46 protein-coding genes, 1 pseudogene and 1 other annotated feature (2 of these 48 running past the window's edge) are annotated in these 57,671 nt (G+C 49.9%); of the genes and pseudogenes, 4 read left to right on the top strand and 43 right to left on the bottom strand.

What is annotated here, in order from left to right; genetic code table 11:
* From B7E11_RS17920 to B7E11_RS29640, 19 genes are all read right to left on the bottom strand, one after another.
* Nucleotides 1-2,713, bottom strand: partial view of a leucine-rich repeat protein gene (locus B7E11_RS17920; RefSeq protein WP_176220801.1) — the 5' portion only. It extends 1,715 nt beyond the left edge of the window; 2,713 of the gene's 4,428 nt are visible here — the first part of the coding sequence; the start codon lies at nt 2,711-2,713; the stop codon falls past the left edge of the window.
* Between the two features lie 181 nt (nt 2,714-2,894).
* On the bottom strand, nt 2,895-3,086 hold the full coding sequence (locus B7E11_RS17915; RefSeq protein ID WP_080833662.1) for a hypothetical protein: 192 nt from the start codon (nt 3,084-3,086) through the stop codon (nt 2,895-2,897).
* Between the two features lie 63 nt (nt 3,087-3,149).
* Nucleotides 3,150-3,452: a hypothetical protein gene (locus B7E11_RS17910; RefSeq protein WP_139787239.1), complete on the bottom strand. Its 303-nt coding sequence runs from the start codon at nt 3,450-3,452 to the stop codon at nt 3,150-3,152.
* A gap of 92 nt (nt 3,453-3,544) precedes the next feature.
* Nucleotides 3,545-4,024 carry a gamma-glutamylcyclotransferase family protein gene (locus tag B7E11_RS17905; RefSeq protein WP_080837041.1) on the bottom strand — a complete coding sequence of 160 codons (480 nt, stop codon included), beginning with the start codon at nt 4,022-4,024 and terminating at the stop codon, nt 3,545-3,547.
* Nucleotides 4,025-4,052: 28 nt separating this feature from the next.
* Nucleotides 4,053-5,012, bottom strand: a complete 960-nt coding sequence (locus B7E11_RS17900; protein ID WP_080837039.1) for an amidoligase family protein — start codon at nt 5,010-5,012, stop codon at nt 4,053-4,055.
* Nucleotides 5,013-5,250: 238 nt separating this feature from the next.
* Nucleotides 5,251-10,371, bottom strand: a complete 5,121-nt coding sequence (locus B7E11_RS17895) for a hypothetical protein (protein WP_080837038.1) — start codon at nt 10,369-10,371, stop codon at nt 5,251-5,253.
* A 32-nt stretch (nt 10,372-10,403) separates the two neighbouring features.
* Nucleotides 10,404-10,658 (bottom strand): hypothetical protein, encoded by a 255-nt coding sequence (locus B7E11_RS17890; protein WP_080837036.1) that lies wholly within the window; start codon nt 10,656-10,658, stop codon nt 10,404-10,406.
* Nucleotides 10,659-10,889: 231 nt separating this feature from the next.
* A complete protein-coding gene (locus B7E11_RS17885) occupies nt 10,890-11,747 on the bottom strand; it encodes a hypothetical protein (protein ID WP_080837033.1) in 858 nt (285 codons plus the stop codon).
* Between the two features lie 110 nt (nt 11,748-11,857).
* Nucleotides 11,858-13,099, bottom strand: a complete 1,242-nt coding sequence (locus tag B7E11_RS17880; protein ID WP_080837031.1) for a leucine-rich repeat domain-containing protein — start codon at nt 13,097-13,099, stop codon at nt 11,858-11,860.
* Complete coding sequence (locus B7E11_RS17875; RefSeq protein WP_080837029.1) at nt 13,096-13,653, bottom strand: hypothetical protein; 558 nt, start codon at nt 13,651-13,653, stop codon at nt 13,096-13,098. Before B7E11_RS17875 ends, B7E11_RS17880 begins: the two co-directional genes overlap by 4 nt.
* A 754-nt stretch (nt 13,654-14,407) precedes the next feature.
* Entirely contained in the window at nt 14,408-14,647 is a 240-nt protein-coding gene (locus B7E11_RS17870) for a hypothetical protein (protein WP_080837027.1), read from the bottom strand.
* A gap of 79 nt (nt 14,648-14,726) precedes the next feature.
* Nucleotides 14,727-15,437 carry a hypothetical protein gene (locus B7E11_RS17865; RefSeq protein ID WP_080837025.1) on the bottom strand — a complete coding sequence of 237 codons (711 nt, stop codon included), beginning with the start codon at nt 15,435-15,437 and terminating at the stop codon, nt 14,727-14,729.
* Nucleotides 15,418-16,188, bottom strand: coding sequence for a hypothetical protein (locus tag B7E11_RS17860; protein WP_080833685.1), 771 nt, complete (start codon nt 16,186-16,188; stop codon nt 15,418-15,420). Before B7E11_RS17860 ends, B7E11_RS17865 begins: the two co-directional genes overlap by 20 nt.
* 17 nt (nt 16,189-16,205) lie before the next feature.
* Complete coding sequence (locus B7E11_RS17855; protein ID WP_080837023.1) at nt 16,206-16,655, bottom strand: hypothetical protein; 450 nt, start codon at nt 16,653-16,655, stop codon at nt 16,206-16,208.
* Between the two features lie 1,442 nt (nt 16,656-18,097).
* Nucleotides 18,098-18,745 carry an HNH endonuclease gene (locus tag B7E11_RS17845; RefSeq protein ID WP_080837019.1) on the bottom strand — a complete coding sequence of 216 codons (648 nt, stop codon included), beginning with the start codon at nt 18,743-18,745 and terminating at the stop codon, nt 18,098-18,100.
* 25 nt (nt 18,746-18,770) lie between these two features.
* Nucleotides 18,771-19,466 carry a hypothetical protein gene (locus B7E11_RS17840; protein WP_080837017.1) on the bottom strand — a complete coding sequence of 232 codons (696 nt, stop codon included), beginning with the start codon at nt 19,464-19,466 and terminating at the stop codon, nt 18,771-18,773.
* 31 nt (nt 19,467-19,497) lie between these two features.
* On the bottom strand, nt 19,498-20,037 hold the full coding sequence (locus B7E11_RS17835; protein WP_080837015.1) for a recombinase family protein: 540 nt from the start codon (nt 20,035-20,037) through the stop codon (nt 19,498-19,500).
* Between the two features lie 18 nt (nt 20,038-20,055).
* Nucleotides 20,056-20,277: a DUF5348 domain-containing protein gene (locus B7E11_RS17830; protein WP_245809759.1), complete on the bottom strand. Its 222-nt coding sequence runs from the start codon at nt 20,275-20,277 to the stop codon at nt 20,056-20,058.
* Nucleotides 20,278-20,333: 56 nt separating this feature from the next.
* Complete coding sequence (locus B7E11_RS29640) at nt 20,334-20,507, bottom strand: hypothetical protein (protein ID WP_176220800.1); 174 nt, start codon at nt 20,505-20,507, stop codon at nt 20,334-20,336.
* An 823-nt stretch (nt 20,508-21,330) separates the two neighbouring features.
* Between B7E11_RS29640 and B7E11_RS17825 the strand changes: the two genes are divergently transcribed.
* Entirely contained in the window at nt 21,331-21,525 is a 195-nt protein-coding gene (locus B7E11_RS17825) for a hypothetical protein (protein WP_080833696.1), read from the top strand.
* A 657-nt stretch (nt 21,526-22,182) separates the two neighbouring features.
* Here B7E11_RS17825 and B7E11_RS17820 read toward each other — a convergent pair.
* The 4 genes from B7E11_RS17820 to B7E11_RS17805 all read right to left on the bottom strand — a co-directional run bounded on the left by B7E11_RS17820 (nt 22,183) and on the right by B7E11_RS17805 (nt 25,291).
* A complete protein-coding gene (locus B7E11_RS17820; protein WP_080833698.1) occupies nt 22,183-23,073 on the bottom strand; it encodes a DNA adenine methylase in 891 nt (296 codons plus the stop codon).
* Nucleotides 23,066-23,875, bottom strand: coding sequence for a hypothetical protein (locus B7E11_RS17815; RefSeq protein ID WP_080833700.1), 810 nt, complete (start codon nt 23,873-23,875; stop codon nt 23,066-23,068). Before B7E11_RS17815 ends, B7E11_RS17820 begins: the two co-directional genes overlap by 8 nt.
* A gap of 148 nt (nt 23,876-24,023) precedes the next feature.
* Nucleotides 24,024-24,362: a hypothetical protein gene (locus B7E11_RS17810; protein WP_080833702.1), complete on the bottom strand. Its 339-nt coding sequence runs from the start codon at nt 24,360-24,362 to the stop codon at nt 24,024-24,026.
* Nucleotides 24,363-24,532: 170 nt separating this feature from the next.
* Entirely contained in the window at nt 24,533-25,291 is a 759-nt protein-coding gene (locus tag B7E11_RS17805; RefSeq protein WP_139787238.1) for a hypothetical protein, read from the bottom strand.
* 19 nt (nt 25,292-25,310) lie between these two features.
* Between B7E11_RS17805 and B7E11_RS30340 the strand changes: the two are divergent.
* Together B7E11_RS30340 and B7E11_RS17800 are read left to right on the top strand one after the other, a co-directional pair.
* Nucleotides 25,311-25,367: pseudogene (locus B7E11_RS30340) on the top strand (hypothetical protein); the annotation flags it as partial.
* Between the two features lie 188 nt (nt 25,368-25,555).
* Nucleotides 25,556-26,821: an IS3 family transposase gene (locus B7E11_RS17800; RefSeq protein WP_245809758.1), complete on the top strand. Its 1,266-nt coding sequence runs from the start codon at nt 25,556-25,558 to the stop codon at nt 26,819-26,821.
* A gap of 29 nt (nt 26,822-26,850) precedes the next feature.
* Here B7E11_RS17800 and B7E11_RS17795 read toward each other — a convergent pair whose 3' ends face one another.
* From B7E11_RS17795 to hemL, 10 genes are all read right to left on the bottom strand, one after another.
* Nucleotides 26,851-31,164, bottom strand: a complete 4,314-nt coding sequence (locus B7E11_RS17795; protein WP_080837011.1) for a hypothetical protein — start codon at nt 31,162-31,164, stop codon at nt 26,851-26,853.
* A 455-nt stretch (nt 31,165-31,619) separates the two neighbouring features.
* Nucleotides 31,620-33,212 (bottom strand): stalk domain-containing protein, encoded by a 1,593-nt coding sequence (locus tag B7E11_RS17790; protein ID WP_080837009.1) that lies wholly within the window; start codon nt 33,210-33,212, stop codon nt 31,620-31,622.
* Nucleotides 33,213-33,623: 411 nt separating this feature from the next.
* Entirely contained in the window at nt 33,624-34,430 is an 807-nt protein-coding gene (locus B7E11_RS17785; RefSeq protein WP_080837007.1) for a Maf family protein, read from the bottom strand.
* A gap of 18 nt (nt 34,431-34,448) precedes the next feature.
* Nucleotides 34,449-34,691, bottom strand: coding sequence for a DUF4321 domain-containing protein (locus tag B7E11_RS17780; protein ID WP_080837006.1), 243 nt, complete (start codon nt 34,689-34,691; stop codon nt 34,449-34,451).
* A 340-nt stretch (nt 34,692-35,031) separates the two neighbouring features.
* Entirely contained in the window at nt 35,032-36,501 is a 1,470-nt protein-coding gene (locus tag B7E11_RS17775; protein WP_080837004.1) for an SPOR domain-containing protein, read from the bottom strand.
* A gap of 1,072 nt (nt 36,502-37,573) precedes the next feature.
* Nucleotides 37,574-39,019 carry a UDP-N-acetylmuramate--L-alanine ligase gene (murC, locus tag B7E11_RS17770; protein WP_080837002.1) on the bottom strand — a complete coding sequence of 482 codons (1,446 nt, stop codon included), beginning with the start codon at nt 39,017-39,019 and terminating at the stop codon, nt 37,574-37,576.
* The gene (locus B7E11_RS17765; protein ID WP_080840875.1) at nt 38,970-40,367 is read right to left on the bottom strand and encodes a bifunctional folylpolyglutamate synthase/dihydrofolate synthase; all 1,398 of its coding nucleotides are present in this window, start codon (nt 40,365-40,367) and stop codon (nt 38,970-38,972) included. Before B7E11_RS17765 ends, murC begins: the two co-directional genes overlap by 50 nt.
* 14 nt (nt 40,368-40,381) lie before the next feature.
* On the bottom strand, nt 40,382-43,048 hold the full coding sequence (locus B7E11_RS17760; protein WP_080837000.1) for a valine--tRNA ligase: 2,667 nt from the start codon (nt 43,046-43,048) through the stop codon (nt 40,382-40,384).
* 48 nt (nt 43,049-43,096) lie between these two features.
* Nucleotides 43,097-43,341, bottom strand: a binding site (T-box leader).
* A 201-nt stretch (nt 43,342-43,542) separates the two neighbouring features.
* The gene (locus B7E11_RS17755) at nt 43,543-45,042 is read right to left on the bottom strand and encodes a LysM peptidoglycan-binding domain-containing protein (RefSeq protein WP_080836998.1); all 1,500 of its coding nucleotides are present in this window, start codon (nt 45,040-45,042) and stop codon (nt 43,543-43,545) included.
* A gap of 175 nt (nt 45,043-45,217) precedes the next feature.
* Nucleotides 45,218-46,519, bottom strand: a complete 1,302-nt coding sequence (hemL, locus tag B7E11_RS17750; RefSeq protein WP_080836996.1) for a glutamate-1-semialdehyde 2,1-aminomutase — start codon at nt 46,517-46,519, stop codon at nt 45,218-45,220.
* Between the two features lie 89 nt (nt 46,520-46,608).
* Between hemL and B7E11_RS17745 the strand changes: the two genes are divergently transcribed.
* Nucleotides 46,609-47,271, top strand: a complete 663-nt coding sequence (locus tag B7E11_RS17745) for a Crp/Fnr family transcriptional regulator (protein ID WP_080836994.1) — start codon at nt 46,609-46,611, stop codon at nt 47,269-47,271.
* A gap of 38 nt (nt 47,272-47,309) precedes the next feature.
* On the opposite strand, the gene hemB is transcribed toward B7E11_RS17745, so the two are convergent.
* The 10 genes from hemB to lon all read right to left on the bottom strand — a co-directional run.
* A complete protein-coding gene (hemB, locus tag B7E11_RS17740; RefSeq protein WP_080836993.1) occupies nt 47,310-48,302 on the bottom strand; it encodes a porphobilinogen synthase in 993 nt (330 codons plus the stop codon).
* Between the two features lie 17 nt (nt 48,303-48,319).
* Nucleotides 48,320-49,885, bottom strand: a complete 1,566-nt coding sequence (gene cobA, locus B7E11_RS17735; RefSeq protein ID WP_080836991.1) for a uroporphyrinogen-III C-methyltransferase — start codon at nt 49,883-49,885, stop codon at nt 48,320-48,322.
* A 4-nt stretch (nt 49,886-49,889) separates the two neighbouring features.
* A complete protein-coding gene (gene hemC, locus B7E11_RS17730; protein ID WP_080836990.1) occupies nt 49,890-50,828 on the bottom strand; it encodes a hydroxymethylbilane synthase in 939 nt (312 codons plus the stop codon).
* Between the two features lie 30 nt (nt 50,829-50,858).
* Nucleotides 50,859-51,506, bottom strand: coding sequence for a precorrin-2 dehydrogenase/sirohydrochlorin ferrochelatase family protein (locus B7E11_RS17725; protein ID WP_080836988.1), 648 nt, complete (start codon nt 51,504-51,506; stop codon nt 50,859-50,861).
* Between the two features lie 81 nt (nt 51,507-51,587).
* On the bottom strand, nt 51,588-52,403 hold the full coding sequence (gene ccsA / locus B7E11_RS17720) for a cytochrome c biogenesis protein CcsA (RefSeq protein ID WP_080836986.1): 816 nt from the start codon (nt 52,401-52,403) through the stop codon (nt 51,588-51,590).
* A 54-nt stretch (nt 52,404-52,457) separates the two neighbouring features.
* Entirely contained in the window at nt 52,458-53,864 is a 1,407-nt protein-coding gene (gene hemA / locus B7E11_RS17715) for a glutamyl-tRNA reductase (protein ID WP_080836983.1), read from the bottom strand.
* Between the two features lie 267 nt (nt 53,865-54,131).
* Nucleotides 54,132-54,530, bottom strand: a complete 399-nt coding sequence (gene speD, locus B7E11_RS17710) for an adenosylmethionine decarboxylase (RefSeq protein ID WP_080836981.1) — start codon at nt 54,528-54,530, stop codon at nt 54,132-54,134.
* Between the two features lie 379 nt (nt 54,531-54,909).
* Nucleotides 54,910-55,500: a non-ribosomal peptide synthetase module gene (locus B7E11_RS17705; RefSeq protein WP_080836979.1), complete on the bottom strand. Its 591-nt coding sequence runs from the start codon at nt 55,498-55,500 to the stop codon at nt 54,910-54,912.
* A gap of 154 nt (nt 55,501-55,654) precedes the next feature.
* A complete protein-coding gene (gene yihA / locus B7E11_RS17700; protein WP_080836977.1) occupies nt 55,655-56,299 on the bottom strand; it encodes a ribosome biogenesis GTP-binding protein YihA/YsxC in 645 nt (214 codons plus the stop codon).
* A gap of 18 nt (nt 56,300-56,317) precedes the next feature.
* Nucleotides 56,318-57,671, bottom strand: partial view of an endopeptidase La gene (lon, locus tag B7E11_RS17695; RefSeq protein WP_080836975.1) — the 3' portion only. Its footprint extends 1,082 nt past the window's final position; 1,354 of the gene's 2,436 nt are visible here — the last part of the coding sequence; its start codon lies off the right edge, out of view; its stop codon occupies nt 56,318-56,320.

Here is a 57,671-nt window from a genome sequence, read left to right as displayed (position 1 = left end):
GGTCAAAATAAGCAACCGCCGCGATATCCCGATCCATCGTAATTGTAAAGTTAGCGGTCAAAATCTCTTCCCCATTTACCAGCCATTTTACGAATTTATATCCGTCCGCAGGGTTAGCAGTCAGGTTAACCGTCTGTAGCTCATAAAATTTAGATACCCCTGCAGGGGAGACATCGCCTTCACCGACATGATCAACCGATAAAGTGTACTGAATCAGCGGTTCGAAGTAAGCGGTGGCAGTTGTATTGTTATTCATGGCTATCGTCAGCACAGGGACGTATGAATCAATTCCATTAACAACCCACTTAACGAATCTGTGACCAGCTGCTGGACTCGCAGTTAAGGTTACCGGCTCTAACGGAAAATGATTTGTTACCCCTGCAGGGGAGACAAGACCTTCCCCGATCTGATTTACGCTCAAAGTAAACTGCGCTGGAGAAGTCGGCTTAAAGACCGCTTGAGCTACATGATCTCGATCCATAACGACATCAACCCATAGTGCAAATGGATTTGGATAGTAAACGTCATCGCCATCGATGACCCATTTTTCAAATTCATACCCTGGAACAGAATTATTAGTAGACAAGGATACTGTTTGTCCATCAGGATATTCATAAGTTCCTGCATTTGGGAATACCGATCCTTCACCTAATGGTTCAAGAATGGTCAAGGTGTGATTAGTTGTTGATGGTGCTGTGGACTTGTAATAAAATACAACCGGAGTATTGCCAAACGATCCTGTATCAACAGAATATGTGCCACGATATATTCCATTTTCACTGACATCAAAATCTGTGCTGCCAGCACTCAGCACTTCTAATTTTTTATTAGCTGCGTCATAAGTCAATACCGATTCATCTTCGATTGCAAAGGTGACAGAATTCCAATCAACAAGACCGTCCACAGAAGTATTAGGGTCAGGTGCATAAATACCCCTCAATAAAAACTTCGGTGCTAGTACTGCACTTTCAACAGCACCGAATCCTGATACTGTTTTTTCGGAATCGTCATCTAATGAATATCCCTCAATACCTTTAGCATAGTAGGTTTGTTGTTGCATGATAGCGACATTGGTAAATACTTCTGAATCAATTAATTCATTGGTATCTCTGTCTCGATATTCGACCTTTACATTTCCAGTAGGATTGAATTCAAAATTATACTGTGGGCTACGAGCCGCGACATCTGAAGTAATCTCCATCAGATTATTAAAAAATTGCGTGCTCTCCGCATCGCCTAAGACAAAGTAGTTATAAGCTGCATCCACATAATTCGGATTCGCGCTGTTGAACACTGATGTTAAAGTTGCCATATCATTGTTTGTTAGTTGGTTATCGTTTAACCTCAACGTGTCAATTGAAGTTAAGCTTGTTAAGCCACTAATATCGGTCAACTTATTCCGTCCTAGATTCAGCGTGTCTACTGTCCGCAGATTGCTTAACCCATCCACATTAGTAAGCTGTCCGTCATTTAAAAATATGTTTTTGGCATCTTCCAAAAAGCTTAATGGATCAACATCTGTTAAGCTACTGTTCGGGAAGTAAATATTCTTTGCAATTCGCGGATTTTTGAAAAGTCCTTTGTCAAATATCTGCATTCCCTCAAGGCTGGAGACTCCCATATTGCTTGAAGGATTTCCAAAACTAACAAAGCTGAAATCATTATTGGTATATAGCCACATGATCCTCGATTCAACATCTTCCTTATTGATTACATCCGTTACCGACCATTTTTCTCCCCACTCATAGGACATCCACTCAACAAAATAAGTTGCTAAATCTTCGTCTTCGAATAAATCGCTTATGATAACATCTTCCCCGCGATGATACCTTGAGATCGGATCTTGACCGCCATTATCGATTTCAGGAACATCTGTGCCAGTAGTTATGTCTTTAAAATTAATGTTATTGGCAATTGCATACTCTTCGGCAAAAGAACCGACATGACCCACGATAGTCGTTTGCTGAGGTATTGTTCCGATAACAACATCACTTATAACAGTGTTTGGATTCTCGATGACAATACTTTTCAGGTTAAAACAAAAATAGAATGCCCTCGTGCCGATATCTGTGACTGTTGATGGAATCACAACTGTCTCCAATTTAGTTGAAGCAAATGCATTTTCACTAATACTCGTCACATATGGCGGTATTTCAATACTTGTTAATCCCGTTCCATAAAATGCACCGAAACCTAGATCGTTTAAAGTGCTTGGAAGTGTTAGACTGGTCAAATTTTTATTCTCAGCAAAAGCTCCTTCCCCTATAGATGTGACACCCTCAGGTATGGTTACGCTTGTTAGATTAGGCATCATACTAAATGCACCTTTCCAAATATAGGTCACCCCTTCAGGGATAACCACACTAAAGATTTCTGATTTTCCCTTAAAGGCATCAATAAAAATTGATTTAACAGGATATCCATCAATAGTATCAGGAATTACAACATCTCCCCCTGGTCCCGTATACCCTGTGATCGTTGCATTAGAACCAGAAGTCTGGTAGGTAAAATGACTCGGATCAGAATCGTATACTACGCTGGTGACCGAAACTCCTCCATAGACACTATCGGTGACACTACTATCACCATAAACAGCATCCGTCACGCTTGTTCCGCTGTCAGCAAATGCCCCGAGAGGGAATAGGCTGAACATTAAGCAAATGACCAAAGATAGGGCAACTCCACTAAAGAACTTCCTCTTCCTCACATTCACATCTCTCATCCCCTTAGACTTATAAGAATTCATCTAAAAGGAATAAATTTGATCTGAGAAAAGCTGCAAAAGTGGATTTTAGCAATGACTTTGCAAAGGGCTTCTGCAGGGTTATACTACCTGATTCAAAAATAAAAAAGCTGCAACCCCGAAGGATTACAGCCATTACTAACGAATCAAACTATTCGACCTCTACATAAGCCATGATGATCCGTAGTGCTTCGTCGTAACTTCGTGCTTCGGACAATACCCTGTCCTTCATTTCTTTTGCTTGACCATCGAGTCCAGCATCCTTTAATGCTCTTGAAGCAATGCCTAGCAGATTGAAGATGTTCCCATTTTCACCGACCAAGCGAACCTTCGGTTTCTCCAATAACCTTACCCCCATGAATTATTGAAATACGCTACTCTGAAGCACATACCGAATAAGTTCCATTTATTCAACATAATTCGACAAGTCGAACAATAAGTACTCACTCGGGAGTAAGAAGGTATAATATTTCGTTTTTCCATCGTCACCGTATATCGCCCATACATCTTCGGAAAAGAGATGCTTATTGTCAACGGTCACCAAGTGATTATCGTTCCCGTCCGTAACAACCGTGTTGTTACCCACATTTTTGAAAACGATGAACTCTTCACGCTGCCGATATAATTGAAAAAGAAGGGCAATCGCCAAGTCCCAGTCTCGACATCCGATTTCCTTAACACCTTGGGTCATTACAACTGAAAGTTCCACTCATAAAAACTCCTTCCTAAGGTACTGATCATAATAAGAAAGTCATCGCTAGCCATTAAATGTCCGAAATTTCCATTCTACTCAAACCCGACCTATAATTCTTCATCAAGATAACCGGCTCCCGACAAAATCGCTGCAACTGCAAGTGGACGAGGATGTATTCCGTGATGCATGTAACCTTCTCGGATGACCTCGTAGTAAAATGGACTCGGTGGTGCGATGGGTCTCGATTCATCAACGTTCATGATATAAACCATCGCGTTCACTTTTTTATGTTGTTGACTTTCACCCTTTTTCCTAAGTTCAATATTGACCTCAAGCATCTCTTTCCGATACAGACCGCTTGCAACCCATTCATAGCGATCCAACGCGACTTCGTCCTTTTCTGAAATACTCCAAAGGACAATTGGCACGTTTTGACCTGGACTGTGTTTGATATTGGCGACACCTCGAAATTCCAATTCATAATCTTCAATAAAGCCTTGCCCAATGACATAAGCATCTGGACATCTGCGCTTCATTTGAGGGATATGTAAATTTGAACCATAGGCTGCATAGAGCTTCCTCTGCATTTTCAACACCCTTTCCAGAAATATAAGATTACGTTACTTCAGCCAAAACAGGTTCTTGTTCATCGCGTCTTGATGGATCTCGCCATGCGGAATCACCTGCAAGTGGTTTTAACAAGTGGTGTCGCATGGTCTTGTATTCATCGGAGATCGCTCCCATCCTCAAGAGCCAAACTCGCATAGTATATTTGTCGTTGCCATTTTCCGAAACTGTTACTCGACTGGTAGCCTTTCTTTGTGACAATGCCTGATTACAAATTAATAGTGACAATTGGATATATGCCTTAACCTTGCCGGCATGTAGGGTACTATTGAACAATCTGAACTCCACGGTTTTCAATCTGCCGCTGAGTAATGGATGTAGGTTAAGACAGCGGTAGCGCGAGTCATTGTAGCGATCCGATCTGCTCCCTTGGGTGACCCCTAAATACCAGATGTCACTGAACTTCTCGAGAGTCTTGGGTTTCGTCCGATTTAACCTTTGAATAAAATCTGTAGAAAGACCCCGACAATAACGCTGGCGAACACTTCTGACATGTACGGCTTTCATCAGCAAATCCTGCTTGGCGTAGACGATGTTACATAAAATCCGTAACTGATTCGGAGTAAACTGATCAGCTCCAACATGGACGTGGAGTCCGCAACTTCTATTGGGTGAAGCACCCGCCGAGCGTAATTCTCTGATCAGATCTTGAAGCATAGGGAGATCGGCATACTTCAATACCGGAGTGACTAATTCGCACTGATAGCTATCATCAGCAATGATGATGTCACTCCCGCTCACCATCTCAGGCTCGATAGAAGCATCTCGAACGACTTTCCAGATCCGTCCTGAGTGATCCCGAATGTCGTAGACCTCATACCCCCACACCATTCGCGGGATCGGATTGGTGTTAAAGAAGTCCGCGATGACCCTGGCGGCAAAATGCCTTTGGATACGAGTGAACTCGATCTCAACGCCATACGTTTGATTTGAGTGATCGACTGGCACATTTTAAGGCTCCTTTCCTTGAAATTCCGTCCCTGTATGTAGTAAAAAATCTCCGGTTTCCAATGCAGTTTTTAAGGCTTCTCAGAGGGATTTTGAAAAAATATCTGAGGAAATGGGGGGATATTTGATAAATCAAGGAGCAAGTCTGGTGGGATTAGTGGTACTTGTCGGAAATGAACAAAATAAAACCGCCCTGATACCAAGGCGGTCACGAAGCTTTTATAGAATTGAATTCAATTCACTCATCTTGAGCCTTCTGGCTGCTCTTTCCTTTTTGTGATTTAGGCTTTTCATCTGATTTTTTCTCATCTCTTTTTGAAGCCAAGTCATCCATATAAGCTTGAATTGACTGATCTTCGGTACGATTAGCGATTTTCGAGTTGTCGCTTTGTGCATTGTGTATTGCTGACTGTTTATTATTCGACCAGTTCTTATAGTCCTGGGCAAGCTGAGCAGAAACAGTTGAATAACTCTCGTCATCACTAATTTTCGAGTCCATGTTGCCATTGGATTTGCCGCCGCGAAGCTTGCTGAGTAAACCGACTTTCCCCGACATTACCCCTCCCGAAATACCACCTTTAGTGGTTGATCCGCCAAACGTATCGCTTTTACTCATAGACAGCTTATTGGAGATAACCTTAAATGCACCGATTCCTAATTCAGCAGTAGCAAAAACCGTTTTGATGAGATGCACTTTGAGGGAGTTGAATAAAATTTTAATCAATCTCCAAAGCAACCAGATATACACAAGATCCACAATCGCCATTAACAATAGCATAATGGAAGGATCAGTCACACCAAGAGAAGGAGTTCGTCCACCTACATACCCCGTTAGCCCTTCTCCCATAAAAAGTGATACAAGATACGCAAAACCAACACTCACTGCAAAAAAGAGTAATGAAGGTGTTCCAACCCTCTTCAAAATTTCTTTTCCAACCCGTTCTGGCGGTACTAAGACACAAGAAAGACAAATCACTATACTTAAGAACAGAAGAAGTAGCAGAACTACCATTTTAACTGTTGGGATCGCCATAACTGCCAGTAAATCATTCACCAAAAGCGCAAGTCCCGTAAAGAATGACGTTTTGTCGATAATTCTGACATACAAATCTTTATCCGACATCAATGGCTCGCCTGTCGCATTCAACAAGATCAATCTCATAAAAGCATCATAGTTGAAATTTTTAAGCTCATAATTCTGAGGGTATTGCATAACACTTTCCCCAAGTAACTTAAACTCCGAAAATTCTCGATTGAAGTTGAAAGTTGCGATCATCGCTGCGGATGTTATCAATACCTCGTCATCAAAATCACGATAATTTGAAAGATACAATAAATCTTTATAAGTTGCCTTTAAAGTAGCTTGGATTCGAGTTTCTATATCAGTCAAGTCAGAAACTCTGTAATGTTTAGCTGCCATATCCGCTTCCGAAAAGATCATTGGTCTGCCCACTTCAAAATAAGCACCTGGATTTAAAGCATCTGGAACAAGAGTAGTTCGGTTAGCTATTCGTGTTTTTTGATTATACACATTCAAGTCGTATAACTGATCAACCCAAGGTGAATATAGCTTCCAAACCTTTTTCATATCTTCTTTTTTACGAAGTTCAGCTTCATATTTCTTGAGTAATTCTGGATCGCTCGGTGCAACCCCATTGGCAAAATCGTAACCATCTACGCTCTCGCCATTAATACTCATCCACCCAAGAACGTATTGATTTCCTTGTTGCAAGTAAGGAATAACATAGGTAAATAACCCCTCAAGATCAAGAAAATCTCTCAGTTTTTGATTGACCTCGGCATTATCACTGTTAACTTTAAACACGTCCTTTGATAGCAACGCCGATTTAAAGCCACCGTCTATGGATGAATAACGATGCCGGAATACATTATAGAAATAATAGAACGGACTTTCCGTAGATAAGGAGAACGCATTGTAATACGGATTCGAAGTGTCCGTATTGATACCCACATTGTTTTCAAAATCATTACGGAAAATCGCCTTCGTTACATCAGCATTGTTCAATATCCAATAACGGTAATCGTCAATAAAGTCTTGATTTGTGCCCGGTGCTCGATAAGCTCCAACTGACTGCACTAGTTGAAGTTGCTGTTTGGATAATAAGGAACCAATATTCGCATCGCTAAACAGTTTAAATCGATAATCTGGTACTCCTTTTAGATTTTCCTTGGCACTTTTAATCTGGTTAGATATTTTTTCTCTATCGATAGCATTAACCTCTACTGATTCGTAAGCATTTTTAGCTTCAGCGGCTATGGCGTTATATGGACGATACACATAAGTAGCTAAGGGGTTGTCATATACATACTCAACCTGAGTAAAGAAGGAATTAAACAACCATCGGAAAATGGTGAGATTCGACATCAGCCCCTGTGGGCTAGTATTATGATTGAACATCTTATCAAACACGTCATCCTTCTTGGGTGACATCCATTTTACCCGAACTCCAACATCGGTTGAGTAAACATTTTTTGCAGCTTCCATGTTCTGAGCAATGATATAATCTATCTCATCGCCTCTTCTGGAGTTGATCGTTGAAATGGATTGTTGATGCTGGGTTATCGCCCAGTAATTGAACCGTTCAGAATAAATTTTATCTCCCGCGGCATTCGATACATTGATCACATTCGAAAGCAAAAACTGAGGTAAAATCAGAACAAATGCCATCAACAATAATATTAAGACCCCTACACCAACTCTTCTTTGTCCAACTATTACCATGAGGATGACAACGAACAGAACAAACAACAGCAAAAGCATATAGATGTGAAGATAATCATCTAAAACCCAAGAAGTTAGCGGTAAATCGTAAAGACTCGGAGAATTGATGTAACCCACAATTGAAGCGTATGAGTTATTTCCTCCTGCACTCACACTTAAAATGTTCCCGATCCATGAACCTGTTATCGCTCGATGGGTCTGGATGACCCAACTGTCCTGAGCTGACTTCACCAGTTTATCCCTGTAGGGACTTGGTCCGTCTGACAGTAGACCGTATACTTTCTTAATTATATCCTTTGACATCTCCGCCATCGTTCTCTCTTCAGAAGATACAACCCCTGTAGAGTTATTGAGCGCGTCATTTAAGTTAAAACTGCCCCCCAAAGTGCTGATCACCATATAAGGAAGCAAAGGATTTGAATAAGGTTCGCTTTTCCAGACTTCTCCGTCTTTATGAATGTTCAATAACTGCACCATATACCCCCAGTAGATGCCTGGGTAGTTATTGACACCATTCATAACAGCTGTCTTAACCGTATACTCTCCTAATGCCCCTGATACTTTATCTCCGGCATATAGTTTATTACTATCAATTTGCGATGCGAATGTGCTGTTCATGCCAAATATTCTATAAACCATCGTATTGTAAAACAAAGTGGAGATCGCATTTTGACCGTTTTTACCTACTGCCTTACCATTATCATCATAGCCAACGATTTCTCCACCATTGCCTGCACTGAATAAATCTGTCCCTTCAAATTTAAAATATGGAGCGTTGGGAAAACTCTTACTGTATCCCTTCCAAAAGCTACTTTCTCGTATGGCGGATGAAATGAAACCTAAACGCCGTTCATTCTCCACTAGCCCAAATCCTGTTGGTGAAACAGTATTTTTGAAAATATTCGAATCCAATGTGTTCAAATTAACGGAAGTAGAAGAAGGGAGAAGATTATAAACAAAATTGTTCCCATCAAATTTAAGTAGCTTTAACGCATTGTTAATAACCTTTGGATCTTCTGTACCGAAATTTCCTGAATCGAGAAAACTCTTTAAAGCTTTAAACGAGTTAGATTCTGGATTAACTTCCTTGCTTAACGTATGTGTCTTTAGGTAATTAACTAGGAACTCTGTCCCTTTCTGAACATCATGACTATTGTTATCAAAATATTGCTTTAAAAAACGATTAAACGGAGACGAGAAATACGATTGCTTATAGAATGTGAAATTCCCATCGACTTCTTTAGCAAATAATTTCTGTCTCTTGATCAGATCATCGTCACTACCATTATTCCAGCTTCCCTCATCCGTTCCACTTGCCCCATTGGTAACATTAAAGTAATACATATCATCCGCTAGTTCATTTAAGGAAAAGACGCTCCCACCGAATAAGTAATCGGATAAGGACTCTTTCTGAGCGGTTGTTAATGATGACTCTCCATCGAAATACTTTTTTCCGTCTTTAAACTTGCTGGAGTCAATCGTAAATAAAATAAACGAATTGGCATCCGAAAAAGTGGACTCCGTGGTTTCGGATAAATATCCCTTTATATCTTCATATGGATTCGACTCTACACGATTACTATTTTCAATAATGGTGTCCGTTTCACCAATAGCCCCTATCTCAAGGGAAATTCCATTATTCTTTAAAACCGTTTTAGCAGAAGGTGACTGGAGTCCAAAGATATTCAACATATTATTAGTATTCATTTTCGCCGCGCCAGTTGTCCCTGTAGTAAAGTAGTCCCTGATATTGTAATACGGAGTCATAAAATGACTGTCAGCAAGAAAATCCTCCGTGATCTTCACAATACCTCCCATAACAAAAACATTCGCAACAGGGAACTTACCATTCTTCGTGTTTTTTGAAAACACTACCGGATTTAAAGCTGACGGAAGAATTAATACATACTCTTCGATAGAGACATTATTATAAGCGCCCCAAATATTTCCCAGACCGTCAATATACAACGAGTGAAATGCTCTTAAGCCCTTTTCCTTATCCAATATAAGTTCTGGAGCAAAGGAAAACAAAACCTGAATGGAAGCCCTTGTTGCCTTATCCTTTAAATCCATGACAACTCCATCTGGGGAAGAAATATTCCCATAAATCTTCGAATCTTGATCAACACCCGCCAGTTTGTTATACAAATCCGTTCCAGACATTACTTTTGCATCTTCCGATGGGGGAGAAGCATACAAACCGAAGGACGATCTTGACGTTTTTAACACATCTGTAATGGCAGAATACAATTTATTGTTGATATTAATGATCTGCTGATAGTTACCTGTTGAACCGAAAAATTTGTTACTTATCTGCTTAGGTAAGGTGTCATCCTTATCCGTCGATGGATCAATCAAATCTTTCAACTTGGTCTTACCCGGAACGAAAAAGTTGGAAAGAAAGACTCCATATATCATAAGCTCATCCTTCGAAACCCGATTCACATCTATTTGAGTTTGATCCTTACGGAAAAATTCGATCATGGATCGAGTCATGGAACTGCCGCTATTCTCCGACTCTGCTGCTTGCACATCGGGATACGGCGATACTGTTAAAAAGACAATAACCATGATCAGTCCGATGATTATGCCCTTTGTCCACTTATTTCGTTTCATATTACCAACCCCTCTGATGATTCTGGATCAGCTTATTTACGCTTAGTCATCGCTTTCCCTGTTTGTTGCTCCAGCTTCTCATTTGACCATGATTCTAATCGTTCTAACTTTGAAGCTACATGTCCCATACCATCGAGAAATTTGATAATAGCTCGTTGCCACCAAGCTAAATCTTCATACCTCATAACACCAGTAGAACTTTGCCACCAAGTCAATTCGTCACATCTATCAGCCGGCTCATCGTTTACGATAACCGTCACAAACACCTCAACATTTTTATTACTCATTCATCCTCATCCTTCCCAAATCGACTTTTCTTTCTGATACTTGTAAATTCGATCTGCAATTAACTCCTAAAATCAAACTTGAATAAAAAACACATCATAAACTGGAACAACATCGTTTGAAACTCGATTTTTTTAATAAGAAAACCGCCCTATAAATAAAGCGGTCTGAGAAAGTTTTATATTTTTCAACCCCTGGTGAACACATTGATCACCCGTTACAAAGCATTGATGTTACTGAACCACTCCTTTACCAAGACTCAAAAGCCATGCAATGAGTCCACCCAACTCACCTGCGACTAAATAGAGTAAGCAGATTGAAAGTATAAAATAAGTCAACAGCCTTTTCTTAAAATACAGAAGATACGCATTTTTATATGAATTCGTAGTTTCAAGGGATGCTTCAACTTCCCTGACCACGACAAAAGCATCGTCAGAAACAAAAGAGGGCTTGCGTTTCCCTTTCTTTTCGCTCCTATCCGTCATTGACTCCCGTGCTATCGGTAAACCAATGTATACTAAATCAATAATTGTTACACCGACCAACAGGATCGTAATAACGATAGCCCCGACTCCGAGAATCACACGTAGAATAGGTAAAATCGGGGCAACCCACCTCATTGCTGTATACACATCAGCAGTTGTTGTCTCCATGACAATCGGTATCAACATTTCAGAAACATCATGATTCATCGAAGTCATTGTATCCATTATGTTCTGCTGGGTTTGAGGAGATACTCTTGATTCCTGTAATGCCGAGACAAATGTTTGTAACGCTTTATATCGGGACTCGCTGGTAGCTGCCTGAAAAATATCAGCTCGAAATTTTAATACCCCTTCTTGGGGATCATATACAAGAAGTCTAGTGTCGGATTCGCTTCCATGAGAATCCATCTTAAAATCTAAGGTCAAATAATCTCCATCCACGCCCATCTGCGACCAAAGCTCCTCCATAGCTTTCATATCGGCAGGAGGAATCCATATCGACTTCACACCAGCCTCTTCAGCATTTACCGAAATTTCTTCAAAGAAACTGAATACAATCGATAGGAATAATACTAGAAGAATAGATAAGGTCAGTTTTTTTGTCATGCCTCCCACCCTCTTAAGGGAAATCAACAATTAAAAATCAAATATGACCTATAAAACCGAATCAATCCCTCTCGAACGAGAGGGATTGATTCATTAACATCAACTATTCATTAGTCCAGTTCAATCACGAAGGAAACCGTATACTTAATGATTTCCGCTTTATCGAAGGCATTACCATGTTTGGCTTCAAAGACAAAATCTGCATTACCGTTAGCTGAAATCGTGCCAATTACTTGATTGGAGAACCGATTTGCATAAAGGGTACTTGCATTGTCAATCGCTTGCCAATTGCTGTTTGCCTTAATACCGACCGCTAACTTCTTACTATCCGCTTTACTCAACTTTGACCATGCAGTATCCGAATAGAGAGTAGGGGCAACGCTTTGGAAGCCTTTGTCGATGGATTCTTGTTTCATCTCAAAACTTTCAATTGATAATTTAACAGGTGCATTGGTCAAGTTTTGAACCGATAATACTGGAGAAATGAATCTATTTTCGGGTTTGTCTTGGTTTGGATCGATAACAAAAGTCACTTCAAGCGGAACAGTGAAATCAAGAACGGTTGCATAAACATTACCTGTTACAGTTACATCGTTAGATACTGGTTCAGGTTCAAAAGGTATTCCATTTGCAGTAGCATAAGCTTCAGCTGCTGTTCCTGTTTCACCCTTAATCTTGAATGTAGGGTCATTATTCGCAAATGCGTCAGTTCCAATAGTGGTTACAGACGAAGGAATGGTGGCACTGGTCAACCCCTTACTCGCAAAAGCTGAAGGGGAGATCTCAACAACAGTTAAACCACCAAGCGTATCTGGAATCACCAAATCCAGTGGGATTGTTCCTTCATACCCCGTAATAGTGGCTGTCCCATCCATATTGTCGGTATACTTAAAACCTGAGGTTACTGGAGCAGAAAGGGGGACAAAGGTATAACCTTTGCTCATTGCCAAGGACTCTGCAGTTGATCCCGTGTATCCGTAAATAGTCAAATCAGAGGGGACTGCCTGCGTATTAGCAAAAGCTGTAGGATCAATGGAAACCGAGGGATTATAAATCTTAACTTCACTCAAACCATTTCCACTAAAGGCATTTGAACCGATGCTAATAACACTTTGGGGGATTTCCACAGTATACAACCCTTTATTCTCAAATGCCTGACTTGAAATAATTATTTGGTTAACCGAACCAATCTGATCGGGTATTACAATACCTACATTAGTTCCCAAATAGTTAGTAATCGTGACGGTTCCATCCCCATTATCTGTGTACTCATAATCTCCGTATGTTGCTGCAAATGCACTTCCGGCAAAAGCGAAAGTAAACAACATGACCAAGAATATCAGTTTTTTCATACCTCTGAACCTCCATTAATCGTTAGATTGATTTTTACAGACGTCTTACCGAGCAAGTACTTTGTTTTCTCATCGTAGATATAAAAGACAGCTAAAACATCATGTGAGCCTTCACTCAAACTACTCAAATCGACTTTATCGCTCTGGACTTTTTGGTTCGGCTTCAAAGTGGGGCTCTTATAAATCACCTGATCGCCTTTCATAATGTCGACTTGCACCAACCCCATATTTTGAGCCGTGTTTTCAATCATCCAATTGACCTCACCATTGGAATAAACCGGATTCGTGTTGATCTTGAAGCGAACCATCGACTCATCCGCTTTTTGCTGAACTCCGGCTCGGATCGTTTTAGCATTTGTCATATCCAATTCACCATCTTCACCAAAACCGCGTTCCTCCATCTTTGGAGGGTCGATTGAGTTCACCGGCTGATTATCCTTTCTCTGTGGAACGAGGAATAACGCTCCGATCAGAGTAACCAGCAACAGTAGGGTCAAGCCGATGATCAGCCTTCGCTTTCTTTTCTCTACAGGTTCAGCTTCTTGTACACTCAATCACATCACTTCTCCCTTCAAAAAGTCTCTGTCTTTTTACTTGTGTTTCACTTGCAATTGGGGGTGAGTCAACCGCAAGTGAACCGATTTAAAGGTTGAGCAAAAAGCAAGAGGGGAAGGGCTTGCGTTTTACTCATAACCCGTAAAATTTCTTAGGCGAAAACTCGAAAAGTAATTAATTGTCCGATGAACCCCAAAAATTGATAGACATTTTACAACTTGGACTCATTCGGCTTATTATCTGGTCATCCTTAAAAAGAAAAAGTGCCATTACCCCAGAAAGAGGGAAGGCACTTTGTGAAAACCGATATTTAATACGGACTTTGCCTGTATCAATGAACAAGTCCCGAATAATAAGCAGATTTACAACTATGCGTAATCATAATCAATGAACCGACTTCAAGAATGATCAAAGATTAAGCAGAAAACAGCTTTTAGTGATACCAAAATCCGATAAAGTATCCTCGAACGAATGCGTAAATCAAGAAATTATTCAGAACTTCAATTCCGATTGAAGTTCTGTTTACAAACCCTACGCCCCTGATGCCCCCTATGCCCTGGTTCTGCAGCTCATCCTCATAAAAAAGATCCACTCTCGCTAATAAAAGCAAGAGTGGCAAGGGAAGAGAGAATGATGAATGGGAATAGACAGAAGAATGAAGCCATTGATTCCGTCATTCCATTTTAATACGAAAATTTCTCACTTCTCATCTTAATCCATCAAATATTCTCAACTCATTATTCAAAAACTCCATTAAAATCCGCCACTCTGGTCATTCAAGTTATCCTCGAGATCAACCCCAGTATCGCCCCAATCGGGAAGCAACTTAGCATCAGGATCACCAGTAACCGTTTGCCATGCGCTGTTGATCGGACTTGAGATCGCATCGTAAGCCGTTCTTACAACCCCTCCATCATTAAAAACAAGACTCCAGACAATGAATGCCAGCATCAGTACGCCGATGATCAGGAATACCTTTTTAATTGAGTTCATCTTGAATCACTCCTTGGACATTTGTCCCCTAATGTAGAGCAATCTCTTCAGAAGTCGCCATGAAATTACAAAATACCGGCTACTTGAAGTGCAGTAAACTCCCTGCGACATTTGCAATTGACTTTAGCTCCTGACAGGGGATATCATTCGGATTCAACTCGCCCGTAACCATTTGAACGAAAATTGTCGGGTCATAAACTCGAATCTTCATACTTACGAGATAATTACCCTTTTTCATTAGCGAAGGTGAGATATTAATATTGACCAACACAAGTTGCCAACTATTATCAGGCTGTATCAACCCGATCAACAATCGTTCGAAAGTATTGCAGGATTCCAAACTATACTGGACAATTTGAGTCGTTACTCTCTGCATTAATTCCCCACTGAAGCCCAGTTTAGAGTGAATCGTATACATGCCATAACTGCCAAGGAAATCAGTCCCCTTGAGCCATTTGATCTCCCTCACTTGATAGAGCGGCGATTTCAAATTGGTGATAATAAATAGGCAACGAATCGGGGCTTCTGGAACTAAACTCGTCTCATCGCTGGCATCTTGCTGAAGCTGCTTGATTATATCAAGGTAGCCCTCGTCAGCATAACAACGAAGTGAAGGATAAGAAACAGAATACGCCAATCGAAGAAAGTGATCGTCTCGGTAGGGGAATGATGCTAACTGGAGCATCTGGTCGGGAGCTAAAGGCTCGAGTAATACCCCATCAAGGAAATAAACCTCGTCAGGCGTAGGGAAGCGGTACTCTAACAGAGTTTTAATCCGCATTACTGGCATCGTACTCAGCCTCCCAATCTAAGTTCCGATAAGGATTCTGTTCTTCGAGCCATTCGTATAGCTGATTTAACTGATCGGTTATCGTATGCTGACCTTGCAGGGTAAACTCACCACTAAAGAACAGTTTCACCGCATCTCGATCCCACTTCTTCCCGTTTCGTGTGCTTAGCAGGGCTAAAATATGAGCAATTTTTTCAGGATCACAGTCTTTCGTTAAAACATACTCTGCAAAATGAGCATATACCCCAAGTCGAGCTAACTCTTTCCTGCAATCCTTTAAACTTAAACTCGGATCATACTTAGGTGCAGGTAAATATAGAGAAGTGCCTGGTAAGAAATAACCATATGTCCCCGGATGGGTTGCACTCTCTCGGTAGGCTTCGATGGCTTCGTCGATAGATTCAGGATCTTTTGCTCCCGTAATAAGACTTATTGCCCTATCCACTGAAGGTCTGATCTTGTCCGAAGCGTACTTGACTGTCTGTTCAATTACATTGACATTATCGACTTCAAAACGGGAAGCTGTGGTTCTACAATTCAAGTCGGCATGATTCAAATAATATTCAAGACGTTCCTTTGCTTTCTTATGCTTGATCCAGTGAAGTGATCTAAGGTCTCGAAGCAGTTCATCTATGGCATCAAGCTTCCGCTTCACCAGATCATATTCCTTTGGATTGGCTCTTCTCAATTGCTCAATTATGACTTCCCGAGTACTAATTACTTCTCGAAAGATATTTTGTTTGTGCGCCATAGTGATACCCCCTTCGATTAATTTTGAGCAATGAAACGCAATAACTGCTTATTTTGCAGAACGTTCGTTACATACCAATTTTTTATCTCCATCACCTCGGCAAGAGAATTCGTTTTAAACAAGCGATTAACTTGATCGGTATTCAAAACGGTAGCTTCCAATAAAGTCTCCATCTGGTTACGCACATAACGCATGTGATCCAACGTTCGAAAACCTAATTCACGCATGTCCTTACTGGTGCATCTACCGCCGCGCATACAAAGAGTAACCAATGTTGCTTGTTTCTCAGAGATATCCTTCATTGCTTTTAGAAAATCGAAGATCATTTTGACGATCGATAGCTTTAAAAGAAATACTCGCCGTTCTTCATCCGTCAAACTCGATGAACTAAGCTGAACCCAAATTTGAGCTACTCCATCATTCAAAGTCTCTAGGTTAGTAGCAATCTGCGTTTTAGTTGTAGACATATGCAATCTCTCCTTCTAAAATTTTTATACAAAGCTCCAATTCAAACCAACAAAGTCGTTTAAAAAGAACATAATTAACCTATTTGTTCTTGATTCGACCCCCTACTTAGAAATGTGGCTCACTTTCACCGATTTTTAGGCTTCAGGGCTTTTTGTAATTTCTGAAAATCCCTAGACGTGGCAAGCAAAAATCGCCCAAAACGGAATGGTCGAAAAACATAATACAAGTAGCCGAAGCCTAAGTAGTATAAAGTTGCTCAGATTCAAGCTGCCTAAATCAAATTCATGTACCGATTAAGATAAAAAATATTACTCGGGGAATTTCGTAAACCATCAAGGATTGAAATCTGAATAAAGGTGATTAATTGAAAAAAGGGCATTTGAGGAAGTAGGAAGGAACCAACAAGATCAGACTGGTATGTACTTGCTCCCTGTCACTCGAAGATAGCCAAGTCTGTTATAATAAAATCGATCTGCCGGTATTGTTGAGGAAAGCAAGGATAATTTACATAATCGAGGAAAACATCTTTAAGTAGATTAGTGCTCATACCCCAACCTTGGGAGGGGCAACACTCAGGATGGAGATTCCACATGGGCAGTGAGTTGTATCAAGCTCTGCTTATTCGGAGCATTACTGATAGATTATTTGGATCGGATCGAATATTTATTAAAAGATTGAGTAGTGTTATAAAAACATTGAGTTCGGAGCTATAAACATTGAGTTTTGTAATAAATACAATGAGTGGCATTCAAAAAGTTATCTGTCCATACAAAGCAGTTCTACGCTGCTAACTTGATATGATCGAAAGCCTTATAAAAACATTGATTTGAGGTTAAAAAGGTTGAGTACTGTTATAATAAGATTGAGTGACGTTATACAGAAAGTTGAGTATCGTAATAAAATAAATCGAGTGTATTTATTAAGAACTCCTTCCTTTTTCTGATTACACACCATACCCCTCCGCAAATAATGAGAAATCATTGAACCAATTCTGCACATGAATAAAGGGATCTCTTCACTTCCAATCTGTACAATCATAAATTAAGTGAAGAAAATGACAATACCGATTTCTTTCGCAATTAAAGTATCACTGTAGGGTTGGTTAACTGTGGAAATTTTATTGAGATAAGATTCAAGTATGGTGATTGTCGATTCCTCGCCGGATCTTGGGTTAAATAAGAGCAGAAACAGATCGGAACCCCTGAAAGGTTGGAAGCGGAGGTAGACCAATATGAACAGTGGCTTTACGAATAATTGGACGTTGACTAATTGACGAACTACTAGTCGTGGACTAGAAATTTGGATGAGGATCGAGGGCTTGATACTCTTGTAGAGGGTCTTAATGAAACAAACTAACGAGTGGGCGTAAATATAGCGAGGAATCGTATGGACGCCTCGCTGTTCCAACTATTATGTTGCACAATTTTTCGCTCCCAACAGATTAGAAATTAAAACCTAGCTCGCCATTTGGTAATTTGATAATTGATAGAATATCAAGATTTTCGATACGGTGTTCCTGATTCTCCTTTTTAGTCCCCAACACTAAATTATTTGGGCTGTTATTATAGGTATTCCTATCGAAGTGATTGACTTCATAATGCCTATTCTCACCGATTCCAAGTAATCCAACAGATCCATCGCGGAATAATACAATTAATTGGTGATCCCGAATGATAATACCCTTGCGAATTGTAAATACTTTGTAGCTATTATTGCTGCCTGATCTTTGGCAACTTTCCATGAGCCAATTTCCTCGGGAAATGCTAAATACCTCGTCTTCATAGACTACCTTCCACTCTCTACGACCTTTCTTTCTTTGTAAGTAAAGTGTACTCCCATCTCTAAACAATTCAAATTTTTTATTGTTGTAGCGATATACTCCACCGTTCGTCATGTCGATAAGAAATGATAATCTTTCAAAGGTTGTATGGAAAACTGCCCCATATAGATGCTGTAGGTTTTGATACATTGTCCAACATGCAATTAGCTTTTCGTTGATAGTGAGAATAACTTCTACGCCATCAAAATCCTTCACGATCTTTGGAATAGGTCTCGAATTCGGATTTCCGTTTTCACTCACTTTTATCATCCTGCAATGCCTCCTCCATAATTTTTCACACTACACGCTTAAATCTCTCATCAATATCAACGAAAAACTTCTTCGGTTCAAAAGTTATAGGTTCGACTTCGTTATGCTCAACTACGCCATTGGGTCTCGTGAAAGTTGCATCCTCGTCTTTCAGTTCAAATTCTTCTATGAGAATCTCATCTTTTAGAACAAACTCAATAAGTTCTTTCTTTTCAAATTGCTCAATCCAGTACCTTATTCGATTGACGTATCGTCTAAGTCCCGTAGAAAGAGCCTTACTAATCAAAGTCCTGATATTTACACCATGCTCGATAGTTAACATCCAGTCAAACTCTTCAAACTCTGCTCTTTTCGAGATCCTTTCCTCATCCTGCATCACTTTCTCAAACTGACTTTCAGAATCACATTTCAAAATTCGCCGCGAACCTGAATGAAGAGTTGCATCAAAAATACCGCGATACCCCCGCTTTAATTCATACTCATTAATAAGATTTTCCTCACGATTTAATTTCATCATTCTTGTATTGGTCTCACAGCAAAATGCCCAACCTTCAACATTAACTACTTCTGCGTCATCAGGAATTCTTCCATCAATGGATGCAAAGTACACTTCGCTCTGCCATTCCTTACCCCATCTTGATTGAACTCCAAGTGATCGCATTGTTGCTTTGGCTTTTTCCTCCTCGGTTGGATTAATTGAAAAGCTAATCACCCCACGCATTCTCTCTTCCCCTCTCTTTATAAAGCAGTACTTAAAACTTCAATTCGAAAATCTTGACCAACTCGCGGAACTTATTGTAGCTGATCGACAATTTCTTTGCGGCTTCCAGCCCGGAAATTCTATTCTCTTTTTCCGGTCTCCGATATTCTTGATATACCTCTAGGAAGTTCGGTGGATATGGTTCCGAACGCCTTCCAATCTTGGTCTGCATTGAAGTTTGAGAAATCGTCTTATTCTTCAGAAAATCATCAATGAAACAAAGAACTTCGAACCCTTGATCATTCAAAAAATCCGGTTCATTTTCATTAAGAACCACCAACTCTACGTCCAATTCCTTCAAAGTCGCAATAAAGCTACGTAATCCGAGAACATCGTTAGCCACATCTATCAGACTAAGAATTACCAATGTGTCTCGAGCCTCAATCTGATCTAACATCAATTTCAGGGTTTCGCCACGCGTAAAGCCAACTTCATTCGTCAGGTCAACAAAGGTCTTGTCAATTTTGGCTTTGCTCTCGAATTCTTCGATCTCTTGTTTCCGTTTGGCACGAAGATAACCAATTCTCGCCACACCATTTACCCCTTTCGCTTAATAATTCACCCGATACCGGCTCGATTTACGTAGATTGAAGCTGGTTCCATTCACGATCAAATACCACTCACGATCCATCTCAATCGAACAAGGGAGGGCTTGTTGACCAAGATAAATCTCGAAGCCTTCTCCACAATGCAATCCATAGCTTGTACCGTCGAGTTCAACACACCAGCGATCTGAATCTGGATCGTAGAACATTGGAACGTTACGCTGCACGATTTCACCTCCCTTCTAGTGTGTTCTCTTAGAGCAAAAAACGTTCACTGTTGCAATCAACCAATCTGATACTTGGTAACGAGCATGATGATAAAGAACCCTACTGCCAACACACCTGAAACACGTCCTTTCAGAGTTTCGCCAAGGTCAACCATTGCAATAGTGAAAAAACGAAATCCTAGAAATAAGCTCAATATTCCAAAAAAGATGACAAACAACTGATCCAACATGCTCACTCATCCCCTCTCGTAATCTCTCTTTAATTTACTTTTTTAGTACTTTTTACCTATTTAACTTGTGTTATGAGTATAGCGTCATTTAGCGAGTAATTCAAGTCCTTTTTAACGAAAATAAGAACTTTTTGATAGACCCAAAGAAGCCGAAAACCCTTGATACGACTGGATTATGGGCGACCGACCATTGACCGAGAAGCGACCACCGCACGTGACGAGCCGTGAGCCACCTGTATTCGATTTTAGGTGCGAGGGGAATAGGACAATAGCCCTAAGCGGGGAGCGAGGGGCGCAGAGGGCAAAATACGGCGGGCAGAGCGAAAGGCGAACATGAAGCGAACAGGGGCGACCCCCTGAAGGGAGCGAGGGCGACCGAGCGACCATTCCTTACCATGCAGAAAAATGAGAGTTACGCGGATTACGGGCATTTAAGTATCGATTTGCTTTTGGTTAACTCCTGAAATTTAGCCAATCTCAAATCAATACTTCGAAAAGTGTGTTTTTAGAGCCTTCTTAAGTCACTGTGTCCTGAACTGTCGGATACTGTACTGGCTATAAGTGTGCTTTTAGAATAGGTTTGCGACATCATGTTGTCAGTAAGATTGAGAATTGAGCTGCTCATCGTTTATCAATACGACCTGCATGGCATAAAAGCCATTTGAAGTGTTTTTATAAAACCGCTTCATCTCGTTCTAAAAACCTTCAGACGAAAAGTGTCCTAACAACCCCCTTGAATCAGAAATGTCGCACCAGACCGAGCTTTCGATCAAAATTTGTGATAAAATTAAGGGAACCCGTACTTCAAAGGAAGGTGATTGAATTGCGGAAATTCGGCTTCGATACTCCTGCAGATGAAACCGACGACATCCTGAAGGAACAATTTCAGAAAATAACAGAAGCCATTCTCAACTCTGGACATCCCGTGAGAATGGGTGATCAGCTCGGCGTCTTCGACAAATACAAGGATGGAACTAAGGTGTACGTTAAGAAATACCATACCGGCAATGAGCAATGACCATATCCGCCTATTGGATGTGGTCATTTTCGTTTATCCCTATTTCATTCAGTCCACCAAAATAAATTCGGCAACTCCTTTGAAATGAGCAAATTCAAACCATTCCCCACAAATAGAAATGAAACCAAAAGCCAACAATGACTTCGAGCCGACATTCGAACGCACGATGTGAGCCACCTGTTGCCAGTTTAAGACGCTTTTGATGGCGGGGTAGACCTATGACAAGCCTGAAGGGGGAAGGAGGGCGATTTCGGAGCCTTTCTGAAGGGCGCGGAGAACACAGAGATAAAATCGGAAAAAATACGGAATTTTGCCGATTACGAAGATTCGAGCCATAAACAACTTGATTACGGCAACCTTACCTCTCAATTTTCGACAGAAATCTATAAAGCATTCGACAAATCAAGAGTGGATAATCACCAATGTGTTCTTTTAACCCGATTCTCTAGCCGGTTTGCGACATCCTGTTGTCATAAAGATCCCACTACGCTCTTGCCAAGTGTGTTTTATCTGAATATCAATCCTGCGATGCTAATTATCATCATCATCAGAAGTGTACTTCATCGAAGCTTAATTAATCTGTTGAACGAGCTGTGCTGCATACAAAAGACCCCAACTCGGATGGAAACAGCCGAATTGGGGCTACAATTATATTTTTCAAACCATAATTTTGACCAGCTTGTCTGGGTAGACTGGGTGGATATCTAATCTGGAAAGTAAGAAACTCGGAATTTCAAAATTCGTCCAAATGAATTCTTCCTGCACTGCATCCGCCTCACCAACATTACTTCTAGGTATCTCTCCAAGACAATACTTATGCCATCCTCTTTCTGTGAGATAGTCATAGATGGTAGTATCAGTCCCACAAAGGATAACCTTCATTTTGGTGTCAACGATACGTCTGACCATTTCCTCATGCTTCTCGTCGGGGAATTCATCTTCATAACAGTCTGATCCAACGTATGGCGGATCAAGGATGGTTAGAAAATCACACCGATGACTGTAATACTCAAAAAGCTCTTCATAGCTGGCACAGGTTATAATTACATCTCGCATGATTGGAACCAGCTCCAAGAAGGGTAAATGACTTTCGTATTTAAATCCTCGTTCCGCATTTGGCTTATAATACTTAACTCGATCCGCTGCTCGACTAAACTCCGCAACTATAAGTGTAAGTGCTGCTGATTTGATAGGTGGAGTCTCCTTTAAACGTCTTATCTCACGCGCCTTATGAAAAGCCGCTTCAATTCGATACTCATCTTGTAACCGATAGGCTAGATCAATAACCGCTCTTGCTTTGTTTTCATCCGTCATGCAAGCCATCAAATTCGAGATGCCTTCATCTCGCTCATTATATATTCGGATGGGAATTGTGAATCGATCTAGCTGCGGAATAAATTTATTACCCCCTCCAAAGAGATCAAGAACACCTTGAATTTGTTCAGACTTTATTACGTAATACATAATCGGTATAAGCTTTTTCAATAGGCGGGTTTTTCCGCCTATTGTTTTAAGGGTCTTGATAAATTTCAACCTGAAATCAAACATTTCCGCGTCCCTCCTCAACTAATACGGAAGGATCAATTGTAAAGACATATGCCTTCATTGAAACCCTGTCGGAAAGCGAAACCACAATATCCTTTCTTGCTTTTTTACCCCCACCGCAATACAACAAGCCCTTTTTTACAAGATCATCGAGAACTGCACCATACTTATTCGTGTACGGTATTTGGAATATCTCACGAAGGTGTTCAGGTATAACAGCATAAGCATTCTTACCGAATTTCTTCACTTGCTCCGGTTTATCTAAATAAACACCATGACACCAATTCTTTTCAAATAAACCGCTGCTCCGCTTAGGGAATACCGTACTATTTTCCTCAATGTATTCAACAAGAAGCTTATAGTACTCTAAACTGTCTTCATTCTCGGATAGATCTTCAGTTTCAAAAAGATACTGTTGATACTTCTCGTCATATGTCTTATACAATTTCGCGCGTATTAAGCACTTAATATATTCATAAAGAAATTCGAAGTCTTTGTCTGGATCAAAAAAGGTCCGATTTACCAATTGTATTATTACATTTTCTTTCTTTTTCTTATCGATTAAATCACCAAGAGGAAAAAACATCGGCTTTGACTCGCCCCATACACTTGTTAGCTTTGCAATGAAAATTTTGCCGTCATAATCTGGGTGCTCTACATGAAGAACCTCTACTTCCAGTTTTTCTTCCACTACCTCACGCAAACCCGGAGGAAATACACTTTCTTTGACAACTACTTCGTCTGCGGAAGGTAATACTCCGTTTTTGACAGTGACATTTTCTAAAACCACATTTCTTTTGCTCATTTTTCTAACTCCTCTACCAGTGAATTTGAATTTCACCAGTAGGGCGAATACCTCTTAAAACTGCATTCAACTCCCTCACTAATATCAAAACACCCTCAGAGAAACAAATAAGGTGCCGCGCATAGCGACACCTTCAATAGATGCTCCATTATTCGTCTTCATCCTGAAACAAATCTCGTGACAGTCTGGTGTACCTCCGAACAATCGCATAAACATCTGCGTGAGGACAATACATTTCGACTTGAAGCTCGCCAAACAACTCTTGCATCCCGTAGATGGCGATTTCCACTGGCTCATTTCTGTTAGCGAAGTAAGACTCGATCTCCAAAAACATTTGCTCAATCAGCTTTAATACCGGCTCAGCGAAGTCCCAAGGTTGTGGGTCGCAGAAATACCCGTCTGCCTTATCTTGATCAGATAGAGCCGGGACAACCGGCTTTGACCAAGGAAAACGGTCATGTAGATCAGCTTCCGTTAGAACCGTCACAGCAATACCCCCATGCAAAAGAATTAGAAAAATCGTTGTGTCGTACTATACCGTAGATTGAAACATCATCGCAAGAAAAGAAGGTGCCGATTTTTACGACACCTTCTTCTCAGAAAATCTATATCCGATTCAATGCCAAACCCCTTAAGACAACCCCTGACGGATACCCATTACTGACTTGAGAAACTGTCCAAAATCGAGCCGTTAGGTACTACAAACTGTGTGGACTTCTTCACTCCGAAGTCACCCTTGAAGGAATCGGCAATCATCTCGACTTGTCCTACCTTGTACTGGAGCAAGGTATGTCCGGTCGCCCCTTTGGAGAAGAACTGGTTTTTATCCATCTGGACTTCCAAACCGGAAATCTCCATCGGAACCTTATCCGTTGTCATGTAGGACGGAAGGTCGAAGGTGGTGGTGTACTCTCTTACGACCAAGATTGTCGAATCTTCGTTGTAAAAGCCTTTGCCGACAGCTAGATCGCTCGACCCCCTTATAGCATTACCAAGAGTCGCTACGATATCCTCGTTCAACTTTGCACCAGTGCTGCGCTCGAAAGTGTTAAAGACGTTGTCGTCACCGAGGATGTGCATCCGAGTCAAGGCTTCCTTCAGTTCGGTCGGCAGGTTGTTCAAGTTGCGATTGCCATTGACCCCCACCAACTTGCCGCCGCGCACTTCCAAGACGTAAGTTTTTACCGATTCATCCGATTGCTCGGCTACGACTTGTCCTTGCTTGCCACCGTACTCTTTACCCCCGATGACCAGCTTACCATCAGCATTCAGAGTCGCCTTCCATTTACCTGTAGCTTCGTCCTTGGTTGCGTATCCCCCTCTGTCAGAATAGTTGTCGTACCCCCAAATTGAATATATAGTGAGGAGAAACGAGGACGAGGTGGAGAACGTGAATCCCGTAACCAAAGAATTCAAGCAAAGCATTGTACAGCGTATGATGCCCCCGTACAACGAGCCGGTCAGTCGGCTTGCTAAGGAAATCGGTCTATCGGAGACGACTTTATTTAAGTGGAAGAAGGCGGCAAAAGCACAAGGTATGACGCCTGCCGATGACGTACAGCCCGAACGTTGGAGTACGCAGGAGAAGTTCGCTGTCGTTGTCGAAACCGCAAGTTTGAGCGAAATCGAGCTGGCGGAGTATTGTCGGACAAAAGGGCTGTTTGTTGAGCAGGTGGAAGCATGGCGCGATGCGTGTATGCAAGCCAATGGCGGAATCGTCTCGCAAGCGAACAGGCTTCAGAAGGAACTCCGCGAGAAAGAGCAAGAGAACAAGGCATTAAATCGAGAGCTAAAGCGCAAAGAAGCAGCGCTCGCCGAAGCCGCCGCCTTGTTGGTGTTGCGAAAAAAGGCCCAAGCGATCTGGGGGGACCAAGAGGACGAATGATCAGTGCCTCAGATCGCGAGCATGCCCTTACACTGATTCAAGAAGCCGTTGCCGCCGGTGCAAGAGAAGCGGCTGCTTGCCGAGAGCTCGGACTGACTCAGCGGACGCTCCAGCGCTGGCGCAAGCAAGGCGGCACCGTAGACGGACGCCCTCACGCCAAACGGCCGACACCCGCTAACAAGCTAAGCGATGCAGAAGAGCAGCAGGTGCTGGAGGTTCTTCAGCAGCCGCCGTACAGGAGCCTGCCGCCAAGCCAGATTGTGCCGGCGCTGGCCGATGAAGGAACCTACATCGCCTCCGAGTCCAGCTTTTACCGGGTGATGCATAAATACAATCAGCAGCACCATCGCGGGCGCAGCAAGAAACGCACGCCTAAACCCATCACCAGCCACGCTGCGAGCGGCCCGAATGAAGTATGGATGTGGGATATCACTTGGTTGCCCGGGCCCGTGAAGGGGTTGTTCTTCTACCTGTATCTCATCCTGGATTTGTACAGCCGTAAAATTGTAGGCTGGGAGATTTGGGAAGAAGAGTCTGCCGAGCATGCCAGTCAATTGATCCGTCGTACGGTCGTGCGAGAGCAATGCGTGATTCGTCGGCAGCCGCTTGTGCTTCACTCGGATAACGGAAGCCCGATGAAGGGGGCCACGTTGCTGGAGACCCTGTACAGTTTGGGCATTACCCCCTCTCGAAGCCGACCACGCGTCAGCAACGACAACCCTTACGCAGAATCGATTTTCCGCACATGCAAGTACCGTCCTGGCTATCCAACGGAAGGCTTTAAGGCCTTGTCAGAGGCGCGTGAATGGGTCATGCGATTTGTTCGCTGGTACAACGAACAACATCGACACAGCGGACTGAATTTTATTACACCTAACCAGCGGCATGAAGGATTAGCACACCAAGTGTTTGAGAAACGCAAGGAGATTTATTTGGCCGCAAAAGCCAGAAACCCTAATCGCTGGTCTGGCACCATTCGCGACTGGAGCCTGAAAGATGAAGTCTGGCTGAATCCTGAAAAAGTGACGCTTATTCCGGCTGCAAAAAAATCGCTATCTTAACATTTACTTTCCCTAAGGAATCGCGACAACTATCTTGACAAATACCGGTATTGGGATACAAAAGCTTCGTTGATGGCATCGGTCGAGTAGGAGATGCCTGGATTCCAAGCATTCTTGAACGCATCATTCCCAATATCCAACGCGAAGGTCTTCAGTTCCAGTTGACCCCTGACCTCGAAGTTGGTAGTTACCGCGCTGCCTTTGTAAAGAACCTCTTTATCCGCTGCATTGAGACTCTTTGCTAATTGCTTGGCGTTCGAATCAGTGGCGACCGACATGCCTGTTACGGTTGGATTTACATCGACGTTGACGAATTGAGCAACATTGAACGAGACAGGTTTGATCGGGCGGAGTTTATCTCCGGCGACAAAGGCGACACTCGTGTTGCCGCTCTGATCGTCATACGCCATCAAGACTTCTGGATTGACTTTCAAGGTGTCCGAACTTTGATTCGTCTCCCAATGCTTGCCGTTGACCGACTCCGAAGCATTTTCAAAGGTCTTTGGTGCGGTGCTATCCTTCGGCATGTAACGCTGGAAGGTTACGGTCGTATCGTAGTCAGCCGTGTCGTAATTGCTTGTGGCGTTGGCGGTTCGCGGCTCCCAACCCCATATAGTCCAACAACCAAACTTATTGCAACTCGAACCTACAGGAACACGCTTGTCCTCGGTGTAACGGAAAGGATCAACCCCGCTATTGACCCCATATTGGAACAAGAAATCCTTTGTTACCGTTGCTTGTCCGTCAGAGGAACCTGCGGTTGCCGAACCGATACGATTATTGAACAAGGTCATGTTGTTTACCCAAGAAGCAAACTTGTTATTGCTGATTGTCGTGTTGTCCTTAATGGCTAACAGATCCCCCGCAAGATTGAACTTGGCTGACGTGTTGTAGGGCGAGAAGCTGCGGTACGGTGTGTCGTTGAACAACTTCGCTCGGCTGATCGCCCAAGGTACCTGACTCAAATCAGGATTGAGCAAGCTAAAGGTTACCCCGGAAGGCGAAAGACTCGGGTTTCGGAACGTTTCAATCGGAAGCTGGAGACTGAAGGTTGCCGGATTCTTAGCCGATGGGGAAATATCTCCCCAATACTTCGACAGTCGCCATTGCGGGACTTCAAGGTTGGTCTCGACCTTCTCATCTTTCAGAGTAGCTTCTTTCGCTTGGACGAACAAGGTCAGGTGAGCGTTCGAGAATTCATCTGTTCCCGCATACTTGTTTTCAACCTCAGTACTAATGACCGTGTCTTCGCCACCTAAATACGTATGGAGTTCCGAAGGAAGCGGGGTGTCAAAACCTAACCGAATCTCCCAAGTATTCGAATCTGTATCAACAGGAATCGAAATTACTCCATCCTCACCAACGGCATCTTTCGTTAAAGGTGTTTTATTGATATTTTCTTCATCCTTGATGTCAATCAACTTGAAGGTCGCGTTCTCGTTAGGGACAAGATCATAGGTTTTTCCATCATGTTCGACCGTCATACCCCCAATGATAACTGTATCGTCATTAGACTCCAATTCACCCAAATACTTTTCACTTGCCTCAGTCCAACCTTTGATCGGTTCAGTAAATGACTCCTTTGTCGGATTACCGTCTTGGTCGACCACAGTAACATTAAGTTCAGCGGTAATCGCTGGTCTGTTTTCTGATTCTCCATCCCCATAACCCCAAGGTTGGAACCCCCAACCGCCAAATCCGTTGACTTTATAGTCAGATGACATCTGTACGCTGTCGGTTACCGGCTTCAGGGTACGGGCGTAATAATCTCGCGCATAAGTGCGGAAAGAGAATGGAATATTACCGTTTTCCTTGTAAGGGGAAAGGGAACCTTGCTCGGCAGTAGTTGCACCTCCAAGGGATACGGCTTCGAACTCTTTGTTAGCGGTCAACCCCTGCACGACTTGGTCGGTCGGACGAGCCAATTGTCGGGTATTGAGATACCAGTCAGTTGCGTCATGGAACGGCATGAAGGCATAGTCTCTGGCTTGCGGATTGCCTCCGTCTTGAACGGAAATGCCGATTACCGTTTGGGCGAAGAAGATCAGTTCACCTTTCTTGAACTTGTCCTTCATCATCTGCTCGAAGGCGGTATACTCGGCTCCTGTCAGGACTCCCTTAGACTTGATTAGGTCGAGATACCCCGAGAGCATCAAACTGCCGATGATTTGGGCATCGAACTCGCTGTCGTCTTTACGCTTGGAGATGTAGTCCTCGATCATAGTCTTCAGAGCGTCACCGATTACCTGATCGTTCCCTTCGCCCGATAATGACCTGTTCGGGTTGTTCGGGTCGATGTTGTAGAGAACGTCGCCAATGATCTGCTCAAAATAGTTGTTACTTCCATCAGTCTTCAAAGTTCTTGCAAGATCAGCATACTCCAAGGTGCGCTTCATCAGGTCTTCTCGGCTATTTTCGGCTTGAATGCTTGGGTAGAGTGGGTTGTTGCCGTAAAGCGTTCTTACCCCTTGCCCCCGTTCGAAGGAGATTAAGCCGGAACCTTGCTTTCTCCAGAGGGTGTCGGATACCTGGCTCGGAGCCATGTAGTACATCAGGTCTTCGTAGTTAAACTTGAAGGGATCTTCAAGATCGGCAACCCCTGAAGAAGCGGAAAGAACGCCATCTCCGCTAGACTTTACCTTGTTCGGGATGAAACCGAACTGAAGTACGGCAATCTTGTCGCTGACTTGGAATGTTCCTGCTGGAGTCCTTGAAGTTGCGTTACCAGTTGCGGGTCCAGTTCCGCCAACGTTTGCATCGGAGCCAGCGGCGGAAGCTGTTGTCGGCATTACCGCTGAAAAAACAGAGGTAAGGAGTGCCGCGGCTAATAAAAGACTCATCGCTTTGGTTGTAAGTCCCGATTTTTTGCGGGTCTTCAAATACCCCATCATCATTAAACACGCTCCCATTGCTGCCATGACGAACAAGATAAGCAAATAAATAATCGGGTCACCCGTATGCGGTCTACTTACCGAACCGCCGAATACTACTCCTGCGCCCAAGATGACTCGGGTGGTCGGGGCGTTCGCGTCAATGGCGACTGTCTCTACTTTACCTGTGTCGTTGTCCTTGATCATGTAGGACTCGCCTGGTGTTACGGCGAAGGTCTGGGGCTTCGAACCCTTGTACTGCTTGTCAGCGAGCTTGGTTACGTTGATTACTGAGAAGTTGTAAGGGTCGCCGTCCTTGCTGATTTCGAGAACATGTTTCGGTTGGATCGTGCCCTTGATGCCCCCTTTACCCCCTTTTACGGAAAGGGAAGCGGAATCGAGCTTGACATCGGCGTACTTGGCGTCAGAAACTTCGATCTTGTACTGACCGTCAGCTAATCCTTGGATGATCTTGCTGTCCAGATTGAGCGTGTGAGTGCTCGATACCCCATTGGCATCCGTTAGGGTGAGGTCGAACTCTGACCAAGCTTTACTCAAGTCGGTATTGGCATCGGTCGAGAGGGATACCGAAATCTCGCTGTCGGAATATTGTGACTTAGCCGATTTGAAAGTGATTGGCAGAACAACCGCAGACTTCTGTGTTCCTGCGACTACTGTTGCCGGTAACTCGACCTCAACTCCGCTACTTGAGCCATCAGAAGAAATAAACCCCTTTGAGGATACGAGGAACTTCCACGTCAACTTGTCGGTATCGAGCCAGATTAGACCGTTGCTGTCGGATTGGGTTGTGAAGGAACCTTTACCCTCTTGGAGCTTGATCTCGACTGGTGTCTGCTTCAATGGAGAGCCGGACTCCGATTTGAGCGATAGACCTACCTTTTTCGGGTTGGTTACCAGAGATGCTTGCAGTGGATTGAGCTTGGTTGCGGTCAGGTCTTGGAAAACTCGCTCGTCATTGTCGCCCTCATAATAAGTGAACTGGTCGATGGAGAACTTGTAGTGAGTGTTCGGCTTGAGATGGATGCCATTGAAGTTCAGCTCCTCGATGATGGCGTCCGTCTTTCGCAGGATCAAAGCCAGCTCGTCTCCAAGTCGATACCCCGGATGATTGAAGATTAGGCTGTACTTCCCGTTTTCGTAATTCTGGCTGTTGCCTGTGGCAGAACTGATCAGCTTGTTGGTTGGTACGTCCCAAAGTTCTAGGGTGAACTCGGGGATGAAGGTGTTAGTGTCGGTCGGGTAGTAAATGTCTACATACAGACCGTCCGTTACCACTCGTTGGCTGTTGTCCGTCAATTGCTCGGGTTGAGTGGGTAGACTGGACTCACTGGTCGGAGTGGGATTGGTGAGATTGGATGCTCCTTCTGTCGGTGGCTCAGCGGCGAAGGCTGATGCCGAGAATAGCGAGAAACATAGAGCCAGTGAAGCCATGATGGTAAACAACTTCCTCATTCTCTCTTCTCCTCCTTGGGAAATCTTAGATTGGATCGGGATGCCTTGATGGTTGGCATTCAATCTTCCTGATAAATGTAAAATTGATTGGGATTCATCTCGAAAACGTGAATGAACTCCGTAAGAAATGTCGGGAAATGAAAAAAGACAATGTCGGTGGGACATCGTCTCGGTATTGGGGTGGCGTAATCGGCTTTGTGGGGTGCACAGGGGCGGGATTATCAAAGAATGGGAGGGAATACCCCGTCGAAGAATTCTCTGTTTTCGATTACGCTTCATGTCTCAAGCTGTTTACCATATCCGTTGTTCGTTCTACTGAATATTAATCAGTCCTATCGTTAATACCTGTATTTCATCTTAATTTCCTTCTCCAAAAGTTGAAAAAATCTCAGAAGAAATTTTTGAGAAATTAAAAAGACGATATCGCTCAGGACATCGTCTTCAAGTTAAGGGTTTCAATAAAGGATTGGAGGTCCATATGTCGGCTGGGTATGAATACCCCGATCTGGGTGATCTTTAAGAAAATTGGAGATATCTGCACTTGTGCCAGCATTGGTGAACACACCGGAAATGATCGAATACCAACGACCATCAATCTCAACGTACATTTGAGCATGATTAGGTGAGGAACCGATCATCGTGTTATACCCCATCATATCGAACACTAGAGAGAATACTTGAGCATCACTGTCGCAATCGGTTATGCGCGGAGATGCTGCAAGGGCATCATAAGCCGATCTTGGGGAACCGTCTCTCGGATCGGTTGCGCCATCCAGCAAATCGTAAGCAATCGAAGCGAGAGTCCTGACTTTAATAATCTCTTCCTTGGAAACCCCGTCTTTAACCAAATCCCCTAACTGAGCTTCGGCATAATACAAACCGATATTCCGAGCGGATCGATCTTTCTTATTTCCTGACCATCTGGCTCCGTCGAGGTACTCAAGATAATATTCGTGATCGCTACCGCCAAATTTGGATTCATCATACCCCGCAAGAGCTTTCTCAGCAATACGAACAACGGTATCGTATTCGCTCTGATCGCGGCTACCATACGTATGCTTGCCATACTTTACCTTGATCCCGTCAACAAGCTGAGTCTGTCCTGCATCACTTGTTCCTGCGCTATCGATATAAGCTGTTCGAGTTACTCCATCCCATTTTACCGCCGCGCCAAGGGCTTCGCTGACGAATCGAAGGGGAACCATCGTATTCCCGTTGATGGACTGTGCCTTGGCGGTCAGTTTTACAGGATTACCGTTGATAATAGCGATGTCTCGGTCTAGCGTTAAGATAATTACGGTGTTGCCCTTAGTTGCCGTGACGGTTCGGGTTTCCCCATTCCATTTTATCTCGGCTCCTAACTTCTCAAATATGGCTCGCATTGGAACCATTGTACTACCGTTTATTGTGACTGCAGGTTGGGGAAAAGCCTGGACTTGACCGTCGATGACTACGGAGACTTCATTCTCGGCTGCGGAAGCGATCCGAACCTTAGCTTTTTTATCAACTGGAGGTGGGGAAGCAATATTGGATGGCGTTAACGTCCCCAACTTCATCTCGATGCTTTGTAATGTCTCGTTGATCGAATTCCCTTTTCCCCTAAGCTCCGTTAGACCATCCCCGCCATATTTAGACATCACAAGCTTGGTCTCAACGACTGCGTCCTTTAATCCCAAAGTGAACTTGTAGCCAATATCATTGGTTAATTTGTCATCAATAGCATGAAGATTCTCAGCTATCACTTGCAAGGTCTTCTGACTCCAGCCGATCTCCTCAATGGCTTTGATTGCTAATCGTAAATTCTTAACGAGTGCATCCTCTTGTACTTGGATTTGTTGTGATGTTGGAGCAGAGATTGGGTGAGTGGGTAGATCGGGTGAAGTTGCTGCAAAAGCGGATACACCTCCCATTGCGATATTGCTCAACATAACCGAGCTGAGCATGATCCCCTTGATGACGAGACTGAAGGTGCGCTTCGGCTTACTGTGCCTAGTGTAAGTGGCTGACATGTGTAATTGAGCATCTACATTACGCTTTGGCTTGCTCATGACTGTTTTACCTCCTTACCTTAAGAGTTAGCTCCTATGTAATGTAATCCAGATTCGATTTCTTATCGAAAATTCGGAAAATGTTGTAAACACTTCTTAACAGATCACTTGTGTTTGTCGGTCAAATATTCCAAATAATCCGTGTAATGCTCTAACCCCCGAATATTCATCTTCCGTATGTACATATGTGACCATCCCACTTGCCCAGAAACCGATTAGATCGATCAAAATATCTGATCCCATCAAGTTTTTCTAAAAAGGCGTGGTATCCTTATTTACAGTAATTTTGATTAAATTTCAAGTCGGATTTTGAATAAATTTTTACTTGATATGAAAAATAAACCGATCAAAAAACCACCCAACGAAAAGAAGGTGCCAATTTTTATGGCACCTTCAAATGCGATCTTCTTTTCAATTAGTCTTGAAAGGACTGACTCCAAACTTTAACAGCATCTGGTAAAGCAGGTTTAAGGGTAACCCCATAATGCTGTAGAAATCCCCCTCAATTTTCTCAATGAAAACCGCCCCAATCCCTTGTACGCCATAACTTCCCGCCTTATCTAAAGGATCACCAGTTTTTACATACGCCCAAATCTCTTCATCGCTCATCGGTCTAAAAGTTACCTTACTGACGGTGTGACCAACAATTATTTCCGGCTCTCCGCTTGGCGACTTAGATATGACACGATACTGACCAATGTCTCCAAGGTGCATTGTGGTGTCATAGTCCCCGGCCTTGTCCATCGGCTCGCCGGTTTCCGCGTAACGGCGGATCTGATCGGAGGAAAGCTCCTTCATCCGCACGCGCGTAACCCGATGAGAGGTCGCGGACCGCCCGCAGTCAGGTTCGAGGCACGTCACGCCGGTAAACACTTCGTGCGTTCGGCCGGAAAGGCGCCGCAGCATCGCAACGGCGTCGGACAGGTCTTTCGGTTTTCCCATGATTTCGCCGTTCAGGGCGACGACGGTATCGCTGCCGACGACGATGCGCCTGCCTTCGCCGGCCGCGGGCGGAAGCGTCTCCGCGACGGCCTCCGCCTTGCGCAGCGACAGCCGCTCGACTACTTGGGGCGGCGTCCATTCCGGCGGCGTGCTTTCGTCCGTTTCGCTCGGCCGGATGACGACCGGCAGTCCGAGCAGCCGGATCAGCTCTTGCCTTCGCGGAGAAGCGGATGCCAGAATAAGAGTCACTTCGCTTGCCGATTGAAGCTCGTTCATAAGCTTTTCCCGCTTTCGTTACATTCTTCTGTACAGCCAAATAGCCAGCACCGCGCCGATGATGCTGAGCAGGCTTACGTTCAATCCGAATTGAAGGTTGAAATCAAGCACCAGCAAATCGACGGACGGCGACAGGTTTACTTGCTCGGTGCGCGTCAAAAAGGACAAGCCCGGCACGCGTTCCAGCCAGCGGGCGATCAATGCGCCTCCAATCAGGCCCAAAAACACGAATAACAGCAAAATCCAGCCGTTTTTCTTCACGATTCAACGTCTCCCACCAATTTTTGACACCTGATTCATTCATTATACGGCCCTGCGTCCCGTCGCACAATGCTCCAATAGGAAGTCTTTGAACGTTGCGACTAACGGCCTAATGCCGCGGGAATCCGTTCGCCTGACCCTTGTTGCAGTCATTATAGCACATATGTTCGCATTTTGCCAAAAATAAGGGAGACCCGTTTTCATGCACCGTCCGCGATCGGAGGAAATCCAAAAGCAGCGAACGATTTCTTCATTCGCTGCCCGGTCGACATATGCGATTTTTGGGTAAAACGGCAGCTTCGCCGGATCGGACGCATTTCCGACGAAGCGCATCCGAAGTTCAGCTTCCGCTCTCGAGCGAAACGGTCATCCGAAGCTGCCTGTCGGCCAGCACCGCGGACATGACCGACGATTGCACGCTCCACAGCGTCGACCGGTCCGGCTTTTCATTATATGCGGCCAGGCTTTTCAGCGCCTCGTTCAGCTCGTTCGCCGCCGTTTTGGCCGGCTGCCTCAATTGTGCGTCCCACTCGTCGACGGAGCCGGCCGCCCCCGTCCATGCGTTTCGCAGCGTTTCCACGGTCTGCATATCGCCGGATGAAAACGGCTGCGGATTCGCCGCCATCAGCGCGTCCGACGTCATCCCGATCAGCTTCAAGTACAGCGCCGAGCTTGTATCCAGAAACTCCGGCAAATTCGGCTCCGACTGCGCCCCGGAAAAGCTGAGCTTGACGCTCTCGATCGGCTTGATGTAGACGTCCGTCCCGTTGAGCTGCGTCGCCAGCAGTTCCGCCTCTTCCTTCGTTGCCGCCGCCCCGGCGAATACCCGGTAGCCGTCCGTCGTGTCCCCGGCGGCCGCCACCCCTTTCGCATCCAGGGCAGCCAAAGCCTCCTGCATGCTTGCTTCGGTGCGAAAAACGCCGTACTGCAGCATATGGAAAGTAAACCCGGGTACCTCGGCCGCTTGAGCAGCGGCGTCGGTCGGATCGTTCGCCTCGGGATTCGCTGCCGGCGCTCCCGACGCGTCGATCCCCGTCCCTGCCGGGGAAGCCGGGGCCGGGCCGTCCGACGCGAGCGGGGCCATGACGCTTTCCGAGCGGCCATACTCGTCTTCGGCGGGAAACAACGGCTCTCCCGCAAACAAATTCAGCAGCAAATAGCCGAACAAACCGCCCGTGAGCAAGGCTCCGGCGACCGAAGCGATCACTCGCCACCAGGACGGTGTCCTTTCCGGAGAGCGGGTGCCGTTCCACGTATCCGCGAAGGGGCCGTCCTCCTCCCCTTCTTCCCACGGATCGCGCGCTTCGCCGCTTTCGACGGCGTCGTAGCCGCGAACCGTCGGCGGTTCCCCGAAAGGGAAGCTCCAGGTTATGTTTTGGCCGCGGACGGGAATCGATTCGTCCGTTTTCGGTTGCATATAAGCGGAAAACGAGTAAAGCTTCCCGGTTTCCGCAACGGGCTCCTCCGGGTGCGGATGCTCGCCGCGCTTCGCTTTTTCCTTCCCGGCTTCGACCGTCCTCGCTTCGGGCTGCGGCGGTTTTCGATCGAAATCCCGCCTCGGATTCCGGATGATTTCCTCCAGAGCGCGTATATCGTCCTGATAGGGACTATGCCAGGCTTGCCACTCGTCGGCCGCCGGCGTGCTTTCTTCGTAATCGGCGTTTTTCCCGTCAGTCGGTTTTGCGCCGGCCTCGGGTTTTGCCGCAGACCTTTTTCCCGTTTCGCTGTGCTCGGCACCCGCGGGCTCCCGATTCGTTTCCCGGGGACTCGTCCCGTCGAATCGGAACGTCATTCTCGCCTTTTGCTGCATATCGACCGTCTCCCCTTGTCCCTCGTTCTCACCCTAATCTATGAGAGACAAGCGGAAAATATGATGGACAACCTCGAATTCAAGCAGCAAAAACCTCGCAAAGCTCCGCCCAAGCCCGTCGCACCCGCAAAGTTCCCTCCAGTACCGCCGACCTGCAAAGTTCCTCCCAACCACGTCGTACTTGCAAAACTCCCACGATCCCGCCGTACCTGCAAAGCTCCGACTGAACTCAACGCCCATTGCGGAGCTTCATTGGATTTCTTCCAATCAAAAGCGGCTCTTTTTGCGGGAGCGCCGAATACGTTGGATTTCATCCAACCAAATGACGCCTTTTTGAGAAAAGAGCTCGATTCCCCCGTTCCTCGTTGGATAAAATCCAGCATAACCAGTCATTCTCTCGATTCGGACCAAGCCGGTTGGAAGAAATCCAACATATGGAAACCCCCTAAACGCTGACCGGATCCCATTCGTCAGTTATCCCATTCGTCGCCTATACGAATTACGCCTGTGAACGTTCTTGGAGTTAAGAGAACTCCCGGGGATCATAAATGGCGGAGATTTACGGCGTAACGCAAGGAGTGACGCTCTCATTTTGAGAGATTGATGCTTTGCAAACGGGCTTTTCCTATAAAATGGAATAGAAGGTATCCCCCCAAAGGCAATCGCACCGCCATCGACCGCCATAAATATGCGTTTGGCGGGCCGAGATGAGTCATCACGACTCAAATGGATCGTTGGCGTACGTGCGGAAGGGGCGAGATGGGCAATATTTACTCAAGTGCGTGCGGCTTCATACGTTTGGCAGGTCGAGATGAGTCATCATGACTCAAATGGATCGTTGGCGTACGTGCGGAGGGGGCGAGATGGGCAATATTTACTCAAGTGCGTGCGGCTGCATGCGTTTGGCGAGGCGAGATGAGTCATCACGACTCAAATGGATGGTTGGCGCGCGTGCGGAGGAAGCGAGATGGCTAAATGCTCTCTTCGTTGAACGAAACAAGGCACGGCCGTCTGCACCCCTGTGCAATCCGGCCGTGCCTTCCCTTGCAGAGAAAGCTTACGCTCCGTACGCTCAAACGCCCTGGCGGTCCCGAAGCAGCCGGACAAGCCCGTCCGCCGCTTTCCAGATGTCGCCCGCGCCCATCGTCAGCACCAGATCGCCCGGCGCGACGCGCGAAGCGAGCAAGTCCCGCGCCTCTTCCTTCGTCGGAACGTAGGAGACGTTGGCATTGCTGTTGCTCTCGATAAGCTCGACCAGCTTTTTCGAATGGATGCCTTCGATCCGCTTTTCGCCAGCCGGGGAGTAGATATCGGTAATGATCACCTCATCCGCGTCCTTGAACGCTCTGCTGAACGCGTCCAGCAGGAAAAACGTCCGCGAATAGCGCTGAGGCTGAAAAACGGCGATAATCCGTTTGCCCGTCGCTTTGGCTGCCAGAATCGTCGCTTCGATTTCCGTCGGATGGTGCGCGTAATCGTCGATCACGAGCACGCCGTCCACGTCTCCGAGCACCTGGAACCTGCGTTTGGCGCCGCGGAACTGCACGATGGCTTCCGCAATCCGCTCGAACGGCACGCCGGCCTCCAGGCAGACGGCCACCGTCGCCAGCGAGTTGTATACGTTGTGCCGTCCCGGAACCGACAATCGGATCGTGCCGAGATTTTGGCCGTCTTTAAGCACGCTGTAGCTCGCGCAGCGATCGCCGAGCTCGATATCGGCCGCCGAGTAATCGGCTTCCCGGTCGATTCCGTACGTAATCGTCCTCGACGAAGCCGGAACTTTCGGGAGAATCGACCGAACTTCGTCGTCGTCCGCGCAGACGACCGCGCAGCCGCCCGGCCGGACGTGGCCGAGAAATTCGGTGTAAGCTTCCTTAAGCTTGCCGAAGTCGCCGTCGTAATTTTCCAAATGATCGGCCTCGATGTTGGTCACGACCGCGATCGCCGGACGATACTGCAAAAACGAGCCGTCGCTTTCATCGGCTTCCGCGACGACGTAATCGCCCTTGCCGGCTTTGGCGTTCGTGCCGACGTTGACGATTTCGCCGCCGATAATGTACGTCGGGTCCAGGCCGCACGTCTCCATGACGAGGGCGATCATCGAAGAGGTCGTCGTTTTCCCGTGCGCTCCCGCCACCGCCACGCCCTTGCGGTCGTTCAGCAGCCGGGCGAGCATTTGCGCGCGGTGCAGCGTCGGAATGTTGAGCGTTTCCGCCTCGACCCGCTCCACGTTGTCTTTGGGCAGCGCCGTCGAGTAGACGACCAGATTGGCGCCCCTGACGTATTCGGGCTGGTGCCCGATAAAAATTTGCGCCCCTTTGGCGGCAAGCTTCTCCGTCAACTCTTGCCTGGCGACGTCCGAACCCGTCACCTCATACCCCATTTCCAGCATGACCCTGGCTATGGCGCTCATCCCATAACCGCCGATCCCTATAAAATGAACGCGTTCTGCCGTTCGCAACGACGCTTCACCAGCCTTTTTCAGAATTCGTTTGATGGAGCAGCCACGAACGGACATCGGCGATCAAATACAGCGTACCGGTTACGACCGACAGCGTGCGATCGGGGCTGTCGTCGGCAAGCCGACGCAGCTTTTCCAAAGCGAGTTTCCAATCGGGTTCGACGATGACGGTTTCGGGTCCCGAGTCGCCGCTTTTTTTCAATCGCCCGGCTATTTCGGCCAAGTCCGCAGCCTTCATTTTTTTGTGGAAATCCGGCTCCGTAACGATGAGGGAATTCACCAATGGTAGTATATGCCGCAACGTCTGCTCGTGATTCTTGTTAGGCATCATCCCGATCACGACGTTCAATTTCTCGTGCGGATAGACGTCCCGCAAAGCGGCCGCCAGCGCCTCCATCCCTTCCGGGTTATGAGCGCCGTCCAGCAAAATGCGCGGCTGCCGCGACACCATTTCCAGCCGGCCGGGCCAGGACGTATTTCGCAGACCCGCGAGCAACTGGTCGTCGTCGACGATAACCGCGTAATATTGCCGCAGCACTTCCAGCGTCATCAACGCCACCGCCGCGTTCGTCTGCTGATGCGCGCCGTTCAGCGACACCGCCAGCTCGGAAAGGGAGCGGAACGGGCCATGGAACGCAAATCGCTGTTCGTTTTCCGAAACGGAGATCGTTTCGTAAGAGAACCGTTCGCCGAGCAAATAAAGCGTCGCTTGCTTGGCCGCAGCCGTCCGCCGGATCGTCTCGACAGCCTCGGGCTGGCTCGCCGCGGAAATGACCGGCACCCCCGCCTTGATAATGCCCGCTTTCTCGGCGGCGATTTCGGCAAGGCTGTCGCCGAGCAAATCCATATGATCGTGCCCGATGTTCGTAATGACGCTCGCGATCGGCGTCACCACGTTCGTCACGTCGAGGCGTCCGCCGAGGCCCGTTTCCCAGACGACGAAATCGGGAAACGAGACGGTTGCGTAGTACAGAATCGCCAGCGCGGTCGTTACTTCGAACATCGTCAGCGGGCCCCACTCGGTCTCGGCCATCCGGTCGGCGAGCGGCTTCAGCCGGTTGGCGAGCCGAAGCAGCACGTCGTCCGGAATGTCCTCGCCGTTATATTGAAATCGGTTGGAATACGACGTGATATACGGCGACGTGAACGTCCCGACGTCGTACCCCGCGCTCCGAAGCACGCTTGTCAAATAGGCGCAAACCGAGCCTTTCCCGTTCGTGCCCGCGACGTGGATGAATTTCAGGCGGCGGTGCGGATGTTCGAGCCACTCCAGCAGCCGGTTCATCCGGTCCAGGCCCGGCCTGATGCCGACCGTCGGCATCAAGCCCGTAATCCAGGCCACCGCCTCTCCGGCGGATTGAAACGCGCCTGTCGTCTCTAGGTTGTCTTCGTTTTCGCTGTTCATGAAACGTTCCTCCGTTAGCTCCGAAGCTCGGCGATCCGGGCGACCACCTTATCGCGCTTGGCTCGGTAATCCTCGCCTTTCGCCCGTTCCTGCTCGACGACGTGGGCCGGCGCCTTGGCGAGATAGCCTTCGTTGGCCAGCTTTTTCTCCACGCGTTCGACTTCCTTGTTCAGGTGGTCCAGTTCCTTCTCCAGGCGGGCGATTTCCTGGGCAATATCGATCAGGCCCGCCAGCGGGAAGTAGAGCTCGACCCCCGTCACGATCGCGGTCATCGCCTTGTCCGGAGGAGTAAGCCCGCCGTCGAGCGTCAGATTCGACGTATTGCAGAACCGGTGCAAATACGGCTCGTTCCGCCGCAATATTTCGCTTTCCGACTCGCCGGTCGGCTTGACGAGAAGCTCGATTTTTTTCCCGAGGGACACGTTCACTTCCGCCCTGACGTTGCGCACCGCGCGGATAACGTCCATGAGCAGGTTCATTTCGCGGACAGCCTCCGGCGCCTCGAAGCCCGCGTCGTAGACCGGCCATGTAGCCAGCGTGATCGTTTCGCCCGGCTCATGCGGCAAGTGCTGCCAGATTTCCTCCGAAATGTACGGCATGAAGGGATGCAGCAGCCGCAGCGTGCGGTCGAGCACATAGGCGAGCACCGATTGCGTGTTCCGCTTCGCGGCGGCATCCTGGCCGTACAGCGTCAGCTTCGCGAATTCGATATACCAATCGCACAGATCGTCCCACAGGAAGTTGTACAGCAGCCTTCCCGTCTCGCCGAATTCGTACGTTTCCATCAAGCGAGTAATGTCGCGCGCGGTTTCGTTGAACCGGTGGAGGATCCAGCGGTCGGCCGTCGACAGCTCGCCGGACAGGTCGATGTCTTCCGCGCGGAAACCTTCCAGGTTCATGAGCGCGAAGCGCGAAGCGTTCCAAATCTTGTTGGCGAAGTTTCGCGCCTGCTCGACCTTCTCGAGCCGGAAGCGCAAATCCTGTCCCGGCGTGCTTCCGGTCGAAATCATAAAGCGCATCGCATCGGCGCCGTACTGCTCGATGACCTCGATCGGGTCAACGCCGTTGCCGAGCGATTTGGACATTTTCCGGCCTTCCGCGTCGCGCACGAGACCGTGAATGAGCACGTCCTTGAACGGAATGGCATCGGTAAACTCCAGGGCGGTAAAAATCATCCGCGCGACCCAGAAGTAGATGATATCGTAGCCGGTTACGAGCACGTCGGTCGGGTAGTAGCGTTTGAAATCGTCGCTTTCGGCCGGCCAGCCGAGCGTCGAAAACGGCCACAGCGCCGAGCTGAACCACGTGTCGAGCACGTCCTCGTCCTGCTTCCAGACGCTGTCCGGCTTGTCCGCGCCTTCCGGCGCCTCCATGCCGACATGCATGTCGCCGGTTTCGGCGTTGTACCAGGCCGGAATGCGGTGCCCCCACCACAGCTGGCGGGAAATGCACCAATCTCGCACGTTCTCGATCCAGTGCAAGTAAATTTTCTCAAAGCGGTCCGGCACGAAGTTGACGCCTTGGCCCGACTTCTGGGATTCGATCGCCTTCTCCGCCAGCGGCTTCATCGCGACGAACCACTGCGTCGACAAGTACGGCTCGACGACGGCGCCCGAACGCTCGCTGTGGCCGACCTGGTGAACGTGGTCCTCGATTTGGACGCAGACGCCCTGCTCCTGCAAATCCTTGACGATTTGCTTGCGGCAATCGGCCCGGTCCATCCCCTGGTACGGACCGGCAAACTCGTTCATTCGGCCGCTTTCGTCCATGACCGTTATTTGGGGCAAATCGTGACGCTGGCCGACCTCGAAGTCGTTCGGATCGTGCGCCGGCGTAATCTTCACCGCTCCGCTGCCGAACTCCTTGTCGACGTATTCGTCGCCGACGATCGGAATTTCGCGGTTCACGATCGGGAGCCGCAGCATTTTGCCGATCAGGTGCTTGTAGCGCTCGTCTTCCGGGTGAACGGCGACGGCCGTGTCCCCCAGCATCGTCTCCGGCCGCGTCGTCGCCACCGTCAAATGGCCGCTTCCGTCCGCCAGCGGATAGCGGAGGTGATAAAGGTGCCCGTTGACCTCTTTATATTCGACTTCGATGTCGGACAAGGCGGTGCGAGCCGCCGGGTCCCAGTTGATAATCCGTTTCCCGCGGTAAATAAGCCCCTTCTCATAGAGACGGACGAACACTTCGCGCACCGCTTTCGACAGGCCCTCGTCCAGCGTGAAGCGCTCGCGCGAATAATCGAGGCTCAGGCCCATTTTGGCCCATTGGCTGCGGATCGTGTCGGCATACAGCTCTTTCCATTCCCACACTTTTTCCAAAAAGGCTTCTCGCCCGAGGTCGTACCGGCTTTTGCCTTCCTCGCGCAGCTTCTGCTCGACCTTCGTCTGCGTGGCGATGCCCGCGTGGTCGGTGCCCGGCAGCCACAACGCGTCAAAGCCCTGCATCCGCTTGAAACGGATCAGAATGTCCTGCAGCGTGAAGTCCAGAGCATGGCCGATATGCAGCATGCCCGTCACGTTCGGCGGCGGGATCACGATCGTGTATTTGGGAGCGTCGGGCCGCTTCCCCGCTTGGAAATACCCGCCGGCAAGCCAGGCTTCGTACCATTTTTGCTCGGCTAACTTCGGATCGTACGTCGTCGGCATTTCGACGGTCGTTTTTTCTTGGGACTCGCTCATCGTCGGACACAACCTCCATAAGGGACAAAAATACAAAAACCTCCCGTCGCAAAGGACGAAAGGTTCGCTTCCGTGGTACCACCTTCATTCCGCTCGGCCCACCGGCCGCTCGGCACTCAAGCGCATGTTAACGGCTGCCGCCGTCCCGTTCTACTGCGCGATCGTTCAAACGGGAGACTCCAGGGCGACTTCCGCAAGCTACCGTCCTGCGGCTCCCTTCCAGCGCTGCCGGATGCAGCGGGACCGCTCTCTGTAGGCGTAAACTGCGTACTCTTCCCTATCCTCGTCTTTATTTTCCTATCATACCCGTATGGACGTTTCCAGTCAATATGAGGGCAAACGCCCGAGAGTATCCATAGTTCCCGCTAATGCTCGCAGGGTTCGCCACTGTCCGCAAGTTTCTCTTTCACTCCGTTGGAATCATGAACTAAAGCATTCTGAAGAAAAAATGAAAACCGCCCCGCGGAACTCCCGATTCCGCGAAGCGGCCGAAATTACGGAATATGAATGACTTGGCCCTCGACGACATGAGGCTCGGCGAGCCGATTGTACAATTGCAGCTCTCTAGGCTGAACGTTGTACCTGACGGCGATCGCTTCGAGCGTATCTTCCCGCTGCACGATGCAAAGCTTCAATTTGCGGAACGATTGTTCCTCGCCGCCTTTGGACAGGAATAGCCGCGTCCACTCGATTTCGTCGCCCGCCTCCGGCGCTTTGGCCGAAAGGGACGGCTCATCCGCCGGCACGGAAACGGAAGCGGCCGGCTCCGGCTCGCGCTTGGACGCCTTTTCGCCCAACTGCGTCAACAGGCCGAGACCCGACGCATAGGAGGGCTCCGCGTTCGCCGAATCGGCCGACTTCGCCGTTAACGCGATTTTCGGCTCCCGCGGCTGCGGCGGATGAACCTCCGGCTGAAGGGCAATCGGTTCGGCCTGCGGTTCATTGGCTTGCGGTTCAGCTTGAGGTTCAGCCTGCAGTTCGGCCTGCAGTTGCAGTTCGGCATGCGGCTTGTGCTGCGGCTCGGGTTCCGCCGCGGAAACCGAGATCGGTTCGGACGACGGCTCAGGCTTCGCCTTGGAACCCGAAACCGGTTCCGGCTCTCCTTCCGGTTCCGGCTGAAGCTCCGTCCGGAAGCCTTCCCGATACGAGCCGCCGTCCTTCACGCCGGCGAAATCGAATCGATCGGGCGCCCCATAGAGCGCCGCATCCTCATCCCGGGCATCCGCGGCGTACGGAGAGTTCGGGTTCTCCCGTCCCGCGCGCCGCTCCGCCGCGTATTCCTTGTCCGCCCCCGCATCGTAAGTCGTCGAAGGTTCAAAAGGCGGCGATTGCGAATAATAAAAATTTTGCGGTTGAGCGAAAGCTTCCGCTTGGCCGTAATCCCGATCCGCCGAATCATCGGCCTGCGGCTGCCCCCAGGATTCCCCGATCGGCCCGGAGTCTTGCTCCCGGTAGGCATCTTTCCCCCCGAACGGGGAAATTTCCTCGCTCGACTCGCCATACGTCCGATCCCGGTACGGGGTCACGTCTCCGAACGCTTCCGGCGAGGCCTGCCGCTCGCGCGCGGCGACCGGAGCCTGGTGAACGACGGTAAACCCGTCTTCCCGCCATACGGGCGCCTGCGGAGCGGAAACTTGCAGCCCGCGCAGCGACAGCACGCCGGTGACGTTCAGCGAACGGATCGACAGCACGTCGACGTCGAAATTGTCGATCTCGACGGCAAGTTCGTCCTGGCTCTGCACCCGGCTGAGCGGCAGCGAGATTTCCACGGGAATCCAGTGCTCCAGCTGGCTGAGCGCGGAAGGCTCTTCCTGCGAGCGGTAAACGCCCGTCAGCAGCAAATGGCCTTTCAGCAGCACCTGATCCTCCTGGGATAGCGCCTGCATGTGGGGAACGAGTTCGATCTCTTCCAGCTGATCGATGGACGCCGCGTCTTCAGACAGTTGAATCCGTTCGTAAATATCGAATCGCAATCCGTTTAACGATTCCGTCACGACTTCAGTCCTCCTTTCGGGGTTAAAGCGCCCCGCAAAAGGACGGGGCCTGCACAGCTCATTAGTTATCTATATGCTGTCCGAAGTCGGGCATGCCTGCGGAAACGAAAAACAACACCCCGGCGCGCGGCAGCGAAGCCAAAACGCACGGGGTGTCGACGGATTTCAAAAAAAATTAAATTTTCGCCAGTGCCGCCGCGAACGCCTCGACGGTAAAATCGATATCCGCCTCGGTATGCGCGATGGAAAGGAACCAGCCTTCGAACTGCGAAGGGGGGATATTGACTCCCGCGTCAAGCAGCCGCGCGAATACGGCGCGAAACCGCTCCAGATCGGATCCTTTGGCCGCTTCGTAGTTGATGACGGTCTTGTCCGTAAAAAACGGGCAAACCATCGAGCCGACCCGATTGATCGTCAAGGCGACGCCGCGATCGGCCGCCGCTTGCTGCAAACCGTTTTGCAGACGGATCGCAAGCCGTTCCATGTACGCGTAGGACGCCTCGTTCAACAGCTTCAAGGTGGACAATCCCGCCGACATCGCGAGCGGATTGCCCGACAGCGTTCCGGCTTGGTAGATCGGCCCGACCGGCGCCATCTTTTCCATGATGTCGCGGCGGCCGCCGTACGCGCCGACCGGAAGCCCGCCGCCGATCACCTTGCCGAGACACGTCAAATCCGGCGTAATGCCGTACAGGCCCTGCGCGCAGTTCAGATGCACGCGGAAGCCGGTCATCACTTCGTCGAAAATAAGCAGCGCCCCGTATTTCGAAGTCACTTCGCGCAGGCCGGCAAGAAACCCCGGCAGCGGAGGGACGACGCCCATGTTGCCGGCGACCGGCTCCACGATGACCGCGGCGATCTCCTCGCCGAACTTCTCGAACGCGACCTTGACGGCATTCAGATCGTTATACGGCACCGTCACGGTATGGCTCGCCACGCTTTCCGGCACGCCGGGGCTGTCCGGCAGGCCGAGCGTCGCGACGCCCGAGCCGGCCTTGATCAGCAGGCTGTCGGCATGGCCGTGGTAGGAGCCTTCGAATTTCAAAATTTTGCTGCGTTGCGTGTAGCCTCTCGCCAGGCGCAGGGCGCTCATCGTCGCCTCGGTTCCGGAATTGACCATCCGAACGACCTCGACCGACGGCACCCGCTCGCACACGAGCTCCGCCATTTCCGTTTCCAGCTCGGTCGGAGCGCCGAAGCTCGTCCCCTTTTCCGCCGTCCGCTTGATCGCTTCGACGACTTCGGGATGCGCGTGGCCGGCGATCAGCGGCCCCCACGACAAGACGTAATCGACATACGCCTGTCCGTCGATATCGTAAATGCGGCTGCCTTCGCCGCGTTCGACGACGAGCGGCGTCAAACCGACCGATTTGAATGCCCGGACCGGGCTGTTGACGCCGCCCGGAATCGAGCGCTTGGCTCTTTCGAACGCTTGCTTCGAGCGCGAATCGGAGCGAATTCGACTATTTTCGGTCATTTTCGGCACATCCCCACTATCTGATTTGGAAAAGCCTGTGGTAAACTATTCAGGATATGATTGGATACTGACATTACGGAGGAACCCCGATGATCCAATGGATCAGAAACGTCGCCCTGTTCGACGGCCTTAGCGACAAGCAGCTCGAACATGTGTACAAAATCGCAAACAGCCGCAGTTACGCTCCGGGCACGGTGCTTTTTCACGAAAAAGAGCCCGGCTCCACGTTCTATATCGTGCTCAGCGGCTCGGTCAAATTGTTTACCCGCAGCTCTTCCGGCGAAGAGAAGGTGCTCACCGTCGCCGCGGCCGGCGACAGCTTCGGGGAGCTCGCCCTGCTGGACGGACGTCCCCGCTCGGCTTCCGCCCAGACGCTGGAGTCGACGCTGGTGCTCGAAATCTCTTATCACGATTTCATGGCGTTGCTGGAAGCTCATTTCGACATTACCCGAGGCATTTTGAGCGAGCTGTGCAACCGGCTGCGCGAGACGAACGAACACGTGAACGACTTGACGTTTCTCGACGGCCGGACCCGCGTCCTTAAAAATCTCATCCAGCTCGCCAACAAGCACGGAAAACGAGACGGCCTCCAAATTTCCATCCACGTGGCTCTCAATTTCGACGAGCTCGCCCAGAAGGCGGGCGTTACGAAAGCGCTGCTGTCCGACGTGCTGCGAGAGCTCGAAAGCAAAGGCGTGCTTTCGTTCGGCATCAACGAATACAAGCTGAACCTCTCCAAGCTCAAATCCTGATTCCCTGCCGGGCGGCCGGGAGAGCCGGGCCTTCCGGCTTACTCCCCCCGCAGCCAGCGGGCCGCGTCCTTCGCGTGGTACGTGATGATCATGTCCGCCCCCGCCCGCTTCATGCCGGTCAGCGTCTCCAGGACGATCGGCTTTTCGTCGATCCAGCCGTTTTGCGCGGCCGCCTTGACCATCGAATACTCCCCGCTGACATTGTAAACCGCGAGCGGCAAGTCGAACCGTTCCTTCAGAAGCTTCACGAGGTCCAGGTAAGCGAGGCCCGGCTTGACCATCAGCATGTCGGCTCCTTCGGCTGCGTCCGACTCGGCTTCCCGCAGCGCTTCCCGCGCGTTGGCCCAGTCCATCTGATACGATTTGCGGTCCCCGAACTGGGGCGCCGAGTCGGCGGCCTCGCGGAACGGACCGTAGTAGGCGGACGAATATTTGACGGCATACGACAAAATCGGAATATGGTCGAATCCCGCCCCATCGAGGCCTTGGCGAATCGCCGCGACGAACCCGTCCATCATATTGGACGGGGCGATGATGTCGGCCCCCGCCGCGGCCTGCGAAACCGCCGTGCGCACGAGCAGCTCCAAAGACGCGTCGTTGTCGACGAAGGCATGATTGCCGCCGTCATGGCGCAAAACGCCGCAATGCCCGTGATCGGTGAACTCGCAAAGGCACGTATCGGCGATGACGACAAGCTCGGGGGCGATTTGCTTGATTTTGCGCGTCGCAAGCTGTACGATGCCGTTTTCCTCGAACGCTCCCGTGCCGACGTCGTCTTTATGCGAAGGAATGCCGAATAGCAGGACGGCCTGAATGCCGAGTTCCTGGATTGAACGGATTTCTTCTTCGAGCCGGTCGACCGACCAGTGATAAACGCCCGGCATTGACGGAATTTCGTTTTTGACGTTTTCCCCGTGAATGACGAAAATCGGAGCGATCAGGTCGTGAACGTGCAAATGCGTCTCCCTGACCAGATTGCGCAGCGCTTCGGTGCGCCGCAACCGGCGGTGACGATGAATCGGAAAAGCCATAATGGACACGCCTCCTGCTAGTTGATGGTTCGGGACTGCTGAAGCAGCTCCCGTCTGCGGTCGACGATCGCTTGAACGAGCCCGTCGATCGTCGCTTCCTTTGGCGCGATCGTCACCTTAAGCCCCAGTCCCTCCGCCGTCATGGCGGTGACCGGGCCGATGCAGGCCGCTTCGACGCCTTCCAGCAGCGCGAGCGGGTCGTCGATGCCGGCTTGGAGCAGGGCGGCAAAAAGGTTGGTCACCGTCGACGAGCTCGTAAACGTCACGATATGAATGGCGCCCTCCCTCAGCAGTTCGGGCAGCAGCTCGTCCTGCACGACCGGCAAAACCGTTTCGTAAAGATCCAGCTCGACCGTTTCGATGCCCAGCGCCTTCAGCTCCTTCGGAAGCTGCTTGCGGGCCAGATCGCCGCGAGGAAGGAGCGCCTTTTGCCCGGAAACGAGCCTGCTCTTCAAGCTTTCGAGCAAATGCTCCGCCTGAAACTTTTCGGGCAGCACGTCCGCCACGATGCCCCGGGCTTGCAGCGCTTCGGCCGTTTTCGGGCCGACCGCGGCGAACGACGCCCGGTGGAATCTCCGGATATCGACCCGATTGGCCTCCAGCCAGCGGAAAAAAAACTCGACGCCGTTGACGCTCGTCAAAATGATCCAGTCGTAAGTTTCCGCTTCCGCAAGCGCCGCCCGGATCCGTTCGACCCTTCCCGGATCCTGCTGCGGCCGGGTTTCGATCGTCGGAAACTCGTACGCTTCCCCGCCCAGCTCGTCGATTTTGTCGGCGAGTTCGCTCGCCTGCGACCTCGCTCGCGTCACGAGAATCCGGCAGCCGAACAGCGGCTTGTCTTCGATCCAGCGCAGCGTCTCCCGTTGGCGGACGACTTCGCCCACGACGATAACGGCCGGCGGCTCGAAGTTCGCCTCGTTCACCTTCCGCTCGATATCCTCGAGCGTGCCGACTAGCGTCTCCTGTTCGGCCCGCGTTCCCCAGCGCACGAGCGCGACGGGCGTATCGGGCGAGCGTCCGTGCTTGATCAGCTGCTCGCTGATGTAGCCGATCTTGGCCACGCCCATCAGAAAAAGCAGCGTGCCGGTCGCGTTCGTCACTTTATCCCAATAAATCGAGCGGTCCAGCTTGTCCGGGCTCTCATGGCCGGTCACGATCGAAAACGAGGAAGCCAGATCGCGGTGCGTGACCGGAATGCCGGCATAGGCGGGCACCGCGATCGCGGACGTGATGCCGGGAACGATCTCGTAGGCGATCCCGTTCTGCTTCAGCAGCTCCGCCTCTTCGCCGACCCGGCCGAACACGGTCGGATCGCCGCCTTTCAGCCGGCAAACGGTTTTGCCCTCCAGCGCCAGCCTCACGAGCAGCCGGTTGATCTCTTCCTGCTTCATCGTGTGGCGGTCCGGCCGTTTGCCCACGTAAATTCGCTCGGCGTCGGCCCGCGCCTGCCCGAGCAATTGCGGTCCCGCGAGCCGATCGTAGACGATCGCGTCGGAGCGCCGCAGCGCTTCCAGCCCGCGCAACGTAATCAGCTTCGGATCGCCGGGGCCCGCTCCGACCAAGTAAACTTTCCCCACGCCCATCGTCCTATTCCCTCGCTTCCGCCAGCAGCTTGTCCGCTCCCCGTCCGATCAGCTGCCGCGCGACGTCGTCGCCGACCGCAAACGGGTCGGCGCCGTCCGCTTCGGCGCGCAGCAGAGTCGCGCCGTCGGGCGAAGCCACCATGCCCGTCATGCGGATGCGGGCATCCGGCAGGTCGGACTCGGCTTCCGCAAAGGCGCCGATCGGCACCTGGCAGCCGCCGTTCAGCCTGCCGAGAAAACGCCTCTCGGCCCGCACGGCGCGCTCCGTTCGCGGATCGTTCAGCCGCGACAGCAAGTTCAGCAGCGCCTCGTCGTCCCCGCGGCATTCGATCGCAAGCGCTCCCTGTCCGACGGCGGGCAGGCATTCGTCCGGCTCGACGTACGCCGTGATTCGCTCGCCCCAGCCCATCCGGCGCAGTCCCGCCGCGGCCAGCACGATCGCGTCGAGGCCTTCGGTTTCCAGCTTGCGCAGCCGGGTATCGATATTGCCGCGGAGCGACTCGATGCGCAGATCGGGCCGAAGGGCGGCCAGCTGCGCGGCGCGGCGCAAGCTGCTCGTGCCGACGCGCGCGCCCTGCGGCAGCGTGGCTACCGTATATCCGTGCAGATTGACGAGACAATCGCGCGGGTCTTCTCTCGGCGGCACGGCCCCGATGACGAGCCCCTCCGGCAGATCGAACGGCATATCCTTCATGCTGTGGATGGCGCAGTCGATTTCGCCGTCCAGCAGCGCCTGTTCGATCTCTTTGACGAACAAGCCCTTGCCCCCGACTTTGGAGAGCGTGACGTCCAGAATGCGGTCGCCCTTCGTGACGATCGGTTTGACTTCGAATTCGAAGTCAAGTCCGGACGCGGCGGATGCCGCTTTCAGAAGTTCGATGGTTTGTCCGGTTTGGGTCATGGCGAGCGCGCTTTGACGGCTGCCGACGATAATGGTGCGCATGGCGTCCTCCCGTTGCTTAGGCGATAAGTATTAGGTTTCGGATATCCGTTCAAGGTGGCGCAGCAGCGAAGCCGCGTCCGGTTCTTCTTCTCCGTCAGCGAAGCGCCGCCATAGCTCGAGCGCCTCGTCGCTGACGGCCGCCCGCAGCAGCCGGCGGCGCTCCGCCGCGTCTTCGACGGCGGATTTGACTTCGCCGCGGACCGTTCGCAAAAGCCGCGCGATTCCTTCATATTCCGCCCCGTAACGGGCTTCGAGCTCCTTCGCGATCCGCGACGACAGCGCGGGCCCGGCGCCGGTCGCGCTGACGGCCAGCACGAGATCCCCGCGGCGAACGACGGCGGGCGTCAAAAAATCCCCGCTTTCCCCGTCGCTCGCAACGTTTGCCGGGATTCCGCGCGCGCGGGCGTGCTCCGCGATCCACCGGTTCGTCTCCGGCCGATCCGTCGCCGCGAATACGAAATCCGCCTCGTCCAAATCCGCCGCTTCGACCGGCCGCTCGCAAGCTCGAATCGCGCCCGCGGCCGCCCATTCCCGCAGCTTCGGGGAAAGGGCCGGGCCGACGACCCGCACGTCGGCGGCGGCGTCGAGCAGGCCCGCGGTTTTTCGCTCCGCGACCGCCCCTCCCCCGGCGACGAGGCAGCGTTTGCCTTGCATGTTCAGCATGACCGGATACCACATGCCGGCTTTCCTCCGTCCGAACGCAAAATCGATTACCTCTCATCTTAGCCTATGACGTCGCCGGGAAGCAACGCGTTCCTCTTATTTATGAAACGAAGAGAACGAATTGACGAAAACACCGGCGATCAAAATCAAGTAGCCCGTCAAATTCCAAACGGCCGACCTGGGGGCGTCGTCGTGGCTCGCGCCTCTCGCGAACAAATAATAGGCATACACGCAAGAAGTCGCGACGGTCAATAGCACTTTCGCGTCGAGCAGCTGCGCGTACTCCCCTTGCTCCAGCAGCGCCGCAAGCCCGGTCGACAGGGAGAGCAGCAGCAGCGGAACGCCGAGCAGCACGGTGCGGAACGAATAGCGGTCGATCGCCTCCAGGCTCGGCATCCGGTTCATGACGTCGCCCCACTTTTTCTTTTTCAGCCTCCAGTGGAGAAACAGGTACATGCCGGCGAGAATGGCCGCAACCGTCAGTATCGCAAAGGACAGCGTGATGAGTCCGATATGCGCGTACAGCAGTCTTCTCGCCACTTCCCACGATTCGAGGGCGATTTTCCGGTGCGGGCGCTCCAGCAAATTCAAAAACAGCACCGCGAAGCCCGCTACGTTCACGAGCAGGACGAGCACCTCCGCCCTCACGAAGCGCAACAGCGCAAGCGAAAAGCTGACCAGCAGCCAGGAGATAAAAAAGACGAAATCCCTTAGCGCCACCTCGGCGGAAGCAAACCGGGTGACAAGCAGATCCAGCAGAAAGCCCGTCTGCAAAATCCATACGAAAACAAGCAGCCCTGTTCCTATCCGTTTCCCGTTCCGTTTGCCGTAGGCGGCATCCGATACGAAAAACAGCAAGCTCAGGGCGTAAATATACAATACGGCATCCGTTAACCAATCGTTTGTCAGCATGGGGGCATCGCCTCCCCGTTTCCATTCCGCTTCGGATCGATTGCGAACCGGCTGCTAACGCAGCGCTCCGGCCAATTGCGCCAGCAGCGAGGACGGATCCGCGTGCTTCTCCGGAGTTTTCGCTTCCGCCGCTTGGGCGGTAACGTCGAGACGCGCGCGCTCCTCCGCGTTCATTTCCTTCTGGATTCGGTCGACATCTTCCTCCAGATCGAACAGCTGGACGAACAAATTCATCGCGGCCTCGCCGCGCTTGTCCGCGGACATATCCTTGATCCGCAATATCGGATCGTGAATGACTTGATTCAGCATGCTCTTCGTCAGTTTGCGTATGACCTTGATTTGCCGGTCGTCCAGTTCCGGAAGCTTGCGCAGCAGGCTTTCGAACGTCGCCTGATGGATGGCGGCCGTCTTTTCCTGCAAGCCGCGAATGAGCGGCGTCACGCCGAGCGTCGCATACCAGTGAAGATATTCGTTCTCTTCCTCCGCGATCATCCGTTCGATGATGGCGGCTTCCTTTTGGCGTTTTGCCAGGTTCGTTTCGACGATGCCTTCCAGATCGTCGATATCGTACAAATAGACGTTCGCCATCTCTTCGCAGGACGGCTCGATATCCCGCGGCACGGCGATATCGATCAGGAACAGCGGCTTCTTCTTCCGCTTCTCCATCGCCCGCTCCACCGTCTTGCGCGTAAGGACGAACCGGTCCGCGCCGGTGCTGCTGATGACGATATCCGCTTCGTGCAGCCGGTCCAGGGCTTCGTTCATCTCCATCGCCTTGCCGTCGAACTTGGCCGCCAGCTCCCGGGCCCGTTCCAGCGTGCGGTTGACGACCCAAACTTCCTTTGCGCCGTTCGCGCTTAAATGCTTCGCCGTCAGCTCGCTCATTTTGCCGGCTCCGAGAATCATCACCCGCTTGTTGTCAAAGCGGCCGAAAATCCGTTTGCCGAGCTCTACCGCGGCATAGCTGACCGATACGGCGTTTTCCCCGATGGACGTTTCGGAGTGCGCGCGTTTTGCGAGGGTGACCGCCTGCTTGAACAGCTTGTTGAACAAAGTTCCGGTCGCTTTCTGCTCTTGCGCGAGCAGGAAAGCGTCCCTGACCTGGCCGAGAATCTGGGTTTCCCCGATGACCATCGAGTCCAGTCCGCAGGCGACCCGGAACAGATGCTCGATCGCCCTTTCGTCTTCGTGCATGTATAGATGATGGTTGAATTCCGCTCGCGGAATGTTGAACCATTGTTCCATAAAGGACCGGATATAATGACCGCACAGCGTATGGCGGTCCACGACCGCATACAGTTCCGTCCGGTTGCAGGTGGCGACGATGACGCCTTCCAGAATGCCCGTCGTCCGCTTGAGCGCCTGAAGCGCCGATGCGAGGTCTTGCTCCGATATGGCGAAACGTTCCCGCACTTCGACGGGAGCCGTACGATAGTTGAGACCGACCGCGATCAGATGCACGGATCATTCACCTGCCTTTCTGCCATATTCCCGATGAAAAAAAACCGGCGGAAAATCAAGTAGCTTCGAAATTCCGTAACCCATTATATCACAGTTAAACTGCCTGTTCGACAATATTTATGAACACTTTGCGAACGCGCTTTCCTTTTATTGTCGTCCAGTTCGGTTTGCGATATTCCCGATTTTTTCATGTTTTTCCGGGTGAAAATAGGAAAGCCATGGGGCACGCCCCATGGCGGATTAGCTTCATATCGCGTTTGCCGCGCCTTACACCAACTCGGCTTGCTTGATCGGCGCTTCTTCCACTTTCAGCTCGCCGAGACCGCGAACCAGTTTCTTGGCGAAGCAACGTTCCGGTTTGAGGACGCTGACCATGTAGTCGATCGCGAGCTGCGGATCGACCGTTTCGCCGCACGTATAGCAATCGATGGCCGCAAAGCCTCTTTCAGGATACGTGTGAATGGACAGGTGGCTCTCCGACAGCATCACGAGCACCGTCGCGCCTTGTGGTTCGAATTGTTTCGCTTGAACCGAGAGAACGGTGGCGCCGCAAGCTTCGGCCGCCTCGATCATGTGCGATTGCAAAAGTTCAACGTTGTTCAGGGCATCAAAGTCGACTCCCCAAGTGTCAACTGCAACGTGTCTTCCGAAAGTAGAGTATTCCATCTTCCGGTTCCCCCTTCCTAGGAATAAAATGTGAAGCTGATTTCATCCGCTAGGACCTACGTCATTCACTTCTCGAGGGTATTTGCATTCTCGCACGCAATCCATTCCTGAGTGAATCCTGGTTCCTATTGTGTTGTCAACGAAACTAAAAATACCATCTATTCGCCCTAATTGCAACTGTTTTTTTCTGCGGTCCGAAATCCCGTTCGAACGCTCGTCCCGCCGGCGGTCGCAACCGGGCGCAATCGGGCGCCACAAACGCCGGATCGCCAAAGAGCGGGTTTGAACTTTCAGCGTTTTTTTGCATATTGTAGAGGGGAAAAAGAAAAGCCCGCCGGCATCCGGCAGGCCTTGCGCCAACGCTGTTTGTGAAAGGAATCTATGCTTCGAGAGCGAACAAAACCTGGCTGTGATGCCTGAGTCTCTCGTCGATGTCGGAAATTTCGGCCAGGCCGGTCGCTTGATTGCGGCGGTCCAGAAGCTCGTTGACGGCTTGGCGAACGATGCGAATTTCCTCTTCGACCGTAAGCCGCTTGAACTGTTCTTCGAGCCAGCCGAGGGTATCGCGATGCTCGAACACCGTTTTCAATTCGTTGCCCTTGCACTCGACGATTCGGACGACCATGCCTTTCATGTAATGGTAGACCATCGTAAAACTCGAATAAATCCGATTGACGACCGCGTCTCCCTTAAAGGTCGATACCAGCTTCCGCAACGCATTGGTCAGTTTGGGCTTTACGACTTTGCAGGATAAAACGCAGGTGAATTTGCCATTGCTACGCTCAAAGGTCAGGCGGATCGTTTCGCCGCTGTCGCCGTCTTCAAGAACCACCTCGTGATTGCCGTTGTCCAGAACAAATACTTGCATTCGCAGCTGCTGCGCCTCGCACAAAGCAAAAAACACCGGCATCTCGGCTTCCGATAAGGTAAGGCTAGCGTTGACATACTCCGTGGCTACCCGTTGAGCCATAAAAATCTCCTCTATTCCGTTTTGTTACGAAGGTGTCTGACAATTTGCCTTAACCTAATTATACGCTATTCTTCCCTCCGTTTCCTCCCGCCGAAACGCGATTTCCCCTTGAATATCCGTAAAAACCGAGATAAAACGGAATTTGCGCAGCCTATTACCCGTTATCCTCGCTTTCCTGCGGGTCGTTCTGCGGATTTTCCGGGGAGTCTGCGACTAGATCTGCTTTTTGCTCGATCAGGCTCCATAATTCATCCCTTCCCATTCCCGTCTCCGAAGAAAACAGGATAAACGGGACGGACTTGGACAATTGCAAATGTTCGCGAATGATTTTCGTGTGTTTCGGCCAGGCGCTGCGATTCACTTTGTCCGCTTTCGTCGCCACGACGCAAAGCGGGATGCCGTAATGGGAGAGCCACTCCGCCATCGAGCAGTCCTGGGCCGACGGCGGATGGCGCAAATCGACGAGCAGGATGACGAGCCGGAGCGTTTCCCGCTCGCGCATATAGCGTTCGATCATGCGCCCCCACGCTTCGCGCTCCGTCTTGGACACTTTGGCATAACCGTAACCGGGCACGTCGACGAAATAAAGATCCCGATTGACGAGGTAGTAGTTCAGCTGCTGGGTTTTGCCGGGCTGCGAGCTCGTCCGCGCCAGGTTGCGGCGCAGCAGCATCCGGTTGATGAGCGAGGACTTGCCGACGTTGGAACGGCCTGCCAGAGCGATCTCCGGCAAGCCGTCCTCGGGATATTGCTTGGGCGAAACGGCGCTGATAATAAATTCGCTTGTTTTGATCTTCATTTGCTGGCTCTTCTCCGATCAGTGGGTGCCGATGGGCGGAATATCCTCCGCGTCGGGTTTCGTTGAAGCTCCGATCGCGGCGTTCTCCGCCACGAGGTTGTTCTCGTCCTCGGACGGATGCGGGCCCGGCGTATCCGAAAGCGCATGCTCCAGTACCTCGTCGATATGGGAGACCGGGATGAAGGTCATCGCTTCCTTCACGCTGTCCGGAATGTCCTTCAGATCGCGCTCGTTATCCTTCGGAAGGAGCACTTTTTGGATGCCGGCGCGGTGAGCGGCAAGGGACTTTTCCTTGAGGCCGCCGATCGGCAGCACCCGTCCGCGCAGCGTAATCTCGCCGGTCATCGCCACCTCGCGGTTGACGCGGCGCCCGGAAAGCGCCGAAACGAGCGCCGTCGCGATCGTAATGCCGGCCGAAGGACCGTCCTTCGGAATGGCGCCTTCCGGAATATGAATATGAATGTCGTTTTTCTCGTGGAATTGCGGGTCGATCCCCAGCTCCTCCGCCCGGCTCCGGGTGTAGCTGAACGCCGCCTGCGCCGATTCCTTCATGACGTCGCCCAATTGGCCCGTCAGCGTCAGCTTCCCGGTGCCCGGCATGACCGTCACCTCGATGACGAGCGTATCGCCGCCGACTTCGGTCCACGCCAGCCCCGTCACGGCGCCGATCTGATCTTCCTCCTCGGCCATTCCGTACCGGTATTTGGCCGGCCCGAGCCATTCCTTGAGCGTATCGGCATCGACCTCGATCGGCGCGGCCGAAGGATCGGCCACGATGCGCCTCGCCGCCTTGCGGCAGATCGAAGCGATTTGCTGCTCCAGGTTGCGGACGCCCGACTCGCGCGTGTAATCGCGGATCAGGCGAAGCATCGCTTCCGGCTCGATCGTCAATTGCTCCTCGCCGAGCCCGTGGTCCCGCTTCTGCTTCGGAAGCAAGTGGCGGCCGGCGATTTCCTGCTTCTCCAGCTCCGTGTAGCCGGGAATGTAGAGCACTTCCATCCGGTCCAGCAAAGGCCGCGGAATGTGGTGGACGGCGTTCGCCGTCGTGATGAACATGACGTTCGACAAATCGAACGGCAGCTCGATGTAATGGTCGCTGAACGTGGCGTTTTGCTCCGGATCGAGCACCTCGAGCATGGCCGAAGCGGGATCCCCGCGGAAATCCATCGCCATTTTATCGATTTCGTCGAGCAGAAACACCGGATTTTGCGTGCCGGCGGTGCGCATCCCCTGGATGATCCGGCCCGGCATCGCGCCGACGTAGGTGCGGCGGTGTCCGCGGATTTCCGCTTCGTCTCGAACGCCCCCGAGCGAAATGCGGACGAATTCGCGGCCGAGCGATTTCGCGATCGAGCGGCCGAGCGACGTTTTG

The sequence above is a fragment of the Cohnella massiliensis genome, assembly GCF_900169535.1.
In the GTDB taxonomy this organism is placed as follows: domain Bacteria; phylum Bacillota; class Bacilli; order Paenibacillales; family Paenibacillaceae; genus Cohnella; species Cohnella algarum.
Note: the sequence above shows the minus strand (reverse complement) of the source record. Positions and strands in the feature narration are given on the sequence as shown.

Excerpts from the sequence above, each read along its gene's own strand:
- B7E11_RS17895 (WP_080837038.1), bottom strand. The coding sequence starts at position 10,371 with ATGAAACGAAATAAGTGGACAAAGGGCATAATCATCGGACTGATCATG.
- B7E11_RS17760 (WP_080837000.1), bottom strand. The coding sequence starts at position 43,048 with ATGAGCGAGTCCCAAGAAAAAACGACCGTCGAAATGCCGACGACGTAC.
- speD (WP_080836981.1), bottom strand. The coding sequence starts at position 54,530 with ATGGAATACTCTACTTTCGGAAGACACGTTGCAGTTGACACTTGGGGA.
- B7E11_RS17885 (WP_080837033.1), bottom strand. The coding sequence starts at position 11,747 with ATGACAAAAAAACTGACCTTATCTATTCTTCTAGTATTATTCCTATCG.
- B7E11_RS17860 (WP_080833685.1), bottom strand. The coding sequence starts at position 16,188 with ATGGCGCACAAACAAAATATCTTTCGAGAAGTAATTAGTACTCGGGAA.
- B7E11_RS17790 (WP_080837009.1), bottom strand. The coding sequence starts at position 33,212 with ATGAGCAAGCCAAAGCGTAATGTAGATGCTCAATTACACATGTCAGCC.
- B7E11_RS29640 (WP_176220800.1), bottom strand. The coding sequence starts at position 20,507 with ATGTTGGATCAGTTGTTTGTCATCTTTTTTGGAATATTGAGCTTATTT.
- murC (WP_080837002.1), bottom strand. The coding sequence starts at position 39,019 with ATGTCCGTTCGTGGCTGCTCCATCAAACGAATTCTGAAAAAGGCTGGT.
- hemL (WP_080836996.1), bottom strand. The coding sequence starts at position 46,519 with ATGACCGAAAATAGTCGAATTCGCTCCGATTCGCGCTCGAAGCAAGCG.
- B7E11_RS17855 (WP_080837023.1), bottom strand. The coding sequence starts at position 16,655 with ATGTCTACAACTAAAACGCAGATTGCTACTAACCTAGAGACTTTGAAT.
- B7E11_RS17870 (WP_080837027.1), bottom strand. The coding sequence starts at position 14,647 with ATGAACTCAATTAAAAAGGTATTCCTGATCATCGGCGTACTGATGCTG.
- B7E11_RS17705 (WP_080836979.1), bottom strand. The coding sequence starts at position 55,500 with ATGGCTCAACGGGTAGCCACGGAGTATGTCAACGCTAGCCTTACCTTA.
- B7E11_RS17890 (WP_080837036.1), bottom strand. The coding sequence starts at position 10,658 with ATGAGTAATAAAAATGTTGAGGTGTTTGTGACGGTTATCGTAAACGAT.
- hemB (WP_080836993.1), bottom strand. The coding sequence starts at position 48,302 with ATGGCTTTTCCGATTCATCGTCACCGCCGGTTGCGGCGCACCGAAGCG.
- B7E11_RS17795 (WP_080837011.1), bottom strand. The coding sequence starts at position 31,164 with ATGAGGAAGTTGTTTACCATCATGGCTTCACTGGCTCTATGTTTCTCG.
- yihA (WP_080836977.1), bottom strand. The coding sequence starts at position 56,299 with ATGAAGATCAAAACAAGCGAATTTATTATCAGCGCCGTTTCGCCCAAG.
- B7E11_RS17905 (WP_080837041.1), bottom strand. The coding sequence starts at position 4,024 with ATGCAGAGGAAGCTCTATGCAGCCTATGGTTCAAATTTACATATCCCT.
- B7E11_RS17880 (WP_080837031.1), bottom strand. The coding sequence starts at position 13,099 with ATGAAAAAACTGATATTCTTGGTCATGTTGTTTACTTTCGCTTTTGCC.
- B7E11_RS17815 (WP_080833700.1), bottom strand. The coding sequence starts at position 23,875 with ATGAGCAAAAGAAATGTGGTTTTAGAAAATGTCACTGTCAAAAACGGA.
- B7E11_RS17800 (WP_245809758.1), top strand. The coding sequence starts at position 25,556 with ATGGCGCGATGCGTGTATGCAAGCCAATGGCGGAATCGTCTCGCAAGC.
- B7E11_RS17840 (WP_080837017.1), bottom strand. The coding sequence starts at position 19,466 with ATGCGTGGGGTGATTAGCTTTTCAATTAATCCAACCGAGGAGGAAAAA.
- B7E11_RS17765 (WP_080840875.1), bottom strand. The coding sequence starts at position 40,367 with ATGAACAGCGAAAACGAAGACAACCTAGAGACGACAGGCGCGTTTCAA.
- hemC (WP_080836990.1), bottom strand. The coding sequence starts at position 50,828 with ATGCGCACCATTATCGTCGGCAGCCGTCAAAGCGCGCTCGCCATGACC.
- B7E11_RS17820 (WP_080833698.1), bottom strand. The coding sequence starts at position 23,073 with ATGTTTGATTTCAGGTTGAAATTTATCAAGACCCTTAAAACAATAGGC.
- B7E11_RS17725 (WP_080836988.1), bottom strand. The coding sequence starts at position 51,506 with ATGTGGTATCCGGTCATGCTGAACATGCAAGGCAAACGCTGCCTCGTC.
- B7E11_RS17775 (WP_080837004.1), bottom strand. The coding sequence starts at position 36,501 with ATGCAGCAAAAGGCGAGAATGACGTTCCGATTCGACGGGACGAGTCCC.
- ccsA (WP_080836986.1), bottom strand. The coding sequence starts at position 52,403 with ATGCTGACAAACGATTGGTTAACGGATGCCGTATTGTATATTTACGCC.
- B7E11_RS17785 (WP_080837007.1), bottom strand. The coding sequence starts at position 34,430 with ATGAACGAGCTTCAATCGGCAAGCGAAGTGACTCTTATTCTGGCATCC.
- cobA (WP_080836991.1), bottom strand. The coding sequence starts at position 49,885 with ATGGGCGTGGGGAAAGTTTACTTGGTCGGAGCGGGCCCCGGCGATCCG.
- B7E11_RS17865 (WP_080837025.1), bottom strand. The coding sequence starts at position 15,437 with ATGCCAGTAATGCGGATTAAAACTCTGTTAGAGTACCGCTTCCCTACG.
- B7E11_RS17745 (WP_080836994.1), top strand. The coding sequence starts at position 46,609 with ATGATCCAATGGATCAGAAACGTCGCCCTGTTCGACGGCCTTAGCGAC.
- B7E11_RS17845 (WP_080837019.1), bottom strand. The coding sequence starts at position 18,745 with ATGATAAAAGTGAGTGAAAACGGAAATCCGAATTCGAGACCTATTCCA.